Below are 57,408 nucleotides of genomic sequence, written 5' to 3'. Positions count from 1 at the left end.
GGTGCTGGTGCCGAACTGGCGGCCGAGCGAGAAGCGGCCGCCGCCGCGGGCCTCGCTCCAGTCGGGGTAGAGACGATTGAAGAGGTAGCCGGCCGCGGCGCCGCCGATCGGCATGCCGAAGAGGTAGGGTTCGCGAAGGCTCATCTGGAAGCGGTTGATCAGGGTGCCCGGCTGGAGGTCCAGGCGGAACTCCTGGCCGCCGCCGCGGAAGGCCGTGCCGTTGAAGATGTCGTTGAACGAGCGCGGGACGTTGAAGATGTCGAAGTTCTTCTCGTACACCGTGACGTTGCCGAAGAGGCCCTGGAAGCTGCTGGCGGCCACGCCGACCATCAAGCGGCCGGTGGGGGCCTCTTCCAGGGTGGTGACGATGTCGGCGTAGGACCGGTTGGGGAAGGGGTCGTTGCGGTCGGGGCCGACGTCGGTCATGTTGAGGCCGGGGATGCTGGGGAACGTCCCGGCGGGCTCGCCCGTGCCGACCGGCGGCTGACTCCGCCCCGGCGTCGCCGGAGCATCGCCCGGCGCGCCCAGCCCGGGGGCGCCCGGAGGCGCAGGGACGGCGATCGGCGGGACCGTGTTGGCGGGGGGGCTGAAGAAGCCGCCCGAGCCCGAGCCGAACGGCCGGAGCATCGACGGCCCGTCCTCCGCCTCGGCGGCGGCCCCGCCCTCGGGCGCGGGGACGACCGAGTAGCCGCCGTCCTGCATGCGCACCTTCATCGCGGTCGATGCCGTCGCCGGGGGCGCGTTCGCGGAGAGGGGGATCGTCGCGGGGGCGGCGTCCGCAGCCCCATCGACGTCCTTCGCGGCCCGGGTGGGCGTCGCGTCGTCGCCTTGCATCCGCGCGCCCGCCATCTCGCTGAGGAGCGGCATCATCCGCTCGCCGTAGGGCTTGTCGAAGGGCCGCTCGTTGACGATCTTGACCTCGATCTGCTTGCCCATCTCGGGGTTCGTGTTGAAGTACCCGAGGGCCTGCAGCCGCTTCTGGGCGGTGGCCAGGCGGTTCTGGTCCAGGACCTCGCCGGGGAGGAGCCCGGCCTGCCAGAACTCGCGGAGGATGACGTCGTTGCGGGTGCGGGTGTTGCCCCGCAGGATGATCTCGCCCAGCGTGAACGGCATGCTCTCGTCGATCTTGTAGGCGAGGTCGACGACGCCCGGCTCGTTGGTGAAGCGGGGCTCGGCGAGGATCTGGGTCTTGATGCACCCCAGCTCGTAGTAGCGCTTGAGCATGGCCTGGCGGTCGGAGTCGCGGACCGCGTCGAGGAAGGGCTTGCCGGAATGGAGCATCAGGCCGTCGCGGAGCTGCTCCTCCTTGATCTGCTTGTTCCCTTCGAAGAGCAGGTTGCGGACGTGGTACCGGATGCCCTCGGAGACGACGAAGGTGAGGTTGACGTCGCCCAGGCCGTCGCCGGCGCGGGTGACGGGGGTGACCCGGACCTCGAAGAATCCCTGCGACTGGTAGTATTCGATGAGCTTGCGGGCGTCCTCGTCGAGCATCTCGCGGTGGTACTTGCCGCCCAGCGAGGCGACGATCGGGCGACGGCTGGAGATCTTGGTCCAGAGCTGGGCGTCGGTCGCGAAGACGTTCCCCTTGAAGTCGATCGACGCGAGCTGGAACTTCGGCCCTTCGAAGATCTGGATGACGACCTGGGTGTCGCCGGGCTCGCCGCCTTCGATGAGCGTGACCTGGGCGAGCTCGTAGCCCTTCTCGATGTAAAGGTTCTGGATCTGCCGGACGGCCGAGAAGATGTGGGTCGGATCGGCGCGGTTGCCGACCTTCAGGCCGGTGTTCTCTTCGATCTCCTTCTGAGAGATCTTGCGCCGGCCCCGGAACTCGACCGATCGGAGCACGCGCATCTCGCGGACGCGGAAGATCAGGACGATCTTGCCGCTGCCGGGGGGCGTCTCCTCGTAAAAGGGCTCGACGTCCGAGAACCACTTCGTGGCGATCAGCGACTTCAAATCCGCGTCGACCTTCTGGTGGTCGTACGGGGCGTTGACCTTGCTGAGCAGCTTGCCGCGGATCTTCTCGGCGGTGATGCTCGAATTGCCCTCGATCCGGATCTCGACGACGGTCCCCTTCGGGGGCGCCTGCGCGGAGGCCGCGGGGGCAGCCGCCAGCAGGGCGGACGTCGCGAGGGCCCAGACCGTCGCCGGCGCGATGAAGCGGGCCGGCGCCCGGCGAGGCGGGCGAGTGTGAATGACGTCGGCTTCGATGAGATTTCGCTCCACCGGACCCGTCCCTGGCGCCGGAAGGCGTCTGGTTACTTGATACGTCATGAGCGATCGTCCCCCGGGCTTCGCTCTCTCGGCGCGGCCCTGCGAGGGGCCGCGTCGGGGCGGTCCGGTCGATCATCCCAGTCGAAGTCGAGGGAGCGACGATCGCCCCCCCATCCCATCCGGATCTCGAAGAGGTGTCGCGGAGCGGTCCCGTCGCCGGGACCGTGCGGGGCGAGGTCTGCGTCCATCCTGGTCGCGACCGCCCCGACCTCCGCTCGTCGCCTGCTGACGAAGACGTGACAGGCGAGGGCGTTTTAATCGAGTTGCCCGCCGGACGCAAGGCCGGATGCGACGAAACCGGCCTCCTTCGTCACGACATCGCGTGGCGGGGCTTCGGGTCCTTGAAGTGGAGGCGGAGCGAGGGGTTCAGACCGTATGCGAGGGCGAGGAGCTTCACCGGGTGGAGCGTCCGCTTGGCGATCCCCTGTTCCATCTGGATCCGACACGCGCCGCACTCGGTGGCGCCGATCTCGATGTCGTCGTCCATCAACCGCCGGTGCAGGCCCCGGCCGGCGCGGAGGCTGGCTCGGAACTGGTGGCGGCGGAGGCCGAAGGTCCCCCCCATGCCCGAGCATCCTCGGTTGATGAACTCGACGTCCAGCTCCGGGACCTTCTGGAGGAGGTCGAAGGCCGGCAGGCCGACGTCCAGGGCCCGGAGGTGGCACGGCTGGTGATAGCCGACACGGGCCCGGACCGGCTCGGCCGGCGCGGGGAGCTGCCCCCGGGCGTCCAGGCCTTTCAGATACTGGCCCAGGTCCATCGTGTTCTGGGCGACCAGCGCGGCGTCGAGATCGTCGGTCAGCTTGACGTACTCCTGCCTGAGCATGAGCGCCGCGGTCGGCTCGGAGCAGACGACCGTGTAGCCGTCGCGGACGGCGTCGCCGAGCACCCGCAGGTTCCGCAGGGCCAGCTCGCGCGCGTGCTCGACGTCGCCGACGACCAGGGGCGCCATCCCGGAGCTGCGCTGCGACGTCGGGACGTAGACGTTCACGTCCGCATGCTGCAAGACGCCGACGACCGACTCGGCCAGCTCGTGGTCGTAGTAGTTGGCGTACACGTCGACGAAATAGACGACCCGGGGCCCGGGCCGCGAGGGCCGCGGCCGGTGGAGGCCGAGCTTGGCGGCGCGGCGGGTGAACGGGGTCCGCCGCACGGGCGGCAGGACCCGACGACGCGAGACGCCCAGCACCCGCTCCAGGAGCCAGCGGGCGCTGCGGCGGGACATCAGGAAGTTGGAGACGATCGGGAAACGGCTGGCGAGCCGGGCCCACATCTCCAGGCGGGAGAAGACCCAATCCTGGGGGGCCAGGCCGTGGTCCTCGACGAACGCCGCCTTGGCCTCCAGCACCAGGCTCGACACGTCCACGCCCGCCGGGCATTCGCTCTGGCACAGCTTGCAGTGGATGCAGTACTCGGCCTTCGAGAGGAACTCGGCCGACCCCCACGAACGCGGGTCGACCTGTCCCGAGGCGACCTGGCGCAACAGGTTGGCCTGCGCGCGGGGCGAGGCGGCCTCCTCGCCGTGGGCGCGGAAGCTCGGGCACATTCGGAGCGTGGGGTCGGTCCCGCGACAGGTCCCGCAGCCGTTGCACGAGGAGGCGACCGTCAAGAAGTCGTCCCCCGGCCAGCGCAGGACGGGGATGATCAGCGGCGAGCCCGGCGCGACGGCCTGCTCGACCTGAGCGACCGTCGTCGCCGCCGCGACCGTGCCGCCGCCGGCCCCGGAGCCGCCCACGTCGGCCGCGGCCGGGATCTCGGGGAACGCCTTGAGCCCCCGCGCGAGCTGATGGGGATCGTCCACGACCTTGCCGGGGTTGAGCAGGCGCGCCGGGTCGAAGGCGTCCTTGACGTCGCGGAAGACGCGGGCCGACTCGCCGACCTGGCGGGGGAGGAGATGCGTCCGCAGGAACCCCAGGCCCTGCGAGGCCGCGATGGTCCCGCCGGCCGACAGGACGACGTCGCAGAACTCGGCCGCCAGGTCCTCGAGCCGGGCCCGGTCGGCCGGGTCGCCCGGGTCCAGGAACGGCCGCATCCGGATCCGCCCCTCGGCTGCGAAGACGTCGAGCGTCCAGGTCAGGTCCCGGCGGCGGAGGACGTCTTGCAGGCCCCGGATCGCCGGGGCGAGCCGCTCGACCGGCACCGCGACGCCTTCCACCACGCGCGAGGGCGCCGAGCGGCCCCGCCCGCGGAGGAACCAGGGCTCGATCCGCCGCCTCAGGTCGACCAACCGCTCGCAGTCGGATCGGCGATGGAAGACGGCGGGGTCGGCCGAGAGCAGGCCGGTGCGGCCGGCCTTCTCGACGAGCAGCCGCGCCTTGCCGGCGACCTCGGCGGCCGACTCCCCCTCGAACTCGACGACCATCACCGACTCGACCGCCTCGCCGACGTGCTCGCGGAACAGGGGCTCGGCGTCGCGGGCCAGGCTGACCGATCGCCAGTCGTACAGGTCGCAGGCCGAGGGCGCCGTGTCCCCCCCGATCAGGAACGGGATGCAGCCCGCGGCCTCGACCATGCGGACGAACGGCAGGACCGCCACGGCCGTCGCGGCGGGGAGCGGCACCGTCCGGAGCGTCGCCCGGACGACCATCGCCAGCGTCCCCTCCGACCCGCAGAGCAGGCGCGCCAGGTCGACCCCGTTCTCGTCGGCGGCCTCGCCCAGGGCGTAGCCGGCGCGGTCGCGGAAGGTCGCGGCCGGCGCGGGGATCGACGCTTCGGCCCGGGGCTCCCACGCCCCGCGGCGGCGCTTCTGGATGCGATGGAGCTTGCGGACGACCAGGGCCTTGAAGTCGGCCGGCTCGTCCTCGAACGCCGGCCAGGGTTCGAAGCCCAGGTCGGCGGCTTCGCCCTGCGCGAAGACCACGCCCAGGCTCTCGACCCAGCGACTGGTCGGGCCGAACCGGCACGACCGGGGGCCCGCGGCGTCGATGCCGATCGCGCCGCCCAGCGTGGCCGCTTCGGACGCGGCCGGGGTCGGCTCCAACCGGCGGCCCAGCGGGGCGAGCCGGGCGTTGACCGCATCGAAGACCACCCCGGCCTCGGCCTCGACGCGATCCTCGCCGATCGCGACGATCCGCCTCAGGTGGCGGCTGAAATCCACCACCAAGCCGTCCCCCAGCGCGCCGCCGCCGGGGTCGGTCGCCGCGCCCCGGGGGTGGAGGGTCAGGTTGTTCTCGGTGGCGTAGCGGGCCAGGGTCGCCACGTCCTCGGCCGTCCTCGGGGCCACCGCGCCGAGCGGGTCGATCTCGAACGGGCCCGCCCCCAGCGCGTACGCCGCCCGATCCAGGGGTTCGAAAAACAAATCCCCCGATACGATCCCGCGCAGGTCGTCGAAGATGCGGGCTCGGCGTTCGTCCACGTGAGCGGCTTGATTTCGGTGAGGAGTCGTTGTTCGGGAAGTCGTCGCAGCCGTCCCGCCGCGAGAAGCGGTGCCCTCTCAGGCGAGTCACGTCGCGCCCACGTCGGCCTGCGATTCGTCGGAACCGGCCGACGCGCCCCGATCCCGCAGGTCCTGGGAGCGGAGGCGTTCCTGCCGGTAGCGCTCGCCGAGGGCCAGGTCGAACGAGCGGAACCGGCGGCCGGGATTCACTCCCGGCCCGCGGAGCTGGCTTCCGCAGCGATAGCACACGAGGACGTCGGGGACCCATCGATACAGGGCCAGGTCGAGCAGCAGCGACGCCCCCAGCACTCCGTAGGCGGACAGCGCCCTCTCATAATACCAGAAGACCGTGCTGGCGGCGAATCCGACGACCACGATCACGAGTCCCAGGCTCTGGGGGAAGTCTTTCCGGACGTAGAGGTCCGCCGAGCCGCAAGAGGGACACGCGACCGGCCCGCCCGATGCGTCGAAGGCGCCCGGCCGCAGGTCCCTCGCCGTATGGCAATGCCGGCAGAGGGACTGGCTCGCCGCCTCCACGTCGTCCGTGTGGTCGATCATCTTGCATTCGGGACACTCGAACGTCAGTTCCATCGGCCGGATCCGCCCCTTATTCGCCTTCAAAGGATCGGCGCCCCCCCCCGCGAGAGCATCAGCGACACCAACTCCCCGAACAGCACCAGCCCCAAGGCGGCGTACAGGACGCCCGTCGCCGACTGGGTGGACCGTAATTCGGCCGTCCTCCAGGCCAGGAACGCCGCCGACGACGGGCCCGCGAGCCCCATCCCCCACCGCATCGCCGGGTACAGCCAGGCCGGCGACGTCGCGGCCCCCCCCTCCGTCGCCAGCCAGAGGCCCGCCAGCGCCAGAATCGCCCGCGTCCCGAGGCCGAGGCCCATCAACCGGATCGCACGCCTCAGCGGCTCGATCGCGGCCGTCGGCGTCGTCAGATACTGATGCCCCAGGAGCATCGCCGCGAGAGTCGTCCCCATCAGGAATCCCGACGCCCCCCGGCTGGCCGCGTTGAAGTTCGAGCATCCTCCGCCGACGAACGAAACCCCGATCAACCAGGCCCCCGACAGTCCCGCGGCCGCCCACAACGCGCCCGTCCCGACCCGCGTCAGGCCGAGGCCCCAGGCCGTCGACCCGACATAGGCCGCGGCCGCCGTCGCGACCATCGCCCAAAATCCCCAACCCTCCTGCACTCCGCCAACTCGCGTGAAGGCGAGCGTGGCGAGTACGGAGAGTCCTAGCATAACAAGGCAAGTGGTCCGAAAGTAGGTGGACGGCGTCGTCCGCACGGGGCAGAAGGCTGTCGCGACCGCCAGTCCGAAGACCCATCGAACCGCGAAATCCGCCAGCATCGTTCCATCCCGAGTCGATCCCAGCGATCGTCCTGAAGGCCCAATATCCCACAGCGGGCGGGGCGGGGCGAGAGAATGCCGCGACCGAGGATCAACGCCGGGCACCGAAGATGAGGGACATGACCTCGGTGCGGGTGGCGAGGTTTTCCTTGAAGCCGCCGCGGACCGCGCTCGTGACGAAGGAGGCGTCGGGCTTCTGGACGCCGCGGATCGTCATGCAGCTGTGGCTGGCCTCGATGACGACGGCGACGCCGCGGGCGTCCAGCTCCTTCATCAGCAAATCGGCGACCTGCTCGGTCAGACGCTCCTGGAGCTGGGGCCGCTTCGACAGGACGTCGATGACGCGGGGGATCTTCGACAGGCCGACGACCTTGCCGTTGGGGATGTACGCCACGTGGGCATGGCCGATCACCGGCAGCAGGTGATGCTCGCAAAAGCTGACCATCCGGATGTCGCGGATCAGGACCATCTCGTCGCACCGCTGGGTGAACAGCTTCTTGAGATGGGTCCGGGGATCCTGGTGGAGGCCCTGGAAGACCTCGGCGTACATCCGAGCGACGCGATCGGGCGTCTCGAGGAGCCCCTCGCGGTCGGGGTCCTCGCCGACGGCCAGGAGGATCTCGCGGACGGCCCGCCGGATGCGGTCCAGGTCGAAGGGGGGGGAAGAGGTCGTCTCGGGCATGGATCGAAGGCTTTCTCGGGCGAGCATCGGCTCGAGTCCCCCGCCTCGTCTCGGGCAGCCGGCTCGCTCCTGCGACGCAAACTGAACGAAGGCGGCGACTTCGGCCGAATCAAAAGACCAATTCTAGGCCCCCCCACCCGGGAAATCAAGGCGGCCGGCGACCGTTCAGTTGTCGCTGAAGGGGGGCGGGAAGGTGCGTCGGGCGGGGAGTTCGCGGAGCCATTGATGGAGCGCCTGGACTCGGGCTTCGACCGAGGTCTCCTCGAGGAGCCGCTGCTTCCAGTCGGCGGCGGCCGCAAGCGCGTGCGCCATGACGTCGACCAGGGCCCCCAGGGATTCCGCCCGATCCAGCAGCTCCAGGAGTTCGGGCGCGGCGCCGACCATCCTCCGGAGGTGCTCGACGAGCCCCGCGCGGGCCTGCTCCTCGGAGGCCGAGGCCGGCACGTCCTCCAGCACCTCGACCTCGGCCGAGCGGTACGGCAGGTCGTCGGTCGTCTCGCGGAGCAGCCGCACCCGACTGCGGCCGAGGAGCAGGATGTTGAACCGGCCGTCGGCCAGGCGCTCGTGGTGGATGATCCGCCCCAGGCAGCCGACGCCCTCGATCGGGGGCCGGGGCGAACCGTCGCCCAGGAGCCGCACCATCGTGATCAGCCGGTCGCCGTCGAGAGCGTCCTCGGTCATCCGCCGGTAACGCGGCTCGAAGATGTGCAGCGGGACGACGACGTGCGGGAACATCACCACGCCGGAGAGCGGAAAGAGCGGCGTCCGCCCCGAGAAGTCCTTCAGGTCCAGTTCGTCGTGCATCGTCCCTCACACCTTTCCCGCCCCGCGTCGCGACGGTCCATCTTGACAGCTTTCTCGATCCGACGCCACATTCACTCGGACGCGGCGGCGGCGGCCGGGCCGCGGAGACGTCGAGGGGGCGGCATGGCGCGCAAGAAGGATCCGGCGGCGGCGATCGACCCCAGGCCCCAGGCCCGGCGCGTCGTCCGGACGCTCAAGGAAGCGTATCCGGAGGCCCTCTGCGCGCTCGTCCACGAGGGCCCGTTCCAGCTCCTCGTCGCGACGATCCTCTCGGCCCAGTGCACCGACGCCCGGGTCAACTTGGTCACGCCCGAGTTGTTCCGCCGCTTCCCCGACGCCCGCGCGCTCGCGGCGGCCGACCGCGCGGCGGTCGAGGACGTCGTCCGTTCCACGGGCTTCTTCCGGGCCAAGGCGAAGAACCTGCAAGCGATGGCGACGCGGCTCCAGGAGGATCACGACGGCGAGGTCCCGCGCGATCTCGACGCGCTCACGGCGCTCCCCGGCGTGGGCCGGAAGACGGCCAACGTGGTCCTGGGGACGGCCTTCGGCCTGGCGACCGGCGTGGTCGTGGATACCCACGTCAAGCGCCTGGCCGCCCGCCTGGGCCTGACGTCGCGGCGGACGCCCGAGCACGTCGAGCAGGACCTGATGGCGATCGTGCCGAAGGCGGAATGGGTCGACCTGAGCCACCGCCTGATCCAGCTCGGCCGCCGGGTCTGCCTGGCGCGCAAGCCCCGTTGCGGCGCCTGCCCGATGGCGTCGTTCTGCCCAAGGGTCGGGGTGGCCACGTCGGCCTGAGCCTCGCGAGGCCGGCGGGAATGCCCTGTCGTCGCGCCCTTCGCGACGGTATCCTGATAGGGCGACGCACCCGACGAAACGACGCGCGAAGCCCCGCGACCGGCGGAGGATCCGAGGCGAACATGCACATACTCGACATCTTCGATGCTCACCCGACGACCTTCAGCTTCGAGTTCTTCCCGCCGAAGACCGACAAGGCGTCGGCCGAGCTGTTCGAGAACATCGCCAAGCTCCAGGAGCTGCAGCCGTCCTTCGTCTCGGTGACGTACGGGGCCGGCGGCTCGACCCGCGAGCGCACCCACGACCTGATCGTCCGGATCCAGCAGCAGACGAACCTCACGGCCGTGTCGCACCTCACCTGCGTCTGCCACTCGGAGGAGGAGCTGGCCGGCCTCCTCGACCGCTACGCCGGCTCCAACATCGAGAACATCCTGGCCCTCCGCGGCGACCCGCCCCGGACCGTCGAAGGCTACGACCGCGCCGACGACGCCTTCCAGTACGCCGATCAGCTCGTCCGCTTCATCCGCTCCCGGCCCGCGCCCGACTCGCGAGGCTTCGGCGTGGGCGTGGCGGGCTTCCCCGAAGGGCACCCGGGCACCCCCAACCGGCTCGTCGAGATGGACAACTTCAAGCGCAAGGTCGACGCCGGGGCGGATTACGTCTGCACCCAGCTCTTCTTCTGCAACGACGACTTCTACGACTTCCGCGACCGCTGCGACCTCGCCGGGATCCGCGTCCCGATCCTCGCCGGCATCATGCCGATCACCTCGCGCGAGACCCTGGGGCGGATCGCCGAGCTGGCGCTGGGCGCCCGCATCCCCGCCAAACTCCTCCGCGCCGTCGACCGCTGCGGCGACTCCAACGAGGCCGTCGCCAAGGTCGGCGTCCACTGGGCCACCGAGCAATGCCGCGACCTGCTGGACAACCAGGTCCGCGGCCTCCACTTCTACACCCTCAACCGCTCCGACGCGACCCGGCGGATCTACGAGAACCTGGGCGTCGAAGACTCCCTCGGCCTCGACGGCCGTCGGCCCACCGCCTGACGATCGGACGGGTCGCCGCGGCCGCGCGACGCCCCTCGGAGAAGTGGGTCCGTTCGCGTTTGCGACCAATCAACCCAAATCGACGCAACCTTCAGGCATCCAGTCGTTTGTGGTCGTTTTTCGGCCTCCGGAGTTGGCTTCCTTCGCCCTATTTTTTTTGTTTTCGTCGTTCTCCTCGAATCTTCCTCGGCGGCCCTCGCGAAGCCCGCGCGCAACGCCCCAATAGAAAACATGGTCCAGGATCGCCGATTGCGGACGCAGGACGCCGGGATCGGGTCGAACGAGCCGGAACCCGGGCGGGGGAGCGAGACCGCGATGGCCCCTCTCGACCTCACACGAAGGCTCAAGGAAAGGGCCCTGGCCCTGGGCTTCGACCGCGTGGGGGTCGCCCCGGCCCAGGACGCTCCGGACTACGGTCGCTTCCGCGACTGGCTCGACGCCGGCTCCGACGCGGGGATGGAGTACATGCGCCGGCACGCCGACGCCAGGGCCCATCCCGACTCCATCCTCGAAGGCGTCCGCTCGGTCGTGATGGTCAGCCTGGTCTACGGGGCAGGGGGGCCGCCGCACCCGTCGCCCGCGGTCGGCAAGATCGCCCGCTACGCGCGCGGGGGCGACTATCACCACGTCCTCCGGGCCCGCCTCGAAGCCCTGATCGCGTGGCTGAAGGGCGAGGCGCCCGAAATCTCGGCGCGGGCGGTGGTCGACACGGCGCCCTTGCTCGAGCGCGATTTCGCGCGCCTCGCCGGCCTCGGCTGGATCGGCAAGAACACGCTGTTAATCGACCGCAAGCTGGGGAGCTTCACGTTCCTGGGCGCCTTGCTGGTCGACGTCGAGCTTGAGCCCGACGCGCCCCACGCGACGTCGCACTGCGGGACCTGCACCCGCTGCCTCGACGCCTGCCCGACCGACGCCTTCGACGGGCCGTACCGGCTCGACGCCCGCAAGTGCATCAGCTACTGGACGATCGAGCACCGCGGCCCGATCCCCGACGAGGCCGCGGCGAACCTCGACGGCTGGGTCTTCGGCTGCGACGTCTGCCAGGACGTCTGCCCCTGGAACCGCAAGGCCCCCGCGGGCCTGGCCCCCGAGCTGGCCTCGCGTCCGGAGTGGGACGGACCCGACCTGATCGAATGGCTGGGCCGGTCCAAGGGGGACTGGAAGCGGGCCCTCCGGGGCTCGGCGATGGGCCGCGCCGGCCGGGTCGGCCTGGTGCGCAACGCCGCCGTGGCGCTCGGCGTCGCAGGCCGCGTCGACGCCGCGCCGGCGCTCGCCGCGCGGATGGCCGATCGCGACGAGCACCCGGCCATCCGCGACGCCGCCGCCCGGGCCCTCGGCCGCCTCGACGCCCCGACCGCGCCGGAGGCTCTTCGGGGGGAGGGGACGCCGCCGATTTCGAAGTCGCGAGGGCCGTCGCCATGACGAGGACGAGCATCCACGTCGCGGAAGGCAGCACGAGGGCCTGCACCACGCGGCCCGCCGTCCCCGCGGTGATCGACCACGCCGCCAGCCGGGGCAGCATCGAGCCCCCCGGCTGGAACAGGGCCGCGAGGATGGCGACGACGCAGGCGAACTGCGGGATCCGCCCACGGCCGGTCCGCCGACGCATCTGGTCCACGCCGTAGAACAGCGGCGGGGCCAGCATCAGCAGGTCGTAGTTGCGGTGGTACAGGAAGAGGCAGCTGAGCGTGTAGGCCGCCGCCCACGACGCGTCCGTTGCGACCCTCCCGGCGAACGCGAGCCACCCGAGGATCGCCGTCAGCGCCATCGCCGTCGCGAGCTCGACGGCCTTCCGGCGGCCCCCCCCGTCCATGCCCAAGCCTTCGAGCAACTGCCCCACGCCGAGGATGGTGGAAGCGTTCGTCCCGGTGACGTACGAGCCGTCGTTGATCCTCCCGGGCCGCTGAGTCTCGGAGATCCGCTTCAGGTCGTCGAGCGAGTACTCCGCCCATCGCGTCGGCGGCGCGCCGATCGCCGCCATGAGGACGCAGCCCGCGATCAGGGCCTCCCAGATCCGCCCGTCGCCCCGGCGCGCGTACTGGGGGAGCAGCGGGACCAGCGTCCCGATCTTGATCGTCCCGACCGTCAACAACAGCCCCGACGCGATCGGGGCCCCCGCGCCCCGCGCCCAGTGCGCGGCGAACATCGCGGCCGCGGCCAGGGCGCTGAACTGCCCGAGCGTGATCCCGGTCAACGCGGCCGGCGAGCCGACCACGAGGGCCGCGGCCGCCCAGGGGAACCGCGCGTCCCCGTCGTCGTCGGGCCGTCCGACCCGGTAGGCCCGCCAGGCGAGGTAAGGGCTCAGCAGCGTGCTGAGCACGACGCAGGCCAACCAGATGGGTCGGACGCTCCCGATCGGGGCGAGGGCGAACAGCTTGACGATCGGCAAGACGGTCGGGGGGTTGAGCATCGGCGCCGGGTGGGGCGGATAGGGGTTCTCGCCCGCCAGCGCCAAGGCACCGGCCCGATGAAAATGGATCAGATCGACGCCCGCCCGCCCCCCGATCGCGTTCAGGAAGATCCCCGCCGTCGCGATCGCGAAGGCCGCGCGCTCCATCGCGAGCCGGCGAGTCTTCAGAAAGAGGCAAGGAACCGCGAGGGCCAACAGGGCGAACTTCACGATCAGCGCCACGGCGTGCATCGCCATCCTCCGATCGGCTGCGTCGTCGGTTGTTTCGGTCATGACGGTCTACGCCGAAACAAGCTGATCGAGACCGCAGGCGTCCGGAGGCGTCGAATCGCCGCGACGACCGTCGCGGCCGATCAACGCAGGGGGGGCGATCGAGGTGGCAGGCCATCACAACCGAGGGATGGAGCAGGAGAGGCGGGGCGGCGCGAGGGGCGGACGCCGGCCCGAAGGTCCGGACGCGCGAGGCCTCGGGACGGGCGGGGACGCGACCTATTTCGATATCCCTGAGGCGGGCTGGCTGGTCAGGTGGGCCGGAGGTGGGGAGGTCGGTGGCTCCGACGAGGGCCGTCCGCAAGGCGGCCGCCGGCGACCCCTTGGACGAGCCCCATTCAGGCGAGTTTCGGCCCTCGCCTCCATCCCGTGGCGAGCAGGACGACGAGGGCGAACAGGAGCAGCCAGGTCGAGAAGGGGACTATGGCGATCCTCGCGATCTCCCGCAGCGTCTCGTCTTCCAGGCACCATTGCAGCAGCGGGTTCGAGACCCGCTCCCAAGGCGTGCAGGGGATCAGGACGAGGCCGACGACGTTGAGCCGGTGGAGCGTGCGCCGCCAGCCCTCGCGGGCGTTCATCTCGACGAAGCTGTAGAACAGCGGGGCGGCCAGGATCAGCGAGTCGTAGACCCGGTGGTAGAGGAACAGGCAGGCCAGGGTGCAGGCCGTCGCGACGGCCGCGGCCGCGGGCAGCCTGCGGGCGCGGGTGATCCCGGCCAGGCCCAGCAGGCCGGCGAGGCTGGCGATCAGCTCGACTCGGCTCCGCACGGCGGCGTCCCGGACGCCCAGGTAGTTCGCCAGCTTGCCGACGCCGATGACCGAGGCGAACTGCTCGCCCGTCGCGAAGTCGTAGTCGTTGACGCTCCCCGCCCGCTGGGTCTCGGCGATCCGCTCCAGGTTGGACCGGCAGAACTCCAGCCAGCGCGTCGGCGGCGCGCCCAGGAGGGCCAGGGCCAACGTGCCGCCCGCGAGCGCGAACCAGACGCGGCGGTCGCGGCGGCCGAGGAACTGCGTGAGGATCGGGATCAGCGTCGCCACCTTGATCGTCGCGACCGACAGCAGCAGACCCGAGGCGATCGGCCGGCCGACGTTCCGCAGCCAGATCGCCGTCAGCAAGGCCAGCGTCCCCAGCGCGCTGAACTGGCCCAGGATGATCCCGATCTCCGCCGCCGGCGAGACGACCACGAGCGCGGCCAGTCCCCAGGGGAAGATCGCGGGCGGCGCGGGCTCGCCCTCGACCGAAAGCGCGTCGTCCTCGCGGGCGGTCCGCAGCGCGGCCCACGCCGCGATCGGGCAGAGGATCGTCATGACGGCGACGGAGGCCTGCCAGTAGGGGCTGACGTCCTCGACCGAGAACATCGCGAAGAGCTTGACCAGGGGCAGGACGGTCGGCGGGTTGATCATCGGCGAGGACGCCGGCGCGTAGGGGTCCTGGCCGGCCAGGGCCAGCACGCCCGAGCGGTGGAAGTTGATGAGGTCCACGACCGGCTCGGCGATCCGGAACTTGCGCCACAGCCGGACGAAGACCATGACCGTCGCCGCCGCGAACAGGAGGCGTTCGGCGGCGATCCAGCGTCGCCTGGCCAGCAGGAAGGGGAGGACGAGCGCGACGACGAGGAGGATCAGGTTGTGGCGCAGCACGGGCACGGGGGAGGCTCCATCCGGGGGATCCTCGCGTCGGCTCCCGCCCGGCGCCGCGTCCAGGGCCTTCGGCCCGCATCCCCGCACGTCGACGCCGTCGCCGCGCCGGCGGGGACTCCACGCATCGCCGGGACGCGCCGACCCCGAGGAGGGGTTCGGAGCGTCCGCGCGAGCGGGTCAGCCTAACGACGTCGGGGCGCGAAGTCCACCCCGGCGGCCGGGCTCAGGCGGTCTTGGTGGTCGGGACCGTGTTGACGACGGTGGGCGGGTTGGTGCTGTAGGTCACCGCGGCGATGGAGCCGGTGATGGTCTGGCCGAACGAATCGGTGGCCGCCACCTTGAAGGTGTTCGAGCCGTCGCCGAGCTGGACGTTGATGCTGTACTTGCCGTCGGCGCCGACGGTCGTTGTCGCGCCCGGGGAGTTGCCGTTCACCTCGGTGAAGACGACCGTCGCGTCGGGCGAGGCGGACCCGTTGAACGTGACGACCCGCTGGTTGGTGATGCGGTCGGAGATGCCCGCGTCGCTGGCCGGGTCGAGGTTCACGCTGGTGACCGGGCTGATGATCGTCTTGGCCCCGACGTTCTGGCCGGCCAGCCGCAGGTCCTTGGCGTCGATCTTGCCGTCGCGGTTGGCGTCGGAGTCGAAGGCGTAGCCGCTGTCGGTCGAGGTCTGGCCGAACTTCGAGGCGATCGTCGACAGGTCGGTCTTGTCGACGATCCCGTCGCCGTTGGAGTCGCCGGGGAGGTAGAAGCCCAGCAGGTACGCGCCGGTGTCGGTGGTCTGGCCCTTGACGTCCACCTTGTACGAGGCGGGGGCCTGGCCGGCCTTGGGCACCGTCACGGTCGTGGTCACGGCCGAGCTCTGGGGGCTCAGCATGCCCTGCGACTTGACGAGCGACTTGGAGTAGGTCGAGTGCTGGACCGAGACGCCCCGGCCGTTGGCGCCCTTCACGGCGGAGACGATCGGCTTGACCGACGCGTTCGGGTCGGCGGCGACGTCGATCCCGATCGTGATCCGCCCCCTCGCCCCGGGCGTGAAATGGGTCGAGTCGAGGCTCACCTGGACGGAAGACGCCTGTCCCGCCGTCGTCACCGTCCCGGGGACGATGGCGAACGTGCTCCCCATCCCCGCGCTCAGCACGCGGCGATCCTCGAGCGCGTCGACGGCCAGCGCGGGCTTGCGACGGTTCCGCTGCAGTTCCCGAGACTCGTTCATCTGGAGGCCCTCCTAGGCCGACGGCCGATGGCGATGCCAGTCGGTCGAGATCGCTTCCCAACCCGATCGCACGAGCGCCCGGCCCGACGTCCCCGCGGGGGGATCCCCGAAAAGCGTCGGACCAGGCCGTGATGAACCTCTAGATCGGCCGACCCAATCCGGATCTTCACTCGAATCCGCGAAATCGCGGCGATCCGCAAATCCGCCGCAATCCTCAAACACGAAACGCCGGCCTCCCCGTTGCCAGGAGGGCCGGCGTTCCGCCGTTCCGAGAGCAGTCGAGTTCGGGCCTACTTGGCCGCCAGATTCCGGTGCGACATCCCCAGCTTGGGGGCCGAAAGGGCCGCGGGAGCCGGCGGGCGGGTCGCCTCGACGCCCGCCACGGCGAACGTCGAATCGGCCGCGCGGAGCCTCCAGGCGACGGCGGCGAACAGCACGACGCCCGCCCACATGAACATGCCGTAGCCCTGGGCGATCTCGTGCCCCTTGCCGTGCGCGAACAGCCCGCCGAACTCGCTGGACGTGCTCGCCATCAGCAGGAACGACGCGGCCAGCGCCGAGAAGATCCCCCAGCGCGCCCGCGGCGAGGTCCGGGGCGAGAACAGCTCGGACATCAGGAAGGTGAAGGGGAAGACCAGCGTGACGAAGTGGTGCTTCCAGCTCCGCTCCGAGAGGAAGAGCATCGTCAGCACCACGAGCGAGATCTCGCCCAGGTACGCCTTGCTCGTCCGGTCGGGGTCCTTGGCCCGGCAGAAGAAGGCCAGCAGCCCGATGAAGCCGAAGCTCACCACCTTGACCAGCGCGCCGACGACGCCCGGCGGCAGCGCCGCGAGGTTCAGGTCGAACTGGACGTCGTAGCGGTCGGTCCCGGGCTGGATCTCGGTCAGCAGGCGGGTCAGGACGCCGACCATCGACTGGTTGGCCTCCTGCGGGCTGGCGCTCCCCTCGACGAGGAACGGCGTGACGATCCGCTGGCACCACGTCGAGAGGCAGAGCGCGTTGAACCGCGGCCCCACCACGACGCTCGGCACGACCAGCAGGAACAGGACGAGCCCGGCGAACGTCCAGCCCACGGCCCGCCACGACCGCTTGTAGATGAAGTAGGGCAGGAACAGGGCCGGCGTCACCTTGAACGAGATCGCCAGCCCGAGCATCAGGCCCGCGAGCCCGTCGCGCCCCTTCCGCCAGGCCTGGAACATCACGGCCAGGAAGAAGAGGATCAGCAGGTTGATGTTGCCGTGGTGGAGGTCGCCCAGGATCGGCCGCAGCGTCAGGAGGAGCACGGCGGTCTGGAAGAACGGCGGCAGCGGCTTGCCCCGCACCCGGACGGCGTCGAAGCAGATCAGCAGCGTGATCGACGTCAGCGCGGCCTTGATCAAGAACCAGCTCATCGCCGCGGCGACCGGCGGCAGCGTCATGAGCGGATAGAGCGTGATCGGCATGATCGGCGGGTTGGGGAAGTACATCCGATCGTAGATGTTCGTCCCGCCCCAGAACTGGAGCACCTGGGGCTGCCAGCGCACGAAGGCGCTCCGCGAGTCGGCCGCCTTGGGGTAGTAGAAGGCGGCCGCGATCAGCACGACGGACGCCCAGAGCCCCCAGAAGAAGACCGGCTGCTTATAGCGTCCGACGGCGCGGCCCTCGGCTCCGGTGTCGATCTCAGGCACAGCGTACTCCCTCCCTGGAGAAAGCCGCGCGGAACGAATCAGCAGGCAACGCGTGCTTCGTCGCGGACTGTGTGAGAGCCCACTCACCGGCTCGACGACCAGGGTCCCCGGATCGGCGGCGCCATCTCCAGCGTCACCTCCGAGGCCCCCGCGGCGGGCCGGACCCGGATGAACGGGACCGGGTCCTCCTCCGCGTATTCCGCGTCGACCGGCGCGGCCGGCTGGGCCTGCAAGCTCGGGACGGAGTGATACCGCAAGACGACGCAACCGTCAAGATCGGGGACCATCTCCCGGACCACCAGCCGTCCCGGCGTCGCCTCGACCTTCGCTGAGCCCCGGATCGCGTCGCCGCCGTAACCGGCGATCCTCGCGAACAAGAGGGTCCCGTCGTCGTCCAGCACCGTCGCCAGGTCGGGGTTCTCGCGGCAGAACCGCCGCGCGTGGGGCGTCCAGCAGAGGATGTAGCTCGGCCGGTAGAGCCGGGCGTACTTCTCGAAGAAGGGCCGGTCCCAGCCCTTTCGGCCGAACAGGGCGTCGCCGCCGAACTGCGTGAAGTTGGCCTTGAGGGCCGCCTTCAGGTAGGGCCCGCCGATCAATTCGGCCCCGGTCTTCCACGGCAGGAGCCCGGTGAACCGCCCGCCGCCGAACGGGTCGGGCGCGCCCGGGACGTCCTCGCCCCCCTCCTCGTACAGCACCCGCTCGCCCGGCTTCACGTTCTCCTGGAACCGCTTGAGGATCCAGAAGAACCGCGGCGGCGGCTGGGACGAGAGGAACGTCGGCTCCGTCAGCACGCGCGCCCGGATCGAGGCCGCGGCGGGCGTCCCCAGGATCCGGATCCCGATCAGGACCGCCGCGAGCATGGCCCAGCAGTCGAGGTGGACGGCCTCGGCGCCCGTCGCGCCGACGCCGGGACGCAGCCGCTCCAGGCCGGCGGAGAACGCCGCCCCGGAGGCGACCGCCAGGGCCGAATAGAGGGCGAACGTGTGCCGCCCCGGCTGGAGGAAGTCGAGCGCGCGGACGTCGGCCGCCGTGTACGCCCAGAACCAGCCCGCCGCCGCCACCCCCGCCAGCGCCAGCCCGCGTCCCAGCCCCTTCGTCGCCAGGACCATCAGGCCCGGCAGCCCCAGGCCGAGCAGGATCAGCTCCGCCGGCGCCTCGCTGGTGAAGAGCTGCGTGATCCGCGCCAGCGAGCCCTCGGGGTGGAAGAAGGCGAAGCCGCTCTCGCCCTTCGTCGAGCCCAGCCACAGGGCCGGGGCCCACCAGAAGGCGTTGAGCGCCAGGACGACGATCGGGACCGTCCACACGCCCAGGTGCCGCGAAATCGGCAGGCCGTGGCCGCCGCGACGGCGGGCGATCCAGACCCCCAGGTACGCCAGCGCGCCCGCCGGCGCGACGAGCATGCCGGCCGTCAGGTGCATCAGGAAGGCGGCCGAGCATAGCAGGGCGGCGGCCAGCCAGCGGCCGAAGCCGCCGACGTCCACGAACCTCCCGAACATCCCGGCCGCGACCAGGCACGTCGGCGCCGCGACGAAGTAGGGCAGCATGCCGAAGCCGACGTAGTTGATCGGCCAGTCGGTCCAGACGTATCCCACGAAGAGGAGCACGGCCGCCGCGACCGCCGTGCGGCCCATCCCCTGGATCCAGCCCGCGCAGGCCACCAGCCAGGGCGCGGCCGCCGCCGCCAGCAGGATGTAGAGCTTGAAAGCCCGCTCGGGCCGCTCGCCCCCGAACGCCCAAAGGGCCAGCTCGGGGAGCGTCGACGACGCGGGGAAGACGACGCTCTTGGGATACCCGGACATGAACGCGGGGTCGTAGCCGGCCGTCGTCCCCGATTGCGACAGGAAGGCGCGAGTGGCCAGGGCGCTGTGGAAGTAGAGCGGATGGTCGTCCCGCCACGGCACCCACGCGCCGTCGATCCCCTCGCGGCCCCCGAGCCCGCGCCAGATCGCCCAGCCGTGCACCAGCGAGGCCGCGACGATCAGCACGAACGGGACGAATCGCGTCCATCGCCGCTTCGGCGGCCTCGGCGGTTCCGGCTCCGGTCCCGACGCCCGGCCGCGCCGCGGCTCTTCGACTCGCCGCGCGGGCGGCTCCTCCGGCACGTCCGCGAATGGGATGGGATCGTCGTCGAGCATCAAGGTCTCGGCATCAGGCGTCGAGGATCGGCCCGGGGGGCGTCAGATCCTCGACGTACTGCTCGACGCCGAGGATCTTGCCGTCGCGGATCGTGAACGACTGGGCGCAGAGGACGGCGTAGGGCGCCCCGGTCTCGCGGACGCGGCCGTGTTCGTGGAAGACCACGTCGACCTGGTCCCCCTGGGCCTCGATCGAGCGGATCACCGGCTCCTGGTCTTCGATCATGGCGAAGTTCCGCCTCAGGGCCTCGCCGACCTCGGCCCGGCCCTTCCAGCGGCCGCGGAACGGCATGTCGGCCGGGCCGGTTATCTCCAGCTCGACGTCGTCGTGGAGCGTCGCGAGGGCCGCCTCGAAGTCGCCGCCCGCCAGGGCCTTGTAGACCTCCTGGAGGACGGCCACGTTCCGCGACTCGGCTTCCTTCGTCGCGACGTCCGGGTCGCCCGCGCGGAAGGCGGGGGCGATGTCGCCGAGGAAGCGTTCGAGATGTTCCTGCGCCATGATGCAGACCCTCCGGGTTCGGGATCGACGATGCGAGGCCGGCCGCTCCCCCCCGGGGTCGAAACTCGGCGGAGCAGGGGGCTGGGGTCGCCCGTCGCTTCTCATCGGAGGCTGCGTAGGCGACGGAGAACGGGCCGAGCGGGGCGGAACGGATCGTGACGGCGTACGGCGAATGCGGCCCGCAGGATTCGAACCTGCAACCAAGGGATTCAAGGGCCCCCGCGTTTCCACGGGGCTTGGACTATCTCATCCTCGCCCCGCCCGGGAGAGAGGGCGGGGGAGGCCGGGCGCTCGCGGCGGGGGTTATTGTTGGGACTCACCCCGCTAGTCTCTGAACCTTCCTGGCCACCGATGCCCGGCCAGGCTTGGCTGCGGATCGCCGTGCCCCCTCGCGAGGGTTTAGGTTTCCCGCAATTCACCCGGTTCGCGGTCGAGGGTCGCCCCCCGGCGCCACCGTTTGGAATTGATGAGTCCCCTGCTCTGCCGTTGAGCTAGGGCCGCGTGATCCGGGCCGTCGAGACGGCCCGAAGAACGACGCCATCATCGCCGCTCTCGCCCCGAAAGACAAGGCCCGGGAGGCCGTGGTTCGCCGCGGGCGGCCCCCCAAACGCCGAACCGCCGCGGACGATCGGTGGATCGCTCGCGGCGGTTCAGCGACTTGTACGGAAACGATCCGTCCACCCGTCTCAGACGGTGGATTCTTGCTCGACGGGCAGGACCACGGCGGAGGCCGGGGTCGCGGCCGTCGTCGGCGGCACGGCCGGGCGGACGTCGGTCTCGATGAGGGTGCCGTCCTCGTTCTTGCGGACCTTGGGGAGCTTGACGTCGCTGGCCAGGCCGACGAGCTGCATCGCCCTGATGGTCCAGTAGGTCGGGTCGACCTCCCACCAGTCGAGGCCGTGGCGGGCGGACGTCTGGAAGGCGTGGTGGTTGTTGTGCCAGCCTTCGCCGTAAGTCAAGGCGGCGCACCACCAGAGGTTCGTCGACTGGTCGCGGGTCGCGTGGGTCCGGTAGCCCCAGACGTGGCTCGCCGAGTTCACCAGCCAGGTCGTGTGCCAGACGAACAGGGTCCTCACGAAGCCGCCCCACACCAGCCAGCTCAGCCCCAGGCCGCCGTAATACTGGCCGCCGACGTAGAGGGCGGCGAAGAGGGCCAAGGGGACGAAGATGAAGTTCCTCTCCAGGAAGCGATGGACCGGGTCGCGGAAGAGGTCGGGCGCCCAGCGCTTGAAGTAGGCGTCGTCGTGCCGGGTCGTCTCGTCCGGGAACATGAACCAACCCATGTGGGCCCAGAAAAGGCCCCGGAGCGGCGAGTGGGTGTCCAGCTCCTCATCGGAATAGGCGTGGTGGCGGCGATGGTCGGCCACCCAGCCGACCGCCCCACCCTCGGAGGCCATCATGCCGACGACGGTCAGCGGATATTCGAGCCACTTGGGATAGAGCTTGAAGCTGCGGTGCGTGAGCAGCCGGTGATACACCAGGCAGATCCCGACGCCGCCGGTGAGCCAGTGCAAGACCAGGCAGAGGAACAGCCCCGACCACGAGAAAAGGCTCGGCAGGAGCGCGAACAACGCGGCGGCGTGCATGCCGCCGATGAAGAGGGTCGTCGCCCAGGCGATTCGCTTGTGGAACGGCCGAGCCGTCGTCGTTGTGCTCATATTCGACCTTTTTGCAGTGACTTTCGTGGAGGGTTCCGCGGCGGGCTTTCGGCCGCCGATCGGGGGGCCCCGAGTGGCCGAGGTTGGGCGATGCGACGCCCGCGCCGGGCCTCTCCATCGTCGAGAGGCCGTACGTCCAGGGCCCGTTGTTCAACTTTTGGGAGTATCACTCGCGGGAAACGGACAGCCAGTCGCCTCGCTCTCGCTCCTTTGTACCATTTTTCACGAATCGCGGGCCAGGTCGGGATGGCAAGGGAGCGGGCGGATTCACGACGTCGCGGGATCCGCAGGCCCCCCCTCCGATTCGCTCTTCCGAAAACACCGGAGCGGGGCTGGTGCGAATCCCCTTCTCCCACGGAGGGGAGAAGGGGGATCGCCCGGGCCTGCGAACGACCTCTCGACGGAACCTCGAAGGCTCAGAACGAGTTGACGAGCTGCTGGCTGCGGCTCGACATCGCCTTGGCCATCTTCCAGGTGTGGTAGTGCATGGCCATGTGGAAGACGTAGAAGAGGACCAGCCCCGGGCGGCGGTGGACCTTGATGAACCGCTTGAACCGCTTGCGGTACTCCTGGCGCAGCTCGGCCTCGGGGACGTTCTTCATGAGCCGGGCGAACAGGCCCAGGCCCTCGACCGCGCACTGCATCTCGGACAGGAACCAGCGCCGCGAGATCTTCCACCAGCGTTTCTTGCTGGTGATCCCGTAGTCGAAGTTGGGGTCGAGGAAGAGGGCGTCGGTCCGGTCGAAGTAGGCCTGGGGCTCGTACAGCCGGTTGAGGACCTCGAAGTAGCCCTCCAGCAGCTCCTCGCGCGACATCTTCAGCGGGATGACGTTGGTGCCGAATTCGGAGCGGTCGGCCGGGTCGAGCCGCCCTTCGGCCTCCAGCCGCGCGTGCAAGGGCGTCTTGGGGATGGCCGAGAGCATGCCGCTCATCGAGAACGAGATCCGGCTCTGCTGGATGAACTCCACCTGGCGGTCGAAGATGCCGGCGTCGTCGCTGTCGAAGCCCATGATCATGCCGCACCAGACCTCCATGCCGGCGTTCTGGATGCGGTGGACCTTCTCGAGAAGCGTCCCCCCCGAGCGGACGTTCTGGAACTTCTTGGTCTCGCGGAGCGAGTCCTCGCTGGGGCTCTCGATGCCGATGAACGTGGCGATGAAGTTGGCCTCGACCATCAGGTCCATCAGCTCGGCGTCGTCGGCCAGGTCGATCGACGCCTCGGTGAACAGGCTGAGGGGGTAGCCGTTCTGCCGCTGCCAGACGATGACCTCCCTGAGGACCTCCTTGATCGCCTTCTTGTTGCCGATGAGGTTGTCGTCGACGACGAACGCGATGCGCAGGCCCGTCTTGCGGATCGCCTCCAGCTCGGCGATGACCTGGGCGTTGGTCTTGATCCGGGGCCGGCGGCCGAACGTCACGATGATGTCGCAGAACTCGCACTGGAACGGGCAGCCGCGCGAGAACTGGATGCTGCCGAAGGCGTACTTCTTCATGTCGAGCATGTCGAAGCGGGGCGTCGGCACCTTCGACATGTCGGTCTTGTCGGCCTGCTCGTAGCGGTACTGGTGCAGGCCCTGCTTCCACTCCTTCAGGAACTGGGGCCAGGTCTCCTCGGCCTCGCCGATGAAGATCACGTCGGCCGGCTCGTCGTCGAAGTAGTCCTCCTGGACCGTGATCCAGGGGCCGCCGATCGCCACGAAACAGCCCCGCTCCTTCAGCTCGCCCAGGATCTCCTTCATGCGGAAGCGCTGGACGCTCATCCCCGTCATCGCGACGAGGTCGGCCTTCGCGCAGCGCTCGAAGTCGATCTCCTCGGCGTTCTCGTCGATCAGCGTGACCGTGTGCTCCTCGGGCGTCAACGCCGCCAGCAGCGGCAGGCAGGCGACCGGCAGGTTGGCCGCCTTCCCCATGAACGGCAGGAGGTGGTCCATTCCCCAGTAAGAAGGCTCGAACCGGGGATTGATGATGACGATGTCTGCCATATGATGCCTAACCCTCGATTTCCCAGGGACGGGTGATTCCGGGGGGTGCGCAACTACCCAAGAATGAACATACTAGTCAAGCCAGGAAAGCTTGCCCAGGGGCCGCCTAGGTTTTTCGGGTGGGCCTGGCGCGATTGCAGCGATGATCCGAGAGGCTCTACAATGAGCCTCGCCTTCGGCGCGACCTCGGCTTCCGGAAGACCGAGCCGATCCCCGAGCGGCCGGGACGGCGTCGTTGCGGCGGTCGACCAGCCGACATTCTTATACACGTTTCATGCCCAACCCCACCCATCTCTCCGAGGCACCGATTTCGGCCGCCGCAGACGCCCTCACCCCCCGATTCGACCCGCATCCGTGGTTCCCAGGCGGCCACGCCCAGACGATCGGCGGGCGGTATGTCGGGCCGGGCCGGATCGTTCTGGATTCGACCGAGCGGACGATCGACCTGCCGGACGGCGACCGGATCTGCGTGCTGGAATCGACGCCCCAGGGATGGGCCCCGGGAGCGCCGGCGGCCGTGCTGTTGCACGGGCTGGCGAGCACGGCGGAGGCCCCGTACATCCTGCGGATGGCGAGGCGGCTGGACGACCTGGGGGTCCGCGTCGTCCGGATGAACCTCCGGGGAGCGGGCCGCGGCTTCGGGCTGGCCCGGGGCTTCTACCACGCGGGCCGGACCGAGGACGTCCGCGCGGTCGTCGATCGGCTGGCCGAACGCGCCTCCAGGTCGCCGATCGCGGTCGTGGGCTTCTCGCTGGGGGCGAACCTGGCGCTCAAGCTGGCGGCCGAGGCGTCGCGCCCCTCGTACGACGGGGCCCCGATCGACGGCTTCGTGGCCGCGAACCCGCCGATCGACCTCTCCGCGTGCTGCCGGGCGATGCAGCACCGTCAAAACCGCCTGTACGACTGGAGCTTCGTCCGCTGGCTGCGCACCGAGGTGCGCAGGCTGCACGCCCGCTTCCCCGAACTCGGCCCCCCGGAGCTGGACGACGTTCGATCGGTCTACGACTTCGACGATCGCTACACGGCCCCTCGCAACGGCTTCGCCGACGCCGAGGACTACTACCGCCGCAACAGCGCCGGGCCGCTCGCCCCCGAGATCCGGATGCCCGGCCTGGTCGTCCACGCCGCCGACGACCCGTTCATCCCGGTTTCGGCTTTTGAAGGCGTGGCGTTCCCGCCCTACGTCCGCTTCGAGCTGCTGCCGCACGGCGGCCACCTCGGCTACATCGCCCGCCGCCCCTGGCGCGGCGACCGCCGCTGGCTCGAAACTCGCCTCGCCGCCTGGCTGGCGGAACGTTGGGGGCTGAACGTCGCCTGACTCGCCGCCCCCCCGTTCCACCACGGCCAGCGCATAGAAAAGCTATTTGATGTCCAGGACTTACGTTGGACAGCCTTGCAGGTTGGGCCCCGCCCACCGCTTCGAGGCCGGTGAAGGGGACGCACGGCACCCAACGAATGACATCGGCGGGCGCGGTGCCACCCTACGGGACTTGACGACAGGCCGAGTCGCGCAAAAATGCCCCGGCGGCGGGGGCATCCCGCGGAACTGTAGCGTCTTGACCTGGGAGCGACATGCGCATCCTGGCGATCTCGGGGAGCCTCCGCGCGAGGTCTTCCAACACGGCGGCCTTGCAGGCGGCGGCGCGGTTGGCCCCGCGGGGCGTGGAGGTCGCGCTGTTCGAGGGGCTGGCGGGACTGCCCCACTTCAACCCGGACGTCGACGAGGCCGGGCCGCCGCCGACGGTCATCGAATGGCGGCGGCGGGTCGAGGCGTCCGACGGCCTGCTGATTTCCAGCCCCGAGTACGCGCGAGGCGTCGCCGGCGCGCTGAAGAACGCCCTCGACTGGCTCGTGAGCGACCCGGAGTTCTACGAGAAGCCCGTCGCCGTCATCAACGCGTCCCAGCGGTCGACCCACGCCGACGCCGGCCTGCGTCTGACCCTGACGACCATGTCCGGCCGGCTGATCGAGCCGGCCTCGATCACGCTCCCGCTCCTCGGCCGCAACCTCGACGCAGAGGGCATCCTCGCCGACCCCGCGTTATCCGCGCCGCTGGGCGACGCCATGCGCGCGTTCGCGTCCGCGATCGACGCGGTCCGGTCGACGCACCGATCTGGCTGAACGGGGTGCAAAGGGTCGAGGGGTTCAGGGCAGAGGGGGAAGCGTCCGCCTCCAGCGGCGACGGACGCCAGCTACGACGTGTCGACGGATCGAGCTTTCGGGCGTTGGAGAAACCGAAAAAGGCGGCGACTAATAGATCAATAAAATTTTATGTATTTATTATGAAACTATCTCAGAACCTCGCAATGCATTGGGCTGCCCCTTCGCATGCGCATCATGTTAGCATCAGGGCTGGTTCTGCGCGGCCCGGGTCCGCAGAGTTTCCTCGTTAGGCGGCGGAGGCCCTCTCGTGGACCGATGGCTTCTCGAACACGACTGCGATGAGGAGATCTACACGCTGCCTACGGCCGATGACACCGAGATCGAGCGGGTGGTCGGCATGTTCGACGGGCGGCGCACGTTCTATTGCTGCCTCTCCGACACCGGCGACGAAAGCTGCCTCTGGTGCGTCGGCGAGCCTGACCGGCGGCTCATCGAAGGGCGGCTCATCGAAGGGGGCAACGTCCGCCACTTCGTCCTCCGCCATCGGCTCGGCGGGGGCCGAGTCGCCGATCCGCTGCGACACGGTGCCGGTCCGGCCGATGTGGTCGAGGTCGCCCCGTCCGATGTGTTCACACCCGCGGAGGTTTTATCGATCTTCCGGGCCTTCCACCGTCGTAGGGAGATCCCGAGCGACTGCGAGGTGGTGGACGGCGTACGCCTCTTTGGAGCAAATTCATTCGGGGCCTAAATGGCCTCCTAACCTTCTCCTGGGAAGGAGCGTAGATGAGTGCATAAAACCACCTCTGCTCCGATTTCTGCACCAGGAGAAGCGCTCGAATGGGACGGAACCGTCCTCAGGATAAGCCCCTCGACACAATCTGGGAAATCGACGACGAACTCTGGCGCCGCATCGAAGCGATCCTCTCGGAAGATGCTCCGCCCACGCCGAAAGTTCATGGCGGACGCCCGCGAATCAATTGGCGAGCCGCCATTGACGGGATTATCTTCCGCCTCCGCACCGGATGCCGGTGGAATAAGCTCCCCGAGCGGTTTGGCGATGACAGTTCGATCCACCGCTGGTTCCAACGATGGTGCCGCAATGGCGTCTTTGAGCGCATCTGGGCCGTGCTCGTCGAGGCGTGCGACGAATTGGGCGCTGTGAGCTGGAAATGGCAAGCAGCGGACGGGCGGCTGGGCAAGGCCCGGTTCGGGGGGGAAGAGACGGGCCCGAACCCGACCGACCGGGCCAAGCCGGGGACGAAGCAGAGCCTGCTGGTCGAGGCCGACGGCGGCCCGCTAGCGGCCGTGATCGCCGGGGCAAACGTGCCGGATTTCAAGCTACTCGCCGAGACGCTCGAGGCGGTAGTCGTCGAGCGACCCGACCCGGGCGAAGTCGAGCAGCACGTGTGCCTGGACGCCGGCTACGACAACGAGCCGAGTCGTGAGGTCGTCGAGCGGCACAAGTACATCGGTCACATCCGTCCAGCCCGCCCGGGTCCCCGTCCGGGTCGGCGTCCCGGTCGCCGCAAGGCCCGGCGCTGGGTGGTGGAGAGGACGCTAGCGTGGCTGTCGAAGTGCCGGGCGTTGCTGGTCCGCTACGACAAACACGACGAGAACTACCTGGGGCTGATCCAACTGGACTGAAGCCTGTTATGGTACCGGCGACTTCACCGGATTAAGGCCTCATAACGGTTCTGAGATAGTTTCTATGTCGCGTGACGAGGCGAAAGTGAAGGCGTCCGTCGAAATACCGTATCATGACTGCATCGGCGGCAGGACCGACTGTCGAAACAAGTCGGTGAATGGGAACACCCCCGCCGACTTGAGTGCCGATTCCACCGCTTCACGCCGCCCAGTGCGGCAAGCTTGGACTTCGTCCTTCGTGATACCCAAGCACAATAACAGGCCAGCCTCGCATTCCCGGACTTTGAAACGAGCGTAATCACAGAACAGGAATGCGGCGATGGTTGAGCCGTCGGGGACAGCTGATCCAATATCCATGGTTTCGCCAGGATTCAATTCCACCTCGGTGGTGTATCGAGCCAGGCGACTGATGATGTTCGGCCCCCAGGCGACGTCGTCGCGGTGGCAGATCATCAGTTCGTAGCTGCCGAACCGGCTCGCGATTTGTTCGTCGCAACCGACCAACTCACAGGTCACAGCAACGACGCCGGGAAGGTGCGTGCGGAAGTAGACGACGTCCGCCGCCCCGCCCAGGTGGAATGGGATCATTGCGTGGCCGACGTTCTCGTCGGACTTCCCGAGAATGCCCTCGAGAGCGGCTATTCGGTCGTCCCACCACAAATTCCAGGCAGCATCCGAATCGTCGACCATAGCCGGGCCCTCACGCCTAACCTCATTTTAGGATATCGCTTACGACGAAACGACCGACTCGGCGAGCCTCTTCAGGCCATCGCGAACGCACGCTCGACCGTGAGGTCGAGGACGGCTCAGATATTTTCCATGAAGAGATGTCGAGTTGGGAGGCATTCCCTTCCGGGTTGTGGATCGGCCCTAAATCCTTACTGGATCAGCCTCGCGTCAGACATCCGGCCCTCGCGAAGCGTCGGGTCAAGGCGAGCGTGAGACGCTCACCACCAGCTGTCGACCAACGAGAGGACCAGACAGATGAGAAAATAGCCCCCCAGCGCCCGCCCCGCTCGGTCGATCCAGGCGGGCTCGGCTCGCCAGCGTGCTCCGGCCGCGAGGATGATCCAGGCCACGGCGACGGCCATTCCCTCATCCCAGGGGGGGTGGCTCAACCACTCGACCAGCTCGAACTGCAAGCTCGCCTCGCGCTCCTTCGCGTAGGCCATCACAAGGCTCAAGCCGGCCTCGAACCCCGTGGTACGTCATCGCGACGAGCGCGGCCAGGCACGCCGTGGCGCCGGGTTGGGTCATCAGCTTACGTCGCGGCGGCCGAGGGGGGAGAAGTCTCAAGGCCAGCAGCGTCGGCGCGGCCACGACGGAGAAGGGCAGGAGCCAGACCGCGAACCAGACGATGCGTTTCCGCCAGAGGACCCATCGGGGACTAAATGGATCGCCGATGGTGGCCCAGAGCCAAGCTTGATCGACCGACTCACCGATGTATCGGTGCAGCGCAAGGGCGCAAGCCAGCGCGGCGACCAGGACGACGGCGTCCATCAAGGTGAACCGTCGTCGCGGCCGCCCAGGCCGACTCAGGGCTGGAGGCTGGCTCGGGCCTGGGACGGAGGGGAGCTTCACACCCCGCGGGGGGAGCGGCCGCGCTCGGGGAGTTCGCCGCGGAGGAAGGCGGCGAGGGCGCGGGGGTCGTCGAGGTCGAGTTCGAAGGGGATCCACAGGCCGGTGGATTCGTCGAGCAGGGCGGCGTCGGTCTTGCCCTTGAGGGTGGTCTCGGGGCTGGTCCAGACGAGGTGGTCGTCCTCGTTGGTGAAGCCGTGGCCGTCCCACTGGCCGACGCCGCCGATCGCGGCGCGCAGGGCGGAGCGGACGGCGTAGACGGCGTCGATCGCCTCGGGGTGGTGGCGGATCGCCTCGGGGTAGATCCGGATCGCGTAGATCGCCCGGACGCTCTCCAGGAAGTCGCCCAGCCATCGCGAGGCCGAGGGGGGACCGCCCGACTCCAGGCTGTCGATGAACTCGGCCACCTCTTCGGCGCCGAGGGTGTTGGGGCCGACGGGGTTCAGCTCGACGGTCGCCCAGACGTCGTGGAGGTCTTCCGCCTGGGGCCCGATCGCCAGGTAGTTGCCCAGCATGCCCGGGTGGTCGACCGACCAGACCGCCCCGAAAGGGACGGCCCGTTGCAGTGCGGCGAGGGGGACGTCGCGATCATCGACGGTCAACAGGCGGAGATAATCACCCATCGGCCGACTCCGTCATCAAGTTCCCGACGCACGCTACCACGCCTTGCCTGGTGTGAAGTCGTTGAGGAGGGTCGGCTTCGGCCATGAGGCCCGCCGCGCCGGGACGGCCTGTCGTGGAGGCTTGCGATCGGAATCCCCTCAAGAAATACACTAGCAGCGCCCCATCGAGGATGCAAGGGACGAGGAAGACCCAGACGTCCGCCCCCAGGTCGGTCCGCCGCACCCATTCGCCGGCCGCGAGGCTCCCCAGGAACGAGGGCAGGCCCGTCGAGACGATCAGGAAAACCGCCTGCACGCTCGCACGATGCGTCGTGGGGGCCCGGCCGTCCAAAAACACCTGGCCGCCGATCGAAAAACAGGCGATCCCGACGCCCTGCAAGACCCCCACGCCCACCGCCAGCCAGAGCGGCGGCTGGGTCGCCAGGATCAAATATCGCAGGAACCACGCGCCCAAACCCAGGGCCATCGTCCCTTTATAGCCGAGTCGCCCCAGGAGCCAGGGCATCAAGGCCAGGGCGGCGACCTCGGGGACCTGGTTGATCGACACGGCCGTCGAGATCCAGGGCCTCGGCATGCCTCGCGCGGCGAGGTAACCCGGTACGACCTGGTAAGCCAGGGGGATCGTCAAAAAGACGCCGAAGGTGGTGATCAGGAAGACCCGAACGTCCTTCTCGCGCAGAAGTTCGATCCCCTTGCGGAGGTTCGCCCGGCCCGTGGTGTCGCCGGCCAGCGGGGGCGTGTTGGGGAGCGTCCCGCAGTAGACGGCCATCACCAGCGAGAGCGCCGCGGCCATCCAGAAGACCTCGTACATCCCCCCCGCGGCCGCCGTCCGACCGTTGTTCAGGACGAGCATCAGGCCGGAGACCAGCCAGCCGACGGCCATCCAGCCGACCGTCCCCCAGAGCCGCACCGAGGCGAACTCGCGGCGGGGGTCGTCCAGGTTGCGCATCGCCAGCGAGCTGCTCAGGCTGTGCGTGGGCATGATGATCGAGAAGTAGAGCAGGAACACCAGGAAGAGCGGGATCCCCCCGGCGATCCAGCCCGACGCCAGCGCCGCCAGCAGCAGCGTGCCGGCCGAATAGGCGAGCACGAGGAACGTCTGGGTCGGCATCAGCCGGTCCACGAGCTGGCCCGCGCCCAGCGGCAGCAGGGTCGCGGCGAGGGCCTGCGACGCGAAGATCAGCCCGCGCCCCCGGCCGTCGACCCCGAGTTCCCCGAGGTGGACCCCCAGGAGCGGCCAGAAGGCCCCCTGGACGGCGTACAAGAGGGCCATCATCACCGACAGCCGCCAGCGCCCGCGCGTCTTCATCGCCGCTCCGTTCCGGTCGTCCCGCTGCCCCCGTCGGCCGGCCCGACTCTACCAGAGACGCGCGGGGCGGCCCAAGGCCACTTGCCGCGATGCAAGGATGGCGCTCGCCGATTCTCTACTTGTTGACCGCCTGCATCGAGTGGGCGGGATAGCGGTCGCCGGAGGCCGACCCCGCGGGGAGCAGCTCGTCGATCTTCCTCAGCTCGTCGGCCGTGAGGGCGACGTCCACCGCGCCGAGGTTGTCTTCGAGGTAGCCCATCCGCTTGGTCCCCGGGATCGGCACGACGTCGTCCCCCTGGGCCAGGACCCAGGCCAGGGCGATCTGGCTGGGCGTGCAGCCCCGTGAGGCCGCCAGGTCCTCGATGACCCTCACGAGGTCCAGGTTCTTCTGGAAGTTCTCGCCCTGGAACCGGGGCGAGTTGCGCCGGAAGTCGTCGGCGGCGAGGTCGTCGGGCGCCTTGAACCGGCCGGTCAGGAAGCCGCGGCCGAGCGGGCTGTAGGCGACGAAGCCGATCCCCAGGGCCCGGACGGTGGGGAGGATCTCCAGCTCGGGCTCGCGGCTCCAGAGCGAGTACTCGGTCTGCAAGGCCGCGATCGGGTGCACGGCCGCCGCCCGCTTGATGGTCTCGGTGGCGGCCTCCGAGAGGCCGAGGTGGCGCACCTTGCCGGCCTGCACCAGCTCGGCCATCGCCCCCACGGTCTCCTCGATGGGGACCTTGGTGTCGACCCGGTGCTGGTAGTAGAGGTCGATGTGGTCGACCCCCAGCCGCCCGAGCGAGGCGTCGCAGCATTCCTTGACGTAGGCCGCGTCGCCGCGGACGCCCAGGAACTCGCCGTTGGGGCCGCGGACGTTGCCGAACTTCGTCGCCAGCACGACCCGGTCGCGACGGTCGGCGATCGCCTTGCCGACGAGGACCTCGTTCCGCCCCGAGCCGTACATGTCGGCCGTGTCCAGGAAATCGCCGCCCGCGTCCAGGAACCGATGGATCACCCGGATCGACTCGGCGTCGTCCTGGCTCCGGGGGTCGTAGAATTCGCTCATCCCCATGCAGCCCAGCCCCGGGGCGTGCACGTCCAGCCCGCCCAGCTTGTGGAGCGGCGGTTCTCGGCGAGTTCCCTGCGTCATGAGTCGGCGTCCCCGGTGTCGGGCGGGCGGGGCCCACGCCCGCGCGTCGAGCCCCCGTCCCTGTTCGTTCGTCCGGTAGAGTATAGAATCGAGGACAAGGTCCCCAGGGATCCCCCCTCCTCCCCTGGTGGGAGAAGGTGGCCCGAAGGGCCGGATGAGGGGGACCCCATGGGGGCCTCGGACTTCGAGGCCGGCGCGGCGCTCGGACGGGGAAAGCTCGCGACGGATGGCGAGCCCCTCATCCGGCCTCCGGCCACCTTCTCCCACGAGGGGGGAAGGACGATCGCCGGACGCCCGGCCCCGCCCACTTCGAGGACGCCATGATCTGCCGCGTGCTCCCGTACCACGTCGCCGAAGGGCCGACGAACATGGCGATCGACGAGGCGCTCCTGGACCTCGTCGCGCGCGACCCGTCGGCGGCCTGGTTCCGCACGTACGGCTGGTCGACGCCCACCCTCAGCCTCGGCTACTTCCAGCGCCGGGCCGAGGCGGAGGCGGAGCCCCGCTGGCGGTCCGCCGCCCGGGTCCGCCGCGCGACCGGCGGGGGGGCGATCTGGCATGAACATGAACTCACGTTCGCCGTCGTCATCCCGACGACGCACCCCCTGGCGCGGCCGAGCACGGCGCTCTACCGCGCGGTGCACCGGGCGACGGCCGACGTCCTCGCCGCGCACGGCGTCGACGCCCGGCGTCACGCCGACGCGCGCCCCGACGAGGCGGGCCCGCCCCCCGCGCACCCGTTCCTCTGCTTCGCCGGCCGCGACGGCGAGGACCTCGTCGCGGGCGGCGTCAAGCTCGTCGGCAGCGCCCAGCGGAGGAGGGCGGGGGCCGTCCTCCAGCACAGCTCGCTGCTGCTCCGCCGCGCCGGGGCCGTCCCCGAACTCGCCGGCGCGGCCGACCTGGCCGACGTCCCGGACGACCCGCGGACGTGGGCCGAGCGGCTCGTCGGCCCGCTCGTCGGGGCTCTCGGCATGCGGCCCGTCGCCGCCGATTGGCCCGCGGGGTTCTGGCCGGGCGTCGCGGCGATCGAGCGCGACGTCTACCGCAACCCCGAATGGTACTCGAAACGCTGAGACGACGCGGCGTCCTCGACCGGGGGGGGAGGTCGGAGGGCCATCGGCCTCGACGCATGGGCCTTGGCCGTCCGGTGCCGGGACACGGCCTCGAAGGTCCATTCCGCGCGGCGGCGATACCAGTTCTCCGCCGCGTGATATTCCCCGGCGCGTCGGGCGCGCCGCGCCAGGTCGTCGAGGCGCCGGGGCGAGCGGAGCGCCTCGGCCGCGCGATCCGCCGAGGCTTCGAGGTCGCCCTTCGGCAGGGGGACGACCGCGGCGTCCTCGGCCGCCCGCTCGCGGACGTATTCGATGTCCCAGGCGATCAGGGGGAGGCCCGCGGCGAAGCCGTCGAAGATCATCCGCGGCGTGTCCTCGGCCAGCGGCGTGAACAGCAGGCCGTCGTACCCGGCCAGGGTCCGCAGCAATTCCGGGCCGTAGGACGCCCGGCCCAGGAAGCGGACGACCCCGGCCAGGCCCGATTCGGCCGCCAGGCGCTCGAGGGCCGCAAGCTCGGGGCCGTCGCCGATGACGTCGAACTCGACCGCCACGCCCCGGTCGCGCAGCCGCCTGATCAGGTGGATGCTCTGGTCGATCCCCTTGCGGCGGACCAGGCGGCCGCAATAGACGAGCCGTCGGACCTCGCCCGCCGTCAGGCCCTCCAACCGCCTCTCGAGGGTCGGCTCCGGGACGACGTCGGCGGCCGAGTGGGACGTGTCCTGGAAGCAGCGTGCGTTCCGGGCCGACTCGCCGTACCGCCGGATCAACGTCGAGCCCTTCAAAAGGCTCAGGTCGGCGAGCCGCACGCCGCGACGGCACATCCGCTCGTAGAAGCGGCCGTAGGTCCAGGCCTTGGCGACCTCCTTCGGCCCCCGGCCCGCGGCGAGTTCGCCCATCTGCAGGACGATGTCGGTGTCCTGCACGAAGAGGGTCGGCCGTTCGCCGCGGACCCCCTCCAGGAAGCCGTCGTAGCAGATCGGCCGGTAGACGTCGTCCAGGGCGGCGTGCACGACGTCGGCGGCCGGCACGTGCTCGCGCAGGTCGGCCAGCCACCGCCGGCGATCCTTCAACCAGTAGTCCCGGGCGCGGCCGCGGGGATCGAACGAGCCGGTCAGCCGGATGCCGTCGTTCGCCTCCGTCAACTCCTGCAACGACTGTTCGACGCTCGAGGCGTCGGCCGGCAGGGACGGGGCCAGCACGACGATCGTGCCGTAGCGTCCCTGGAGAGAGTCTCTCAGCAATTCCAACGAGCGGTGCCATTCCGTGGTCACCATCCGACGATCGCCGGCGGTGTAGATCGGGACGTGGATCGGTAAGAAGTACATCACCGGTCTCGCGAAGAGATGTCGTCATACCGTCTACCATCGACGGCTTTAGGCATCCATGAATCTATCCGCTGCCTCTATCATTAAAGGTACTTCCTGAATCGTCAAGCATTGTTCAAGGAAAGGGGATTTTCAAAGACAAAACGTTGTGAACCCATGCCACATTTGGGTGTAAATTTCCAGCGCTTCATTAACCTGCCCCTGGCTGTTCTATGGTCTCATGGCCAGAAAAATGGCCGGCGTGGACGAGATTTTTTTAGAAAGCCGTCAGCCTTCTTAGGATGACACCGCCCGACGTCCTCCCCCTCGCATGATCAGTCACTTGACGTAACCCTTTGATAAGTCGTGCGGGACGAAGTCTCGTGTGATTCCGCCGGGGTGCCGCAGTTCGCCCGCCGATCGGCAAACCGTGTTGAACACGCTTGGGGTGGCCTGGGTATCCTGGATTCACGCCGGATGCGGGCCTCGCCCATGCACGAACGGAATTTCGTCGGTCGCCGCGATCGACGACGTGGGGCTCGGCCGCCGGGGCGGAGACGGGGGTGGAGAGATGTTCCTGGCCGCGGTGATCCAGACGTCGTCGACGACCGACGTCGAACGCAACCTGGCCGAGATCGAGGCCCTCGTGGCGCGGGCGGCGGGCTACGGGGCGAAGTTCGTCGGCACGCCCGAGAACGCCAATTTCCTGGGCCCGGCCGAGGAGAAGGTCGGCCGCGCCGAGGCGCTCGACGGCCCGACCTGCTCGCGGCTCGCGGAACTCGCCCGGCGTCATACGGTTTACCTGCTCCTGGGCTCGTTCAACGAGCGCGGGGCGACGCCCGGGCGGTGCCGGAACACGAGCGTCCTGTTCGGGCCCGACGGCTCGCGGCTGGCGACCTATCGCAAGATCCACCTGTTCGACGTCGACCATTCGGACGCCGTGCGCGCGATGGAGTCGCGGACGATCGAGCCGGGCGACGAGGAGGTCGTGGCCGAGACGGCGCTCGGTCGGTTCGGGCTGAGCGTCTGCTACGACCTGCGGTTCGGCGACCAGTACCGCCGGCTCGTGCGCCGGGGCGCCGAGATGCTCTGCGTCCCGGCCGCGTTCACGATGCGGACCGGCCGCGACCACTGGTCCGAGCTGCTGCGGGCCCGGGCGATCGAGTGCCAGGCCTACGTGCTCGCCCCCGCCCAGTTCGGCCGCCACGGCGACTCCGAGCTGCGCGAGAGCTACGGCCGGGCCATGATCGTCGACCCCTGGGGCGTCGTCCTCGCCACCGCCGCCGACGGCCCCTCGGGCCTGGCCCTGGCCGAGATCGACCTGGCGCGCGTCGCCGAGATCCGCCGCGCGATCCCGGTCGGGGCGTACGACCCGGCGTGACGACCGGGACCGACGGGACGCCCGTCGGACTCGCCCAGGTAGGCCCGTTGACCGACCGGTCGCCGGCCCCTCCTCTCGCGGAGGAGAGGAGGGGGGGCGGAGCCGGATGCGGCGGGATCAGGCCTTGCGCAGGGCCTCGGCGCGCTTGGCGGCGACGTCCTTGACGCAGGCGAGGGGGGCGCACTTGGCGAGGGCGTCGTAGAGGCCGGCGGCGGCCTTGCCCTGGCCCTGGGCGGCGAGGGTCTCGGCCGAGCGGAAGAGGCCCTCGACGACGGCGGCCTGGGCGACGGCCTGGGCCTTCGGCAGGGCGTCTTCGAGCGCCTTGGCGGCGGCCAGGGTGCCGATCTCGCCGAGCGTCTTGGCGGCGATGACGGCGACCTGGACGTCGGCGTCGGCCAGCTTGGGGATCAGGATCGGCACGGCCTTGACGTCGCGGCGGACGCCCAGGCTGGCGATCGCGCCGACGAGCGGCCGGCCCGTGGCCTCGGCGACGGCGGCGCGGAGGGCGTCGTCGACGGCGGGGTCGGGGATCGGCTCGATGGCGTAGCGGGCCATGTCGGCCAGCTCCTCGTCCCTGAGCAGGGGGGCGACGACCGGCAGGCAGCCGCGGTCGCCGACCTGGGCCAGGACGCGGAGGGCGTCGGCCTTGTCCTTGCGGGTGGCGTCGGCCTTCTTGAGGACCTCGACCAGCTCGTCCTGCGTCTGCCGCTTGCGGTTGCCCGCCGACTGCGACGCCTTCTGGGCGAGGGCCGACGACGAGGCGGCCAGGAGCGCGGCCCCGGCGAGAACGACGGCTTTCGTCTTCATATCAAAGTTCCTCGTCGGGTGATGTTAGATGATCCAGGGGGCGCGCTGGGCCCGCGTGAGGAAGCGGTTCGCCTCGGCGTCGCCGACGAACTCCTCGCGGACCGGGTCGAAGTGGACGTCGCGGCGGAGCCACATGCAGACGTTGGCCGCGTGCACGGTGCTCATCGTGCGGTGCATGACCTCGGGGTTGGCGACGGTCCAGCGGCGGGTCTTGACGCAGTCGAAGAAGTCGCGGACGTGGTTCATCGGCCGCTTGGTCTGCTCGACGTACTCGGCCAGCAGCCGCTCGCCCTCGGCCAGCAGGGCCGGCGACGAGACGTCGGGCTTGGCGTAGCCGTCGGCGCACGAGGCGGAGCCCTCGTCGCCCTCGAAGGTCATCCCGCACGAGCCCTTCCAGCCCTCGCGCTGGAGGATCATCTTCACGCCGGAGGCGAAGGTGGCGACCATGCCGTCGCCGCTGACGTTCTTGACGTAGGTGTACTCGATCGCCGAGGTGTCCAGGGCGTCGATGCCGGCCTGGCTCTGGGCGAACGTGTGGGCGCCCCACTCGCCGATGCAGCTGGTGTGGAAGTCGTAGTGGCCGCGCCAGCCGCCCTTGACGTAGCCGCTGTTGTACGGCCGCCAGGGGCAGCCGCCCAGCCAGGCGTCCCAGTTGACGTCGTCCTTCGACGGCTGGGGCTCCTCGGGGAGCCAGGCGTGGCTGAGGTCGGCCGAGTCCCACGGGGCGATGTGGGCGCGGGCGGTGTGGACCTTGCCGAGCTTGCCCGAGCGGGCCAGCTCGATGATCATCCGGAACGGGCCCTCGCTGAGCCGCTGGGTGCCGGTCTGATACACCCGGCCGTAGCGCTTGGCCGCGTCGACCACGGCGCGGCCCTCGGCGACGGTCATGCTCGACGGCTTCTCGGAGTAGACGTCCTTGCCCAGCCGCATGGCGCGGATGGCGGCCTGGGCGTGCCAGCGGTCGCCGGTGGCGAGCAGGACGGCGTCGATGTCGGGCCGGGTGGCGAGCATCTCCTCGAAGTCGGCGTAGGTCTTGCAGTCCTGGTCGCCGTTCTTCTTGTCGATCTTGGCCTTCACCTCCTCGCGACGGCTCTTCTGCACGTCGGCGATGGCGACGAACCGGACGTCGGGCTCGGGGCTCATCCAGTCGAGCACGAACTGGCCGCGGGGGCCCAGGCCGACGCCCGCCATGGTGATCCGCTCGCTGGGGGCGACGGCGCCGTCGCGGCCCAGGGCCGAGGCCGGCACGATCGTCGGGACGGCGAACGCCGCGCCGGCCAGGGCCGCCGTCTTGATGCAGTCGCGCCGGGTCGGGCCCTTCGCGGCCGAGCCTTCGGCGGTCGAAACGGGTTCCGTCATCGTGGCTTCTCCCTCTCTCTGGGGATGTCCGGGCGAGCCCCCGGTGTGCCGTCTGGTCCGCCCGCCGCCCGTGTCGTCGCCGTCGCACGGCCGCCGGGCGTCGGTCGGCCGATCGCAGGGGAGGAGGAAGCTCGCACGCGAAGGTAGGAGGTCGACCCGCCGCTAGGCGAGCCTCGCGCCATCATGCCCGTGCCCGAGGCGCGAAGCAAGGAGCGAGTCGGGGGAAGTGAGACCGCCCCGCGCCGACGCCTCCGAACCCCCGCCGCCGGGTGGTTACAAGACCTCGCCCCTGGGCCCGGGGCCGGGGTCCGGGAATTCCGGGATGGGGACGAGCCGGATCGTGACGGGCCTGGGATCCTCGCGAAGGGCCTCGTGGGAGACGCCGCTCTCGCTCATCAGGTTCCCGTACCTGGCCGCGAGGAAGACCCGGCCCTCGGGCAGGCCGTCGAGCCGGAAGCGGCCGGAGGCGTCGGTCCGCGTGAAATGCGGCCGCAGGCCGCTCGCCTGCACGTCCTCGACCACGGCCCCCCCGAGCGGCTTGCCGTCCACGTCGACCACCGTCCCGACCACCGACCCGCCCGGCGCCAGCACGACGGCGGGGAATTCCAGGGCGGCGTCGCGCCGGACGTCGAGAGGTTCCGTGTCGACCGCGACGAAGCCCTCCCCGGAAATCGAGAGTTCCAGGGCGTGAGGCGCGGAGCCCCCGCTCGTCTCGGGGATGCAGTCGAATCGATAGCGGCCCTGCGCGTCGGTCCGCGTGCGGCAATGCTCCGACGCGGTCATCGAACGGTGCGTCGAGCCCCCGAGCCTCCAGACGTAGACGACTTCCACCAGGGCGCCGGGCACGGGCCCGCCCGAGCGGTCGACGACCGTCCCGAAGGTCTCAGGGAGGACCGCGGGCTGGACGTCCGGCAGGGCGACGTGGACGACCAACCGGCCGCCTTCCAGGCGCGGGTCGAACCGGCCTCCGGCCACGTCCTCGAAGGTCGCGCACCGGCCATCCTGGTCGGTCAGCCGATACCTCGCACCCTCGCCTTCGAGCCGATCGACGCTCCGGACCGCCTCGGGTCGGAACTGGTCGTCCCACCGGATCAGGAAGGCGGACGGGGAGGACGTCCAGTCGCCGGGACCCTCCACCGAACCCTTGACCTCGCCTCGAGAGCGGGACAGGGCGACCCGCGCCTCGCCGGCCCCGTCCGCCACGGCGTGGGCGACCCCCGTATAGATCGAACCCCGGGCGGCAGATCGGCCGTCGCCGGCCCAGGCGAGCCGGAACCGCCAGTCGGCCCCCCGCCGGACGACGTAGTCCTTTCGCACGACCGGCGCGTCGTCGGAGACGGCGAACGGACGAAGGCCCAGGATCTCGCCCGGCACGTAGTAACCGGGCGGGGGGGAGATCCTGGTCAGTTGGGAGTGGCCTAGGGGCAGGGTCACGAAGTAGGCGCCGTCGGGGCCCGATCGGCCCTCCTTCTCGACGAAGCCGCCCGCGCCCGAATCGGACGTGGAGACCTGGATCGTGGCGCCGGCGACCGGCTCCCCGGTCTCCTCGTCGACGACCCGGCCGGCCATCTGGTACTTCACGGCGGGCCTGGGTTCGACGGCTTCCTGAGTCGGGTCCGGCCCCTCGCCGGCCGCAGTCGGTTTCCAGGCCCACATGCCGCCGGCCAGGACGAGGAAGGCGGCCGACGCGACGACGAGTTTCTGGGTCCGCATGGTCCGCAAGGCTCCTCGGCTCAAGGACAGGACGGATGCAGGGACTCCGGCCCCGAGGGCCGGCGCGACGAGGCACGCAATGCGGGCCGTCTCGGTGGCGAGGGCTCCCGGGACGGCCGCGCCGGGAAGCGTGACCGAGCCCAGGGCCGGGTCGAAGCCTCGGCGTTCGAGACGATCCCGCAGCCGAAGCTTCGCCCGCTTCAGGCGAATGCTGAGCGTCCCCAGCGGACAGCCCAGACGGCGGGCGGCGGCCTCGTAGGTGAGGCCCTGGAGGTGGCACAGGACGATCGGGTCGCGATACCGAGCGGGGAGGCGGTCGACCTCCTCGATCAACATCGTCACGGCGTCGTCCGGCTCAGTCGGATCGTAGGCGGTGGGGGCCGCCTCTCTGGCGCGGGACTCGTGGGCCCGGCGACGGGCCGCGTTCGCCCGGGCCCTCACGGCCACGCGGCGGGCGACGCCGAACAGCCAGGACGCCAGCGAGCCCCGACGCCGGACGCTCGCCGCCCGGCAGGCCAGGACCAGGAACGTCGCCTGGAACGCGTCCTCGGCGTCGGCGTCCGAGCCGGCGACGGCCCGGCAGACGTCGTGGACCATCGCCGCGTGCCGCGCCAGGATCGCCTCGAAGGCCGCCTGGGCCCCGTCGCCCCGGTCGAGGAACCGCCCCAGCAGCTCCGCGTCGTCCAGCCCGCTCAGGGTGCCCGCTTCGTACAGGGTCTGGATCGAGCGGACCAGCCCTTCGCGATTCCATCCGGCCATCTCTGCCCTCCTGGATCGTTGAGACGCGGAATAGTGCCCCGAAGGCGGCCGGCGCTTTCAACCGAGGGCGGAATTCCCGAGGGTTCGCCGCGCTCGCAACGGGCGCGGGGACGCGGTATCGTGACACGGACGTGCCCGCCGCCCGACCGAAGCCCACGCCCGAGACTCCACGATGAGCACCGACACGCCCCCCGTCGAGCCCGAGGCCGCCGACGCCCTGCCCGAGATCGCCCCCGTCCCGGCGGTCGAGCCGACGGCCCGGCTGGACTCGATCGACGCCTATCGCGGGCTGGTGATGTTCCTGATGATGGCCGAGGTGCTCCGCTTCGGGGCGATGGCCCGGAACTTCCCGGGGAGCGACGTCTGGCGGTTCCTCGCCGACCAGCAGGACCACGTCGAGTGGATCGGCTGCGTCGCCCACGACATGATCCAGCCCTCGTTCTCGTTCCTGGTCGGCGTCGCCCTGCCGTTCTCGATCGCCTCGCGGATGGCCAAGGGCCAGTCGAAGGGCCTGATGACGGCCCACGCCCTCTGGCGGGCCCTCGTCCTGATCCTGCTCGGCGTCTTCCTGCGCTCGGTCGGCCGGCCCCAGACCTACTGGACGTTCGAGGACACGCTCTCGCAGATCGGCCTGGGATATCCGCTCCTGTTCCTGCTGGGGTGGCAGTCGCGGAAGGTGCAGGGGATCGCCCTGACGGCCTTGCTCGTGGGCTACTGGCTGCTGTTCGCGGCCTATCCCACGCCCGGCGAGGGGTTCGACTACGTCGCCCACGGCGTGCGGGCCGACTGGCCGCACCTCATGAACGGGTTCCAGGCCCACTGGAACAAGAACAGCAACCCGGCCTGGGCCTTCGACACCTGGTTCCTGAACCTCTTCCCCCGGGAGAAGCCGTTCCTCTACAACGGCGGCGGCTACGCGACGATCAGCTTCATCCCGACGCTCGCCACCATGATCCTGGGCCTCCTCGCCGGCGGGGTCCTCAAGGAGCGGCGCACGCCCTGGTCGAAGATCGGCCTGCTGGCCGCCGCCGGGGTCGTCGCCGCGGCCGTCGGCTGGGGCCTCGGGGCCGCCGGCCTCTGCCCGGTCGTCAAGCGGATCTGGACCCCCTCGTGGACGCTCTACTCGGGCGGGATCTGCTTCCTGCTGCTCGCCGGGTTCTACTTCGTCATGGACGTCCTGGGCTGGAAGGCCTGGGCCTTCCCCCTGCGCGTGATCGGCATGAACTCGATCGCCGCCTACTGCCTGGCCCACCTCGTCGAGGACTTCCTCGTGGCCGGCTTCCACACCCATCTCGGCCCCGACGTCTTCAAAGTCTTCGGCGCGCCCTACGAGCCCTTCGTCCAGGGCGTCGCGACCCTGCTGGCCCTCTGGCTGATCCTGCTCTGGATGTACCGCCGACGGCTCTTCCTGAGGGTCTAGGAAGAATAAACGGGCTTGGCCCTGGGTTTGCTAAACGGTATGCTGTCCTAGAACCACCCAGAGGACGCGACCGCTACAAATTTTCCAAGCTACTCCTTTTACCCATGTTGTAGACTTACCCTCGAGCGTCTCTGCGGGCGGCGGGATGAGCGAGCGACCTGGGCGCGAGACGATTGTGATGGACATCCGGAGGAAGACGACCATGCGGTTTCGAATGAGCTTGGCGATGGCGGCCTGTCTGCTGACGGCGGCCCAGACGGCTTCGGCGTGCGGGACGTGCCACAAGACGCCCTGCGTGATCGCCCAGCCGGCCTACCAGTGCGTGACGGAACTCGTCCCGTACACGGTCTACAAGAAGCAGTGGCATACGGAGTATGACACGGTCACGAAGACGGTGATGGAGCGGATCCCGGTCACGAACTACGTCGAGCGGCAGCGGGTCGTCTGCAAGCCGATCTACGACACGGTCGAGGTCCCGGTCCAGCGGGTCGTCTGCAAGCCGATCCACGAGACCGACTACGTCACCCAGAACTACACCGTCTGCCGTCCGGTCCAGACGACGCAGCAGGTGCAGTCGTGCGAGTATGTGCCGTCGACCGAGTACGTCACGGTGCCGGTGAAGAAGTGCTTCCTGCACCACAAGTCGGCCTGCGGCGAGTGCAAGACGGTCGCCAAGACGACCTACACGGCGGTCCCGACGGTCAAGGACGTGGTCGTCACCCAGATCGTCCGCGAGACCCAGACGCGGCAGGTGCCGGTGACCCGGACCCGCTACGTCCAGGAAGTCGTCAACGACGTCAAGCGGGTGACCCACAAGCGGATGGTGCAGGAGGTCGTGACCGACCGCGTGCCGGTCGTCACGTGGACCTGCCAGCCCCGCGTCGTGACCAAGCAGGTCCCCCGCAAGGTCTGCGAGCAGGTCGCCGTCACGGCGTACAAGAAGGTCAACCGGATGGTCCCGGTGACCTACGCCCCGGTCGAGTACGCCGCCCCGGCCGTCGCCCCCTCGACCCAGGCCATCATCCCCTCGATGCAGGCCATCGGCGCCCCGTCGAAGCAGGGCTGATCGCAACGACCTTCGCGGACGGATCCGCCCCCTGAACACGAGACGGAGTCGGCCCGCACCGGCTCCGTCTTCGCGTTTCGAAAGGCTCGACGCCGCCGAAGGATCAACCCGGCCGCGGCGACAACCGCGCCACGAACCCGCCGTCGCGGGGGATCCGGACCTTCAAGGGGGTCCCGGACGCCACTCGCTCGCGGCGGCGGGACAGGGCCGTCGGCCCGCCGGTCGGCTCGTCGAGCCAGAGGTCGGCTTCGTGCGGACCCTTGAGGAAGCCCAGGTCGAGGGCCGGCTCGCGTCCCTCGACGGCCGTCATGCCGCCGAGATACCAGGCGTCGCCCTTGCGCCTCGCCACCACGAGGCAGCGGCCGAACTCGGCGTGGAGGACCCGCGTCTCGTCCCAGCTCGTGGGGACGTCCCTCAGGAAATCGAGGCCGGGCTGGCCGCGATAGGCCGCGGGCGTATCGGCGGTCATCGGCAGGGGATCGAGGTAGACGACGTACATCGCGAGCTGGTGGCCGCGCGTGCCCTGGACCAGCGGCGCCTCGTTGCGGAACTTGAAGTCCTCGGGCAGGACGTTCCTCATCCCGCCGTGGTGGTAGTCGAGGGGCCCCGCGATCATGCGGATGAAGGCGACGTCCAGGTTGTGGGAAGGGGGCGTCCCGCGGCTGCCGTCGGCGGACCACTTGTTGTATTCCTGGTTGAGCGCCGCCTCGTAATTCAGGACGTTCGGCCAGGTCCGCTCCATGCCGGTCGGCTTGTAGGCCCCGTGCAGCGTCAGGGTCAGGTGGCGGCGGGCGGCCTTCTCGGCCATCTCGTGGTAGAACCGGACCATCTCCTGGTCGTCGCGGTCCATGAAGTCGACCATCACCCCCTCGACGCCCCAGCGCTCGTAGGTCGCGAACGCCTCGTCGATCTGGGGCCGGAGCGCGCGCCAGTGGAGCCAGAGCCGCAGCCGCACGCCCTTCTCGCGGGCGTACCGGAGCAGCTCGGGCATGTCGATGGACGGCGCCGATCTGGTGACGTCGGTCGGCCCGTCGGGCTGGATGGGCCCGCCGTACCAGGCGACGTCCAGGCCGTCGAGCGAGTGGTAGGGGATGCCCTGCTCGGCGCAGAAGTCGATGTAGGCCTTCATCGTCGCCGTGTCGACGCCCGGCCGCGGCCCCGCACCGCCGGGGGCGTATCCGTTCCACCAGGGGAACGTGGTCTTGCCGGGCCGGATCCACGAGGTATCGGCGATCGCCGGCGGGTCGCTCAGGTGGAAGATCAGGTTCGATTCCAGGAGCCGGCCGGGATCGTCGGCGACCATGAGGATCCGCCAGGGCGACTCGTGCGGGGCCTTGCCGACGACCTTCGCGCCGTCGCGACGCCCGGGGAGCGGGGAGAGCCGGGCCCGGAACGTCCCCGGCGCCGAGGCGTCGCCCGCGAGGTAGAGCCCGGCGTAGTCGGTCAGGTCGGCCTCGGTCACGGCGATCCAGGCCGTCCCCGGACGCTCGAGGAGCAGGGGTAGGCCGATCAGGCGGTCGGGCCCGACGGCCGAGGCCGGCACGGCCTCGTAGTACTTCTCATAAGGCGTCGTGAAGGAGTCGAGGGGCAGGGCGTGGGCCGTCGGCGCGCCGGGGAAGGCGATCCGGGTCAGCTCGTCGACGATCACGAAGTCGCCGATCGGCCCGCCTTCGGGGATCCGGTAGCGAAAGGCGACCCCGTCGTCGAAGGCCCGGAACTCGACGTCGAGACGCCTGGCCGGGGCGGCGGACTCCACCAGGGAGAGGATCACCGCGTTGTGGCGGTCGCGGGCCGACGACGCCTTGCCGACGGGGATGGCGTAGGTCTCGTCGACCACCCGTCGCCGCTCCCCGACGATCCGCAGGCCCCGGGCGAGCGGGCCGGAGCCCGCGAGATCCAGCCCGAGCGAGCCTTCGGCGATAGGGACGCCGCGGAAGGCGACGTCGAAGGCGGGCGGGCCTTCCCCGCCGACCCGGACCCTGACCGTGAGTCGCCCGTCGGGAGACCTCAGCTCGATCGGGTCCGTGCGGGCCGCCGCCGGCAGGCCGATCGTCAGGGCGAGGAGGAACGTCCAGCGGGTCCGAACGGCCATGACGGCCTCCGCGAGGTGTGCCGACGAGGTGGGGACCGATCAGCCCGCGGCCTCGGCCTTGCGGTTGCGGTAGAGCGAGGGGTCGACGGCGTCGACCATGGCGTCGACGTCGAGGCGGCCGCCGAAGAAGGCGTTGATCCGCTCGGACTGGGCGCGGGGCTCGGCGACGAGGTCGTGGTGGCGGACGAACAGGACGTGCATGTTCGGCTGCTTCTCGAGCCAGGCGTAGAGGCGGTCGAGGTGCTGGGTGAAGGCGCGCTTGATCTCGTCGCGGGGGGCCGAGGGCCGGCCGAGGCGGGCGAGCATCTTCTCCTGGGAGGTCAGCATCTCGTCGAAGTCGCGCTGCATGAAGACGACGCGGTACGTCTCCGAGGCCGGCAGGTCGTACAGGAGCTGCGAGACCATCTTGAAGACCTTGCCGCGGGTCTCGGGGATCCACGAGACGTCGTCCTTGATCTTCTTGACGACCTCGAACTCGTAGTAGCCGCGGGGGTTGTCCACGTCGGGCGTGCGCTGGCCGTCGGAGACGGCCTCGATCCCGCCCTTGTCGAGCATCTGCATCATCAGCGACGTGCCCGAGCGCGGCAGGCCCGAGACGACCACGATCTCCTCGTCCCGGTCCCTCACCGTTTCCGCATTCATGTCCGACGACCTCCCTGAGAAATCCATGTCCGGCTGGATTTTAGCGAGTCGTCGGCGATCGAGACATACGAATCGGCCGCGGTCAGCCGGCGAACCGCCTGAGGATCAAGGCCGTGTTCTGGCCGCCGAAGCCGAAGCTGTTGGACAGGACGGCGTCGATCCGCCGCTCGCGGGCCTGGTGGGGGATGTAGTCGAGGTCGCAGGCGGGATCCGGGGTCTCCAGGTTGATCGTCGGCGGCAGGACGCCGTCGCGGAGGGCGAGCAGGCAGGCGACGGCCTCGACGGCGCCGCCGGCGGAGACCAGGTGGCCGGTCATGCTCTTGGTGCTGGAGATCGGCATCGCGTACGCCCGGTCGCCGAACACCTTCTTGATCGCCAGGGTCTCGATCGAGTCGTTCGAGGGCGTGCTGGTGCCGTGGGCGTTGATGTAGTCGATGTCGGACGGGTCCAGGCCGGCGTCGTCGAGGGCGATCCGCATGGCGGCGACGGCCCCGCGGCCCTCGTCGTGGCTGTCGGTCAGGCGGAAGGCGTCGGCCGTCGAGCCGTGGCCGGCGACCTCGCCGTAGATCACCGCGCCGCGGGCCCGGGCGTGCTCCAGCTCTTCCAGGACGAGGACGCCGCCCCCTTCGCCCAGGACGAAGCCGTCGCGGTCGCGGTCGAAAGGCCGGCTGGCGCGGGCGGGGTCGTCGTTGCGGGTGGACATCGCGGTCAGGAGGATGAAGCCCGTCACGCCCAGGGGGTGGATCATCGAGTGCGCGCCCCCCGCCAGGACGACGTCGAGCACGCCGCGGCGGATGAACTCGCTGGCCTCGCCGATCGCCTGGGCGCTGGCGGCGCAGGCCGTCTGGCAGGTCATGTTCGCGCCCCGGGCGCCGAAGACCGACGCCAGGTGCCCGGCCGCGTTGCCCGGCTCCTGGTCGGCCTCGCGGACCGGGTGCAGGGAGTGCCGGCCCATGCGGGTGAAGGCCGCGGTGTCGACCTTGCCCGACTTGCTGGAGCCGTGGACCAGCTCGACGAACCGGCCGAAGTCCTGCTGGCCCTCGCCCGAGCCCAGGTAGACGCCGAACCGCGACGGGTCGACCTCGGACGTCTCCAGCCCCGCGTGCGCCACGGCCTGCGTCGCGGCGGCCAGGGCGAACTGCGACGTCCGGCTGTGGTCGCGCCAGCGATCCGCGTCGGTGCGGTAGGCCCCCAGGTCGAAGCGGGGGACCTCGGCCGCGATCCTCGTCGCGAACGTCCCGGCGTCGAACAGGGTGATCGGCCCCACGCCCCCCTTGCCCTCGCAGAGCGCCGTCCAGGACGACTCGACGTCCCCGCCGACCGGCGTGATCATCCCCATCCCCGTGACCACAACCCGTCGCCGCATCGCGAGGCCCTCCGCCCAGGAACCACCTTCATCGCGCCGAATCATAGGACGACCGTCCTGCAACGTCAAGACGGCGAGCCGCGGGGCCGGATCAGGCGGATGGGTCGAAACCGCGGTCGCGGGCGTGCTGCTGGCGGTAGGCGGCGGGGGTGACGCCCGTCGCCTGGCGGAAGACGGTGCTCATATATCCGAGGTAGGCGAAGCCGGACCGGGCGGCGACGGCCTCGTAGCTCAAGTCGGTCTCGGCCAGGAGCTGCTCGACCCGCCGCAGCCGTTCGCGGGCGATGGTCTCGTGGATCGTCCGGCCGATCGCCTCGCGGAACCGGCGCTGGAGCTTGCTGCGCGAGACCGCCACGTGCTCCAGCACGTCGTCGACGCGGATGCCCAGGCAGGCGTTGTCGCGGATGTAGCGGAGGGCCTCGGCGACGCAGGGCTCCTCGATCGCCGTGATCTCGGTCGACTGGCGGACGGCGACCCCCAGCGGCGGGATCATGAGCGTCGTGCGGGGGGGACGCTCGCCGCGCATCATCCGGTCGAGCAGCGAGGCGGCCTGGTAGCCGATCGAGCGGCAGTCGGGGATCACGCTCGACAGCGGGGGGTCGGCCAGCTCGCAGGCGAGCGTCTCGTCGTCGGCGCCGACGACCGCGACCTCCTCCGGCACCGAGACCCCGGCGCGGCGGCAGGCCTCGAGCGCCTGGATGCCCCGGAAATCGTTGCAGGCCATCAGGCCCAGGGGCTTGGGGAGCGAGGCGACCCAGCGCGAGGCCGTCTCCATCTCCTGGTCCCAGGCCGGGAGCTGGTGGCCCCACGAGGCCTGCTGGCCGCCGCGGTAGAGCCGACACTCCCAGCCCTCGCGACGCACCCGCTCCGCGAACCCGTCGTAGTTGCCGACCGACCAGCGGAAGCCGGGATAGCCGAAGAAGGCGAACCGCTTGAAGCCGCGCTCCAGCAGGTGCTCCGCCGCCAGGGCGCCGATCGCCCGATGGTCGCTCTGGACGTGGGGCCGCCCCCCCTGGTCGTCCAGGTCCACCGTCGGGACCCGCCGGGCCGGACGCACCTCGCGCCGCGCCTTCGACACCCCCAGGATGATCCCGTCGCCGTCCCACGAGGCCAGCCACGCGGGCAGGGGGTCCTGGCGCGAGCGGGGCTCGAAGTAGAACGTCCAGGGCCCGTTCTCGCGGGCGTATCGGGAGACCCCCTCGAGGATCCGGCGGCCGTACGCCATCGAGGTCTGGACGACCAGCGCGACGTGCGGCGGGCGGCATCGGGCGACTGCGAGTTTCAGGGGTTCGGCCATGCGTCGAAATTCATATAAGGTGACGTGGAGGCGTCCGCGGGATGGCGCGGCCTACAAGGTAGCCTCGCGGGCCCGCGGCGACAACCGGACGAGACGGGCGGAAAGGCCCGAAATCGGGCGGCCGACGGGGCGGGCCGAAAGTTAGAAAAAGGATGCCGGATATTGCATAGCCGCCCTCTCGGGAAGCCTCTATGGTGGGTCACATCTCTCCCACCTCCCTTGTCCCGTTCTCGTTCGGATCCTCCGACGGCCGACGGCGCACGCCCTGTGCGGCCGCCCTGGCCCGGTCCCCTCGTCGAGGAGTGAAAGCCTGATGACCGCATTCCGGAAAAGCGAGCCCCGCCGGGGCTTCACGCTGATCGAACTCCTGGTCGTGATCGCGATCATCGCCGTGCTCATCGCGCTGCTGCTGCCCGCCGTCCAGTCGGCGCGCGAGGCCGCCCGGCGCATCCAGTGCACGAACAACCTCAAGCAGATGGGCCTGGCCTTCCACAACTACCTGAGCGCCACCGGGGCCCTGCCTCCGCCCAAGATCTATTCGGGCAGCTGCACCACCGGCCTCAACCCCGGCGGCCAGGTCCTGAACACGACCGCGTTCACGATGATCCTGCCGTACTTCGAGCAGACGGCGCTGGCCAACGCCTACAACTTCAGCCACGCCTCGAACAACACCAACTTCGGCGGCGTCAACACGGTCGTCGTGGGGTCGGACCTGGTCAACACGACGGTCGTCGGCACGATGGTCGCCGCCTTCTGGTGTCCCAGCGACAACCAGCCCGAGGCCGTCAACGACCCCAACACGTCGCCGACGTGGCCCTACCGGCGGATCAACGCCATGCGGGCGAACTACCAGCTCAACACCGGCAACTACACCGACTACCACTGCCCGGGGAGCGGGGCGGTCACGTTCACGCCCGACGGCGCGCAGCGGACGCCCTTCTTCAACGACCTGGGGACGTCGATCGCCGCCATCACCGACGGCACGAGCAACACGTTCCTCGCCGGCGAGTCGGTCAACGGCGCGTCCAAGTACGACGTGGGCCCTCCGCCCCGCTTCGGCCCCTACTGGGGCTCGGGCACGCACACGGCCGTCCACGGCCGGATCCTGCCGCCCACCGACGTCCAGGCCGTCGCCTTCGTCCCCAACGGCGTCTCGGGCTTCCTGTACCCCACGGGCTCCAGCGAGTTCCAGAAGAAGGCCCCGTACGCCTGGGTCTTCTCCAGCAAGCACTCCGGCGGCGTGAACATGCTGATGGGCGACGGCAGCGTCCGGTTCATCAAGAACTCGATCAGCCCCTACACCTGGTGGTCGGCCGCCACCATGGCCGGCGGCGAGATCATCAGCGCCGACGCCTTCTGACCCGGCAGGCCCGCGTCCGATCCGAACGCCCCAGGCGCGGCGACGTCCCCACCGGCGTCGCCGCGCGTCTTCCGTGTGGGAGCCCCCGACATGAACCGCCGCCCGACGACCCGACGACTCGCCCCGATCGCGATCCTGATGCTCACGGCCGGCTGCGGCCACCCCGACGACGCCGTCGCGCTGGTCCCCGTCAAGGGAACGATCACCCGCAACGGCGAGCCCTTGGCCAACGCCTCGGTCTCGTTCATGCCCGACCCCGGCAACCCCGACCAGACCCCCGGCGGCGACGCCAGCGGCCCCGCGGGGACCTACCTCGCGCGGTACAAGTCGCGCTCGGGCCTCGCGCCCGGCAAGTACAAGGTGATCGTCACCCCGGGCCTCGACGCGGCCGGGGTCCTGGTCGACTCCAACGTCCAGGAGGCCTTCAAGGACGACCCGATCATGCTCGGCGAGATGCAGCGCAGCGCCGCCAGCTCGTCGAAGGCCGGGCGCAAGGCGAAGAAGGCCGCCGAGTTCAAGGCCGAGTTCGAGGCCGAGGTCGCCAGCGACGGCGCGACGCTCGACTTCGACGTCAAGCAGGCCGTCTCGGGCAAGCAGACCGCCTCCCGATGAGTCGCGAGGAACCCCCGATGATTGCACGCCTCAGCCTCCCGATCGGCCTGATCGCATCCGCGATGCTCGCCGCCCTGGCCGCCGGCTGCGGCCCGGCCGAAGAATCCGTCGACGACCGCCTCGCCAAGCTCGACCGCCTCGCGCCCGTCACGGGCGTCGTGAAGGTGGGCGGCAAGGCGCTGCCGGGCGTCGTCGTCACCTTCGTGCCCAGGGAGTGGGCCCCGGCGCACGCCGAGACCGACGACGAGGGCCGGTTCACGCTGGAGACCGCCGCCCGCCCGGGCGCGATCCCCGGCGAGTACAAGGTCGTCCTGAGCTACCTCGTCGCCGCCGACGGCCGCGTCCTGGGCCTCGGCCCGCGCGGCGGCTTCGTCCCCGATCCCGCCGTGGCGACCGCGACCGAGAAACTCCCCGCCTCGGTCTCCTCCCTCGAACGCTCGACGCTCGCGGCCACGGTCCCCCCGGAGGGGACGACCGTCGACTTCGACGTCGACGCCCGGGTCGAGGTCTCCGAGCCCGGGCCCAGGACCGACGCGCCGGCCGAGGGCGCCAAGGAGTGATCCCGCGGGCCGTCCCCCGCGAGGGCGGAGAGGGACGGCCCGCGTTTTCCGGCTCACTCGGCCGCGGTCGACCCGGGGCCGGGGTAGAGCTTGCCGTCGATGGTCCACTCGACGGGCGTCTTCTTGCGGACGAGCGCCTGGAGCTGCTCGATCTGGTCGATCTCCTGACGGCTGCCGCGGCCGTTGCGCGCCATGTCGGCCGCGGCGACCCCGGCGGCGGTGCCGCTCGACCACTCGATCGGGTGCAGCCGGGTCGCGGCGTTGGCCAGGAAGCTCTGCGCCATCGTCTTGCCCGCGACGAGCAAATTCCCGAACCGTTCGTTCGTGAGCGACCGGAAGGGGATGTAGAACGGCAGCGTGTCGTGCGCGGCCGTGACGTAGGCTGGCATCGTGCAGGTCGAGATCGGGTGGACGTCGGACGGGTACGCGCCCAGGGCGACGCGGTCGAAGAACCTTCGGCCGGTCTTCTTCGCGACCGAGCCGGCGAGGTCCCGGCCCTTGAGCAGGAAGCCGTCCAGGCCGACCGACCGGCGGGTGTCGCGGATGTAGGGCAGCTTGGCCAGGCCGTGGCCGGTGCCGAGGACCTCGCCGTCGAGCAGGATCTGGCGCGGGTCGATCCCCTCGGGGGCGTGCGCCTTGAACCAGTGGTGCCAGCCCAGGGCCCGCCTCTCGGCCTCGGCCATGACGGCCAGGTCGACGCCCCCCTTCCAGTCGCCGCGCTGGGAATCGGCCTCGGCGCGGGAGACGAACAGGTAGCCGAACGGGTAGTCGTTGCCGCCGGCCTTGAGCTTGGCGGAATACCCCCAGTTCTGCAGGCAGAGGTCGCCGACGGCCGCCGGCCCGCCCCCTTTGGCGCTCTTGATGCGGCGGTAGGTCCAGATCTTGTTCCAGGCCTCGGCCTTGCCGTCGAACTCGTCGTAGCCGAAGCCCGAGACCCCCGCAGGGCCGTCGGGCTCGTCGGCCGGCTCGGCGGCGTAGCGCTGGACGAAGTCGAAGACCGTCGACTGCCCGCAGCGGTCGTCCCCCTCGCGGCCGCCGTCCTCGTGCTCGACCCCTTGCAGGTAGGGCGCGCCGGCGAGGACGAGGACCTCGCCCCATTCGGTGGCGTCGATGAAGACGACGTCGCGGCCCTTCGGGGCCTCGAAACGCAACACCGCCTTGTCGAACCGCGACGACGGCTCCGGGCTGTACCAGTCGGCGAGGTCCTTCGAGGGCGTGAGGTCGTAGCCGCCCGCCGCCACGCCCGGCCGGGGCTTGCGCTGGATCGCCGTGATCGCCGTCACGAGCCCCTTCGCGGCGTCGACGTCCACTTTCTTGATCACGGCCTCGCGGAAGACGACGAGCGTCCCCGCGGCGACGAGCGACCGCTCCAGCGGGAGCAGATGATCCCTCAGGAAGTTCTCGGGCTCGAAGCAGTAGTTGCTGACCCAGCCCTTGCCGGGGTTGCCGGTGGCGTCGAGCATGGCGCGGAAGTTCGGCGTCATGTTGGCGCGGTCGCGGGCGATCGCGTGGACCTTGTAGACCTCGCCGGTCCTCTTGTCCTTGATCTCGTGCCAGGCCTCGTCGATCGCCGGCACGGCGCTCGCCGTGATCTGGCCGCCGACCCAGTCGGTGGGCTCGATGAGGCAGGTCTTCGCCCCGCTCTGCGCCGAGGCCACGGCCGCCGCGAAGGCCGCCGTCGTGCCGCCCGCAATGACCACGTCGAAGTCGCGGAAGACCCCGTCGGCCCCCGCCTCGGCCGCGACGCCGAGCCTCCCCGCAACCACCGTCCCCGCCAACCCGACCCCGCACGCCCCCAGGAACTCTCGCCTTCGCATCCCAAGCCCCCGATGATCCAGACCGACGCGCATGCTCATTCGTCGACAACGGCCGCCGCGTCGCGGCCGCATCTCCGAATTTTATCATTCCTGTCGGACGCGGTCGATCCCCGCGCGGGGCGGTCAGGCCCGCCCCGGCGTCTCGGCCCGGGCCTTGACGGAGGACGCCTCGGGGAGCCGCCAGGGGGCGCGGTAGGGGCGGGAGAGCATCGCGGCGGCCTCGGGGTCGCCGACGATGGTCTCGGCCTTCGGGTCCCAGGCGATCTTCCGGCCGGTGCGGATGGCGATGTTCCCCAGGTGGCAGACGGTCGCCGAGCGGTGGCCGACGGCCAGGTCGCAGATCGGCCGCTCGCGCGACCGGATGCAGTCGAGCCAGTTCTGGTGGTGGTTCTTGCTGACCTGCAGGTGGACGTCCTTTTCGCCCAGGGGCTCGTGGATCAGCTCCTTCGGGGTCGACGCGATGCTGCCGCGCGAGACGCCGATCGAGCCCGTCTCGCCTTCGAACTGGACGGAGTGGCCCGACCCCTCGCCCTGGAGGCAGACGAGCCGCACGCCGTCGTCGTAGGTGTAGACGATCCGGCTGGTCTCGGCGACCTCGAACCAGCCGTCCTTGTTGAACGTCGCGGTCGCCTCGATCGCCGCCGGGCCGGATTCGTCGCGGCCCAGGGCCCGCTGGGCGATGTCCAGGTGGTGCGCGCCGAAGTTCGTCATCTGGCCGCCGGAGTAATCCCAGAAGAAGCGGAAGAGGTAGTGCACCCGCTTCTCGTTGTAGGGGCGTTCGGGCGCGGGCCCGAGCCACGCGGCGTAGTCCAGCTCGGGCGGCGGCGTCGAGTCGGCGACGGCCGGGCCGGCGAAGTTGACCTTGGGGAGCAGGACCTTCACCTCCTTGATCTTGCCGATCTTGCCCGAGCGGACCAGCTCGCAGGCCAGGCGGAAGCGCTCCTCCGAGCGCTGCTGGCTGCCGGTCTGGACGACCCGCCCGGCCTGGCGGGCGACGTCGACCATCCGCCGGCCCTCGGCGACGGTGAGGCTCAGGGGCTTCTCGCAGTAGACGTCCTTGCCCGCGACGCAGGCGTCGGTGGTGGCCAACGCGTGCCAGTGGTCCGGCGTGCAGACGACCACGCCGTCGATCGACCGGTCGTCCAGCAGCCTGCGATAGTCGCCGAAGGTCGCCGCCCGTCCGCCGGCCTCCTCGACGACCTTCGCGGCCTCGGCCAGGTGCTTCGAATCGACGTCCGCCAGCGCGACGACCTCCACCCCCGGCCGCTTGAGGAAGGCCTTGAGGTTGTCCGTCCCCTGCCGGCCGACGCCGATGAACCCCAGCCGAATCCGCTCGCCGGGCGCGGCCGCGGCGGCCCGGCCCCGGGCGGTCAGGACCGCCGGGAACGTGCAGGCCGCCATCCCCGCCCCGGCGCCCCTGAGGAAGCCCCTGCGATCGGTCCGCGCGTCGTGTCGCATGAAGTCCAGCCTCCGTTCGGTCCCTTCGAAACGCGGCCCCCGCCCGGCCCGAGTCGGGCGGCCTCGACCTCGCCCCATTGTGCGACGCCGCCCCCGGGCCCGCAACCGGCGGCCGATCGCGAGGCTCGCATCCGCACGGCTCGAGCCAAGCACGGTTCCGACTCGGCCGGTAGCTCGTTAGCGCTTTCTAATCATAGATGCAGAAAATGAAACACACCGATGCATTCGATGTTGACACGCATCTTGTTATCACCTATCTTTTCGGCTTCGCCCGCGCGGACGAAAGGCCCGGCGTTCCCTGACGCAGCCAAGGCACATCTACGGAGACTGCGACGATGAGCTGGCCCACACGACGGTCGTTGCGCGCGCGGAGGGGGGGCGGGGGTCGGACCCGCCCGCGGAAGCCGATGCTCGAGTTGCTGGAGAACCGCCAGCTGCTGGCGATCACCCTCACGTTCGAGGGCCTGCAGGACCTGGAGCCGATCGCGAACTACTACAACGGCGGGATGGGCGGGAACGGCAGCGGCCCCGGCCCGAACTACGGGGTGACGTTCTCGGGCAACGCCCTGGCCCTCACCGACGCCGACTCCGGCGGCTCGGGCAACTTCGGCGGCGAGCCGTCCTCGCCCAACACGGCGTTCTTCCTCACCGGCGGCGGCGCGCTGACGATGAACGTCCCCGCCGGGTTCGAGCGCGGCTTCTCGTTCTATTACAGCGCCGTCAACCTGCCGGGGTCGATCCAGGTGTACGACGGCGTCGGCGGCACGGGGAACGTGCTGGCCACGCTGGTCCTCCCGGTCACGCCGTTCAACGGGGCCCCCGACCCGAACGGGGTGTACAGCCCGCTCGTCCCGCTCACGGTCGAGTTCGCGGGGACGGCCAAGTCGGTGGACTTCGGCGGCACGGCGAACCAGATCGGCTTCGACAACATCACCCTCGGGCCGCTCATCGAGATCCAGGACTACAGGCAGCAGAAGACCGACTTCGTCAAGGTCGCCACGCTGATCTCCGAGGCCGGGGTCCTCAACGCCGACGGCACGCCCACGGCCAAGTTCAACAAGCTCGACAACGACCGGTTCTTCATCGTGATCGACGACAAGTCCATCGGGACGCCGCAGATCGTCGTCGATCAGATCGAAATCCAGAGCATCGGCCGCGACGGCGCGACGGTCCTGGACAGCCTGCCGAAGCTCCGCCTCAACCGCCAGGCGGACGGCCGGTTCGCCTCGCAGCCGCTGATCCTGGTCCAGGACGCCCTCGACGACGCCTTCGGCGGCAACGAGGGGACCGAGAACGACGTCACGATCCAGGCCGAGGCGGGCGGCAAGCTCAAGATCAAGTACAAGGATCCGACCGGGACCTTGACCGAGAAGGAGATCCCCGTCAGCAAGCCGGCCGACGTGAAGAAGATCGTCCTGAACGTGACCTACCTGACCGGCATCGGCTTCACCGAGGCGGGCGTCCGCAGCATGATCGCCGACGCCAGCCGCCTGTTCTCGCCGGTCGACACCTTCCTGGAGATCAAGGCGGTCACGGGCGTCGCCGACCCCGGCGGGCTGGCCGACCTGGACGAGTTCCCGACGACGAATCCCCTGCGGATGACCGCCGAGGAGCGGCAGCTGCTGGCGATCAATCGCGACAACGCCGCCAAGGTCGTGAACGTCTACTTCGTCAAGTCGCTGAGCGCCGGGAGCAGCGCCGAGGCCTTCCCCTCGGGTGCGTTCAAGGACCCGGCGGACGTGCCGTTCACGGGCTCGGTCGTGATCTCGGGGATCTCGAACTACAAGTCGGTCTCGCACGAGCTGCTGCACATCCTGTTCGACTCGGGCGGCCACTCCACCGACAGGCGGCGGCTGATCTACACGTCGCTGGTCCCCGCCGACGGCCCGCTGGGCAAGCGGATCCTACGCAGCGAGGGGACGACCATCGTCGGCAGCGGATTCGCGCAGCCGAAGCAGGCCGCCGGGGCGATGGAGCTGGCCTCGACCTGGCGGCCCGTCGCGACGACGTCGCGCGCCGGGGCGGCGGCCCCGCTGTTCGCCGCGGCGGCGTCGCGGCGGACCGTCGGCATGGGCGCGATCCCGCCCGGCTTCTGGGAGACCTGGCCCGCCGAGGCCGGCGTCAGGCGGAAGCCCGCCTTCGCGCCGAGGAGGATCGCGACGCTCGCCTGACCCGAAGGAGGACCCATCGATGAAGCTCATCCTGATCGCGTCCGTCCTGGGGATCGTCGCGGCCGCCGCCGGCCGCCGGGACGACGATCGGGACGAGCTGATCGAGGCCCTGACGGCCGAGAAGTTCGCGGGGCTCCCCGACGGCGCCCTGGCCGACCGCGACGCCCTGGTCCGGCGGCTCGCGGCCATCGTCCGCGAGCCCCCGGGCGAGACCGAAGACCTGCGGCGGTTCCTCCGTCGTCGCGCCGTGATCGTCCTGGGGAGCCACGGCGGCGAGAAGGCCCTGCCACAACTCCGCAGGCTCGTCGAGGATCGCGACGAGCCCTTCCGCCGCGACGCCGTGATCGGCCTGGGACGTTCCGGGACGAAGGAGGGCGTCGCGATCGCCGCGGCGTTCCTGGGCGACGGGGACGAGCTCTACCGCGAGGCGGCGATCGACGGCCTGGGCGAGTCGGGGCGGGCGGAGGCCCTCGACGCCCTGAAGGCGTTCGACGCCTCCAAGGAGCGGCCTTTCATCGCCCGCAAGCTCCGCGAAGCGATCGAGAAGCTCGAAGCCCCCGCCCGGCCTCGAACCGACTGAGGCCGGGCGAGAGACGAAGACGTACCAAACGGCTCATCATCCCTTCATCACCTCTGGAGACCCGCAACATGTCGTTCCGGCGCGTGTTCACCTTTGGAATCCTCGCCTTCGCGACGTCGATGGCTTCCTCGGCCCTGGCGGGCTCGTGGGTCGAGATCGGCGACGCGGGCTCATTGCCCTCCACGGCCCAGTACGTGCTCGGCTCGGGCCCCCTCGACCTGATCAGCGGCCAGCTCGCGGACGAGTTCGACGTCGACGTGTACGCGATCTACGTCGACGGCGGCGGGACGTTCTCGGCCTCGACCGTGGGCCTGACGTCGGTCGACACCAAGCTCTTCCTCTTCGACGCCTCAGGGCTGGGCGTCTACGGCAACGACGACGCCGACGTCTTCAC

Annotated in this window: 46 protein-coding genes and 1 pseudogene (2 of these 47 cut by a window edge); 18 read left to right on the top strand and 29 right to left on the bottom strand. The window is 70.2% G+C overall.

The features are described 5' to 3' along the window. The 6 genes from PZE19_RS16440 to PZE19_RS16415 form a co-directional block, all read right to left on the bottom strand. Positions 1-2,226, bottom strand: partial view of a BamA/OMP85 family outer membrane protein gene (locus PZE19_RS16440; protein WP_277861724.1) — the 5' portion only. It extends 687 nt beyond the left edge of the window; the window shows 2,226 of its 2,913 coding nt (coding positions 1-2,226); it begins with the start codon at positions 2,224-2,226; the stop codon falls past the left edge of the window. A gap of 358 nt (positions 2,227-2,584) precedes the next feature. Continuing rightward, positions 2,585-5,629 carry an FAD-binding and (Fe-S)-binding domain-containing protein gene (locus tag PZE19_RS16435; RefSeq protein ID WP_277861723.1) on the bottom strand — a complete coding sequence of 1,015 codons (3,045 nt, stop codon included), beginning with the start codon at positions 5,627-5,629 and terminating at the stop codon, positions 2,585-2,587. Between the two features lie 87 nt (positions 5,630-5,716). Beyond that, positions 5,717-6,241 (bottom strand): hypothetical protein, encoded by a 525-nt coding sequence (locus tag PZE19_RS16430; protein WP_277861722.1) that lies wholly within the window; start codon positions 6,239-6,241, stop codon positions 5,717-5,719. Positions 6,242-6,267: 26 nt separating this feature from the next. Next, the gene (locus PZE19_RS16425) at positions 6,268-6,825 is read right to left on the bottom strand and encodes a hypothetical protein (protein WP_277861721.1); all 558 of its coding nucleotides are present in this window, start codon (positions 6,823-6,825) and stop codon (positions 6,268-6,270) included. Between the two features lie 277 nt (positions 6,826-7,102). After that, the gene (folE, locus tag PZE19_RS16420; protein ID WP_277861720.1) at positions 7,103-7,693 is read right to left on the bottom strand and encodes a GTP cyclohydrolase I FolE; all 591 of its coding nucleotides are present in this window, start codon (positions 7,691-7,693) and stop codon (positions 7,103-7,105) included. Positions 7,694-7,858: 165 nt separating this feature from the next. Then, positions 7,859-8,497 carry an LON peptidase substrate-binding domain-containing protein gene (locus PZE19_RS16415; RefSeq protein ID WP_277861719.1) on the bottom strand — a complete coding sequence of 213 codons (639 nt, stop codon included), beginning with the start codon at positions 8,495-8,497 and terminating at the stop codon, positions 7,859-7,861. A 123-nt stretch (positions 8,498-8,620) separates the two neighbouring features. Here PZE19_RS16415 and nth point away from each other — a divergent pair, with 123 nt between their 5' ends. The 4 genes from nth to PZE19_RS16395 all read left to right on the top strand — a co-directional run bounded on the left by nth (position 8,621) and on the right by PZE19_RS16395 (position 11,963). After that, positions 8,621-9,295, top strand: a complete 675-nt coding sequence (gene nth, locus PZE19_RS16410; protein ID WP_277861718.1) for an endonuclease III — start codon at positions 8,621-8,623, stop codon at positions 9,293-9,295. Positions 9,296-9,417: 122 nt separating this feature from the next. Further along, positions 9,418-10,338, top strand: coding sequence for a methylenetetrahydrofolate reductase [NAD(P)H] (gene metF / locus PZE19_RS16405; RefSeq protein WP_277861717.1), 921 nt, complete (start codon positions 9,418-9,420; stop codon positions 10,336-10,338). 315 nt (positions 10,339-10,653) lie between these two features. Continuing rightward, positions 10,654-11,760, top strand: coding sequence for a tRNA epoxyqueuosine(34) reductase QueG (queG, locus tag PZE19_RS16400; RefSeq protein WP_277861716.1), 1,107 nt, complete (start codon positions 10,654-10,656; stop codon positions 11,758-11,760). Continuing rightward, positions 11,757-11,963, top strand: a complete 207-nt coding sequence (locus tag PZE19_RS16395) for a hypothetical protein (RefSeq protein ID WP_277861715.1) — start codon at positions 11,757-11,759, stop codon at positions 11,961-11,963. The genes queG and PZE19_RS16395 overlap by 4 nt, the downstream gene beginning before the upstream one ends. Positions 11,964-12,073: 110 nt before the next feature. On the opposite strand, the pseudogene PZE19_RS33000 reads toward PZE19_RS16395, so the two are convergent. From PZE19_RS33000 to PZE19_RS16355, 8 genes and pseudogenes are all read right to left on the bottom strand, one after another. Further along, a pseudogene (locus PZE19_RS33000) lies at positions 12,074-12,748 on the bottom strand (glycosyltransferase 87 family protein); the annotation flags it as partial. Positions 12,749-13,356: 608 nt separating this feature from the next. Next, the gene (locus PZE19_RS16385; RefSeq protein ID WP_277861713.1) at positions 13,357-14,664 is read right to left on the bottom strand and encodes a glycosyltransferase family 87 protein; all 1,308 of its coding nucleotides are present in this window, start codon (positions 14,662-14,664) and stop codon (positions 13,357-13,359) included. 217 nt (positions 14,665-14,881) lie between these two features. Next, positions 14,882-15,874, bottom strand: coding sequence for an Ig-like domain-containing protein (locus PZE19_RS16380; protein ID WP_277861712.1), 993 nt, complete (start codon positions 15,872-15,874; stop codon positions 14,882-14,884). Between the two features lie 290 nt (positions 15,875-16,164). After that, positions 16,165-17,541, bottom strand: a complete 1,377-nt coding sequence (locus PZE19_RS16375; RefSeq protein WP_277861711.1) for a glycosyltransferase family 87 protein — start codon at positions 17,539-17,541, stop codon at positions 16,165-16,167. 83 nt (positions 17,542-17,624) lie between these two features. Further along, positions 17,625-19,676, bottom strand: a complete 2,052-nt coding sequence (locus tag PZE19_RS16370; protein ID WP_277861710.1) for a hypothetical protein — start codon at positions 19,674-19,676, stop codon at positions 17,625-17,627. Positions 19,677-19,689: 13 nt separating this feature from the next. Continuing rightward, positions 19,690-20,175 (bottom strand): nuclear transport factor 2 family protein, encoded by a 486-nt coding sequence (locus tag PZE19_RS16365; protein WP_277861709.1) that lies wholly within the window; start codon positions 20,173-20,175, stop codon positions 19,690-19,692. 686 nt (positions 20,176-20,861) lie between these two features. Continuing rightward, positions 20,862-21,833, bottom strand: a complete 972-nt coding sequence (locus tag PZE19_RS16360) for an acyl-CoA desaturase (RefSeq protein ID WP_277861708.1) — start codon at positions 21,831-21,833, stop codon at positions 20,862-20,864. Positions 21,834-22,249: 416 nt separating this feature from the next. Next, positions 22,250-23,815 (bottom strand): B12-binding domain-containing radical SAM protein, encoded by a 1,566-nt coding sequence (locus PZE19_RS16355; protein WP_277861707.1) that lies wholly within the window; start codon positions 23,813-23,815, stop codon positions 22,250-22,252. A gap of 235 nt (positions 23,816-24,050) precedes the next feature. Here PZE19_RS16355 and PZE19_RS16350 point away from each other — a divergent pair, with 235 nt between their 5' ends. The 4 genes from PZE19_RS16350 (at position 24,051) to PZE19_RS16335 (ending at position 27,562) form a co-directional block, all read left to right on the top strand. Further along, positions 24,051-25,133, top strand: a complete 1,083-nt coding sequence (locus PZE19_RS16350; protein WP_277861706.1) for a YheT family hydrolase — start codon at positions 24,051-24,053, stop codon at positions 25,131-25,133. Positions 25,134-25,387: 254 nt separating this feature from the next. Then, positions 25,388-25,936: an NADPH-dependent FMN reductase gene (locus PZE19_RS16345; RefSeq protein ID WP_277861705.1), complete on the top strand. Its 549-nt coding sequence runs from the start codon at positions 25,388-25,390 to the stop codon at positions 25,934-25,936. 289 nt (positions 25,937-26,225) lie between these two features. Further along, a complete protein-coding gene (locus tag PZE19_RS16340) occupies positions 26,226-26,666 on the top strand; it encodes a hypothetical protein (protein ID WP_277861336.1) in 441 nt (146 codons plus the stop codon). A 137-nt stretch (positions 26,667-26,803) separates the two neighbouring features. Beyond that, positions 26,804-27,562, top strand: coding sequence for an IS5 family transposase (locus tag PZE19_RS16335; RefSeq protein ID WP_277864358.1), 759 nt, complete (start codon positions 26,804-26,806; stop codon positions 27,560-27,562). A gap of 111 nt (positions 27,563-27,673) precedes the next feature. Here PZE19_RS16335 and PZE19_RS16330 read toward each other — a convergent pair whose 3' ends face one another. The 5 genes from PZE19_RS16330 to PZE19_RS16310 form a co-directional block, all read right to left on the bottom strand. Next, on the bottom strand, positions 27,674-28,252 hold the full coding sequence (locus PZE19_RS16330; RefSeq protein WP_277861704.1) for a suppressor of fused domain protein: 579 nt from the start codon (positions 28,250-28,252) through the stop codon (positions 27,674-27,676). Between the two features lie 257 nt (positions 28,253-28,509). Next, on the bottom strand, positions 28,510-28,746 hold the full coding sequence (locus PZE19_RS16325; RefSeq protein ID WP_277861703.1) for a hypothetical protein: 237 nt from the start codon (positions 28,744-28,746) through the stop codon (positions 28,510-28,512). 393 nt (positions 28,747-29,139) lie between these two features. After that, positions 29,140-29,763 carry a hypothetical protein gene (locus tag PZE19_RS16320; protein WP_277861702.1) on the bottom strand — a complete coding sequence of 208 codons (624 nt, stop codon included), beginning with the start codon at positions 29,761-29,763 and terminating at the stop codon, positions 29,140-29,142. Continuing rightward, complete coding sequence (locus PZE19_RS16315) at positions 29,756-31,072, bottom strand: MFS transporter (protein WP_277861701.1); 1,317 nt, start codon at positions 31,070-31,072, stop codon at positions 29,756-29,758. Before PZE19_RS16315 ends, PZE19_RS16320 begins: the two co-directional genes overlap by 8 nt. Before the next feature lie 115 nt (positions 31,073-31,187). After that, positions 31,188-32,198 carry an aldo/keto reductase gene (locus tag PZE19_RS16310; RefSeq protein ID WP_277861700.1) on the bottom strand — a complete coding sequence of 337 codons (1,011 nt, stop codon included), beginning with the start codon at positions 32,196-32,198 and terminating at the stop codon, positions 31,188-31,190. A gap of 320 nt (positions 32,199-32,518) precedes the next feature. On the opposite strand from PZE19_RS16310, the gene PZE19_RS16305 reads away from it, so the two are divergent. After that, entirely contained in the window at positions 32,519-33,271 is a 753-nt protein-coding gene (locus PZE19_RS16305; RefSeq protein WP_277861699.1) for a lipoate--protein ligase family protein, read from the top strand. Here PZE19_RS16305 and PZE19_RS16300 read toward each other — a convergent pair. After that, complete coding sequence (locus PZE19_RS16300) at positions 33,238-34,575, bottom strand: glycosyltransferase (protein ID WP_277861698.1); 1,338 nt, start codon at positions 34,573-34,575, stop codon at positions 33,238-33,240. The genes PZE19_RS16305 and PZE19_RS16300 overlap by 34 nt on opposite strands. 550 nt (positions 34,576-35,125) lie before the next feature. Here PZE19_RS16300 and PZE19_RS16295 point away from each other — a divergent pair. After that, positions 35,126-35,935 carry a carbon-nitrogen hydrolase family protein gene (locus PZE19_RS16295; protein WP_277861697.1) on the top strand — a complete coding sequence of 270 codons (810 nt, stop codon included), beginning with the start codon at positions 35,126-35,128 and terminating at the stop codon, positions 35,933-35,935. 117 nt (positions 35,936-36,052) lie between these two features. Here PZE19_RS16295 and PZE19_RS16290 read toward each other — a convergent pair whose 3' ends face one another. The 3 genes from PZE19_RS16290 to PZE19_RS16280 form a co-directional block, all read right to left on the bottom strand. Further along, positions 36,053-36,742, bottom strand: coding sequence for a HEAT repeat domain-containing protein (locus PZE19_RS16290; protein WP_277861696.1), 690 nt, complete (start codon positions 36,740-36,742; stop codon positions 36,053-36,055). Between the two features lie 24 nt (positions 36,743-36,766). Beyond that, positions 36,767-38,101, bottom strand: coding sequence for a Gfo/Idh/MocA family protein (locus PZE19_RS16285; RefSeq protein WP_277861695.1), 1,335 nt, complete (start codon positions 38,099-38,101; stop codon positions 36,767-36,769). 273 nt (positions 38,102-38,374) lie between these two features. Then, complete coding sequence (locus PZE19_RS16280; protein ID WP_277861694.1) at positions 38,375-40,573, bottom strand: sigma-70 family RNA polymerase sigma factor; 2,199 nt, start codon at positions 40,571-40,573, stop codon at positions 38,375-38,377. 172 nt (positions 40,574-40,745) lie between these two features. On the opposite strand from PZE19_RS16280, the gene PZE19_RS16275 reads away from it, so the two are divergent. Together PZE19_RS16275 and PZE19_RS16270 are read left to right on the top strand one after the other, a co-directional pair. Beyond that, positions 40,746-41,993 carry an acyltransferase family protein gene (locus tag PZE19_RS16275; protein ID WP_277861693.1) on the top strand — a complete coding sequence of 416 codons (1,248 nt, stop codon included), beginning with the start codon at positions 40,746-40,748 and terminating at the stop codon, positions 41,991-41,993. Between the two features lie 202 nt (positions 41,994-42,195). Beyond that, positions 42,196-43,059 carry a hypothetical protein gene (locus PZE19_RS16270; RefSeq protein WP_277861692.1) on the top strand — a complete coding sequence of 288 codons (864 nt, stop codon included), beginning with the start codon at positions 42,196-42,198 and terminating at the stop codon, positions 43,057-43,059. Between the two features lie 103 nt (positions 43,060-43,162). Here the strand turns inward: PZE19_RS16270 and PZE19_RS16265 are convergent, their stop codons facing one another. The 4 genes from PZE19_RS16265 to PZE19_RS16250 form a co-directional block, all read right to left on the bottom strand. Continuing rightward, a complete protein-coding gene (locus PZE19_RS16265) occupies positions 43,163-45,151 on the bottom strand; it encodes a glycoside hydrolase family 97 protein (RefSeq protein ID WP_277861691.1) in 1,989 nt (662 codons plus the stop codon). Positions 45,152-45,190: 39 nt separating this feature from the next. Then, positions 45,191-45,793 (bottom strand): sulfotransferase family protein, encoded by a 603-nt coding sequence (locus tag PZE19_RS16260; protein WP_277861690.1) that lies wholly within the window; start codon positions 45,791-45,793, stop codon positions 45,191-45,193. An 82-nt stretch (positions 45,794-45,875) separates the two neighbouring features. Then, on the bottom strand, positions 45,876-47,159 hold the full coding sequence (fabF, locus tag PZE19_RS16255) for a beta-ketoacyl-ACP synthase II (protein ID WP_277861689.1): 1,284 nt from the start codon (positions 47,157-47,159) through the stop codon (positions 45,876-45,878). Positions 47,160-47,250: 91 nt separating this feature from the next. Beyond that, the gene (locus PZE19_RS16250; RefSeq protein ID WP_277861688.1) at positions 47,251-48,456 is read right to left on the bottom strand and encodes an AraC family transcriptional regulator; all 1,206 of its coding nucleotides are present in this window, start codon (positions 48,454-48,456) and stop codon (positions 47,251-47,253) included. 313 nt (positions 48,457-48,769) lie between these two features. Here PZE19_RS16250 and PZE19_RS16245 point away from each other — a divergent pair, with 313 nt between their 5' ends. The 3 genes from PZE19_RS16245 (at position 48,770) to PZE19_RS16235 (ending at position 50,988) form a co-directional block, all read left to right on the top strand. Continuing rightward, positions 48,770-49,816, top strand: coding sequence for a DUF1559 domain-containing protein (locus PZE19_RS16245; RefSeq protein ID WP_277861687.1), 1,047 nt, complete (start codon positions 48,770-48,772; stop codon positions 49,814-49,816). A 90-nt stretch (positions 49,817-49,906) separates the two neighbouring features. After that, a complete protein-coding gene (locus PZE19_RS16240; RefSeq protein ID WP_277861686.1) occupies positions 49,907-50,428 on the top strand; it encodes a carboxypeptidase regulatory-like domain-containing protein in 522 nt (173 codons plus the stop codon). A 17-nt stretch (positions 50,429-50,445) separates the two neighbouring features. Next, on the top strand, positions 50,446-50,988 hold the full coding sequence (locus tag PZE19_RS16235; protein WP_277861685.1) for a hypothetical protein: 543 nt from the start codon (positions 50,446-50,448) through the stop codon (positions 50,986-50,988). Between the two features lie 53 nt (positions 50,989-51,041). On the opposite strand, the gene PZE19_RS16230 is transcribed toward PZE19_RS16235, so the two are convergent. Beyond that, entirely contained in the window at positions 51,042-52,805 is a 1,764-nt protein-coding gene (locus tag PZE19_RS16230) for an FAD-dependent oxidoreductase (RefSeq protein WP_277861684.1), read from the bottom strand. A 123-nt stretch (positions 52,806-52,928) separates the two neighbouring features. Further along, positions 52,929-54,263: a Gfo/Idh/MocA family protein gene (locus PZE19_RS16225; RefSeq protein WP_277861683.1), complete on the bottom strand. Its 1,335-nt coding sequence runs from the start codon at positions 54,261-54,263 to the stop codon at positions 52,929-52,931. A 407-nt stretch (positions 54,264-54,670) separates the two neighbouring features. Between PZE19_RS16225 and PZE19_RS16220 the strand changes: the two genes are divergently transcribed. The 3 genes from PZE19_RS16220 to PZE19_RS16210 form a co-directional block, all read left to right on the top strand. Then, on the top strand, positions 54,671-56,434 hold the full coding sequence (locus PZE19_RS16220) for a hypothetical protein (RefSeq protein WP_277861682.1): 1,764 nt from the start codon (positions 54,671-54,673) through the stop codon (positions 56,432-56,434). A gap of 19 nt (positions 56,435-56,453) precedes the next feature. Beyond that, positions 56,454-57,014, top strand: coding sequence for a HEAT repeat domain-containing protein (locus tag PZE19_RS16215; protein WP_277861681.1), 561 nt, complete (start codon positions 56,454-56,456; stop codon positions 57,012-57,014). 68 nt (positions 57,015-57,082) lie between these two features. Next, on the top strand, positions 57,083-57,408 hold the 5' portion of the coding sequence (locus PZE19_RS16210) for a DVUA0089 family protein (RefSeq protein WP_277861680.1). Its footprint extends 367 nt past the window's final position; 326 of the gene's 693 nt are visible here — the first part of the coding sequence; it begins with the start codon at positions 57,083-57,085; its stop codon lies off the right edge, out of view.

This window comes from Paludisphaera mucosa (assembly GCF_029589435.1).
Lineage (GTDB): Bacteria > Planctomycetota > Planctomycetia > Isosphaerales > Isosphaeraceae > Paludisphaera > Paludisphaera mucosa.
This window is presented reverse-complemented; position numbering and strand designations above follow the sequence as displayed.

What these genes read in the sequence shown, in the direction of transcription:
- PZE19_RS16430 (WP_277861722.1), bottom strand. Translation starts at nt 6,241, where the DNA reads ATGGAACTGACGTTCGAGTGTCCCGAATGCAAGATGATCGACCACACG.
- PZE19_RS16425 (WP_277861721.1), bottom strand. Translation starts at nt 6,825, where the DNA reads ATGGTCGCGACGGCGGCCGCGGCCTATGTCGGGTCGACGGCCTGGGGC.
- folE (WP_277861720.1), bottom strand. Translation starts at nt 7,693, where the DNA reads ATGCCCGAGACGACCTCTTCCCCCCCCTTCGACCTGGACCGCATCCGG.
- PZE19_RS16415 (WP_277861719.1), bottom strand. Translation starts at nt 8,497, where the DNA reads ATGCACGACGAACTGGACCTGAAGGACTTCTCGGGGCGGACGCCGCTC.
- nth (WP_277861718.1), top strand. Translation starts at nt 8,621, where the DNA reads ATGGCGCGCAAGAAGGATCCGGCGGCGGCGATCGACCCCAGGCCCCAG.
- metF (WP_277861717.1), top strand. Translation starts at nt 9,418, where the DNA reads ATGCACATACTCGACATCTTCGATGCTCACCCGACGACCTTCAGCTTC.
- queG (WP_277861716.1), top strand. Translation starts at nt 10,654, where the DNA reads ATGGCCCCTCTCGACCTCACACGAAGGCTCAAGGAAAGGGCCCTGGCC.
- PZE19_RS16395 (WP_277861715.1), top strand. Translation starts at nt 11,757, where the DNA reads ATGACGAGGACGAGCATCCACGTCGCGGAAGGCAGCACGAGGGCCTGC.
- PZE19_RS16380 (WP_277861712.1), bottom strand. Translation starts at nt 15,874, where the DNA reads ATGAACGAGTCTCGGGAACTGCAGCGGAACCGTCGCAAGCCCGCGCTG.
- PZE19_RS16370 (WP_277861710.1), bottom strand. Translation starts at nt 19,676, where the DNA reads ATGCTCGACGACGATCCCATCCCATTCGCGGACGTGCCGGAGGAGCCG.
- PZE19_RS16365 (WP_277861709.1), bottom strand. Translation starts at nt 20,175, where the DNA reads ATGGCGCAGGAACATCTCGAACGCTTCCTCGGCGACATCGCCCCCGCC.
- PZE19_RS16360 (WP_277861708.1), bottom strand. Translation starts at nt 21,833, where the DNA reads ATGAGCACAACGACGACGGCTCGGCCGTTCCACAAGCGAATCGCCTGG.
- PZE19_RS16355 (WP_277861707.1), bottom strand. Translation starts at nt 23,815, where the DNA reads ATGGCAGACATCGTCATCATCAATCCCCGGTTCGAGCCTTCTTACTGG.
- PZE19_RS16345 (WP_277861705.1), top strand. Translation starts at nt 25,388, where the DNA reads ATGCGCATCCTGGCGATCTCGGGGAGCCTCCGCGCGAGGTCTTCCAAC.
- PZE19_RS16330 (WP_277861704.1), bottom strand. Translation starts at nt 28,252, where the DNA reads ATGGTCGACGATTCGGATGCTGCCTGGAATTTGTGGTGGGACGACCGA.
- PZE19_RS16320 (WP_277861702.1), bottom strand. Translation starts at nt 29,763, where the DNA reads ATGGGTGATTATCTCCGCCTGTTGACCGTCGATGATCGCGACGTCCCC.
- PZE19_RS16315 (WP_277861701.1), bottom strand. Translation starts at nt 31,072, where the DNA reads ATGAAGACGCGCGGGCGCTGGCGGCTGTCGGTGATGATGGCCCTCTTG.
- PZE19_RS16310 (WP_277861700.1), bottom strand. Translation starts at nt 32,198, where the DNA reads ATGACGCAGGGAACTCGCCGAGAACCGCCGCTCCACAAGCTGGGCGGG.
- PZE19_RS16305 (WP_277861699.1), top strand. Translation starts at nt 32,519, where the DNA reads ATGATCTGCCGCGTGCTCCCGTACCACGTCGCCGAAGGGCCGACGAAC.
- PZE19_RS16300 (WP_277861698.1), bottom strand. Translation starts at nt 34,575, where the DNA reads ATGTACTTCTTACCGATCCACGTCCCGATCTACACCGCCGGCGATCGT.
- PZE19_RS16295 (WP_277861697.1), top strand. Translation starts at nt 35,126, where the DNA reads ATGTTCCTGGCCGCGGTGATCCAGACGTCGTCGACGACCGACGTCGAA.
- PZE19_RS16290 (WP_277861696.1), bottom strand. Translation starts at nt 36,742, where the DNA reads ATGAAGACGAAAGCCGTCGTTCTCGCCGGGGCCGCGCTCCTGGCCGCC.
- PZE19_RS16285 (WP_277861695.1), bottom strand. Translation starts at nt 38,101, where the DNA reads ATGACGGAACCCGTTTCGACCGCCGAAGGCTCGGCCGCGAAGGGCCCG.
- PZE19_RS16280 (WP_277861694.1), bottom strand. Translation starts at nt 40,573, where the DNA reads ATGGCCGGATGGAATCGCGAAGGGCTGGTCCGCTCGATCCAGACCCTG.
- PZE19_RS16275 (WP_277861693.1), top strand. Translation starts at nt 40,746, where the DNA reads ATGAGCACCGACACGCCCCCCGTCGAGCCCGAGGCCGCCGACGCCCTG.
- PZE19_RS16270 (WP_277861692.1), top strand. Translation starts at nt 42,196, where the DNA reads ATGCGGTTTCGAATGAGCTTGGCGATGGCGGCCTGTCTGCTGACGGCG.
- PZE19_RS16265 (WP_277861691.1), bottom strand. Translation starts at nt 45,151, where the DNA reads ATGGCCGTTCGGACCCGCTGGACGTTCCTCCTCGCCCTGACGATCGGC.
- PZE19_RS16260 (WP_277861690.1), bottom strand. Translation starts at nt 45,793, where the DNA reads ATGAATGCGGAAACGGTGAGGGACCGGGACGAGGAGATCGTGGTCGTC.
- fabF (WP_277861689.1), bottom strand. Translation starts at nt 47,159, where the DNA reads ATGCGGCGACGGGTTGTGGTCACGGGGATGGGGATGATCACGCCGGTC.
- PZE19_RS16250 (WP_277861688.1), bottom strand. Translation starts at nt 48,456, where the DNA reads ATGGCCGAACCCCTGAAACTCGCAGTCGCCCGATGCCGCCCGCCGCAC.
- PZE19_RS16245 (WP_277861687.1), top strand. Translation starts at nt 48,770, where the DNA reads ATGACCGCATTCCGGAAAAGCGAGCCCCGCCGGGGCTTCACGCTGATC.
- PZE19_RS16240 (WP_277861686.1), top strand. Translation starts at nt 49,907, where the DNA reads ATGAACCGCCGCCCGACGACCCGACGACTCGCCCCGATCGCGATCCTG.
- PZE19_RS16235 (WP_277861685.1), top strand. Translation starts at nt 50,446, where the DNA reads ATGATTGCACGCCTCAGCCTCCCGATCGGCCTGATCGCATCCGCGATG.
- PZE19_RS16230 (WP_277861684.1), bottom strand. Translation starts at nt 52,805, where the DNA reads ATGCGAAGGCGAGAGTTCCTGGGGGCGTGCGGGGTCGGGTTGGCGGGG.
- PZE19_RS16225 (WP_277861683.1), bottom strand. Translation starts at nt 54,263, where the DNA reads ATGCGACACGACGCGCGGACCGATCGCAGGGGCTTCCTCAGGGGCGCC.
- PZE19_RS16220 (WP_277861682.1), top strand. Translation starts at nt 54,671, where the DNA reads ATGCTCGAGTTGCTGGAGAACCGCCAGCTGCTGGCGATCACCCTCACG.
- PZE19_RS16215 (WP_277861681.1), top strand. Translation starts at nt 56,454, where the DNA reads ATGAAGCTCATCCTGATCGCGTCCGTCCTGGGGATCGTCGCGGCCGCC.